The following is a 45,571-nucleotide window of genomic DNA, read 5'->3' on the forward strand; positions in this document are numbered from 1 at the left end:
GCCTGCGCGGACCCGATACGCTCCGCTCGTGGCCGAGATCCAGATTCCCGCTGACATCAAGCCTCCAGCGGGCGACCGGCCGGCACCGGCACACGGAACACGTCCTGGGGCACAGCTCCCGGTGCTGGCGCCCCCACCTCACCGGGGGCGCCGGTGACCACGAACCGCCCGGACTCACCGGCCACCGGCACCGCGAAGTACCGCACGGCCGGCCCGCCTTGTTCGTTGCTCTCGGGCAGCGCCGCGACCACGACGGACCAGCCGCCGCCCTTGGCTGGTGCTGTGTCCACCGCCACTGTTCGCACTGCGCCCGCCTGGGACCGGCCCGGCCGCGGCAGCTCAACCGTCGGTGCGAGCGTGCGTAGGGCCAGCCCCACGCTGTCCTCGGGGTTCTGCTGGTTCCCGCGCAGCCACAGATCAGTGAACACCTCCGCCACCCCGGCCGGGCCGGCCGCCGGCCGCACCGTATTGCTCACGGGCGGGGCCGGCTGCGCCACGGCCACGCTCGGGCGGGGGACGACCAGGAACAGGGCGAGCGCACAAGGGCCTGCCGCGATCGCCGCCCACGCGGCGGCGCGCGCCAGCCGCACCCCGTGCGGGGCCGGGCGGACCGGGACTGTCTCCGGGCGCTCGCGCCGCAGCCGGGCCCTGGCGGCGGCCGGGGTGCGCCGCCGGGCAGATGTGGGTGTGGGAGTCATGCCGGACCTTTCGTGAGAGCGAATCCGTCTTGCCCTCACGAAACGGCGCTGACCTCACCGGTCGGCTCACCCCTTCAACCCCTGCGGCATCACAGGTTGGGAACACAAAGGGCCGGTGACTCACCAGTGAGTCACCGGCCCCGAAAGAACTCCCCACCGCAGGTCACAGCACTCACCAGCCGCACTCACCGGCTTGCCCCCCGGCTTACTCACCGGTGAGTTCACCCCCCGCCGCTGGCTGCCCCGTCGGGTCTGCGACTGGTGGCAGTGGATGCGCGTACCCACGCCCAGCGGACCGTAGGGGAATACGGGCGCGACGTCCTCACTGCCGTCCTCGGGCCCACGCACCCACTGGTAGACGCAGCGCCTCTACTCGTGCGATTTCCTGCCCTGAGGCGACTGCTGTCCTCGGCGCGAAGGCCTTCGTCAGCCAAACAGTGAGGCCGTGTGCGGCGAGGTCGGATGTCACGTGCTGGCGTTGCCGTGGTTGTCGATCAGGGGGACGAGTACGCGGACACGTTCGTGCAGGTCGCCGACTCCCGCGGCTGAAACCCCGGTCAGGGCTTGGTCGAGGCGGGCGAGGCGGGCGCGGGAGGTCGAGCGGAGCCGGGCGGCGGGGACCCGGGCCAGGACGTCCAGGGCCCGCTGAGCGGCGTCCGTGGGCTGGGTGGGCGCCTCGGCCTGGGCGAGCACCAGGGTGGCCGCGGCCCAGCCGGGGGTGGCCACGGCGGTGGAGGCGATGGACGTTTCGGCGGCGGTGCGCGCGCGGTTGTGATGGCCGAGGGCGATGGCTGACTCGGCCTGGTGCAGGGTGTACTCGGCGGAGTCGAACCCGAACCGTCCCGGAGCGAACCCCACGGCGTCGGCTTCGAGTTCACGCGTGGCCGCGGCGAGCGCAGTGTCGGCCTCCTGCTCCCGGCCGAGGCCCGCGAGGGAGGTCAGCTGCGCCCAGGCGTGCGCCTGGGCCTTCGGCAGGCCGGCGGGGGCGTGGGCGACGGCCCGCTCGGCGTAAGACAGGGCGGTCTCGTAGCGGTTCTCGGCGCGGGCGACCATGCTCTGCGCGCCCAGGGCCCAGGCGGTCAGCCGTGCGTCGTCGGTGCGGGTGCCGTAGGCGGTGGCGGTGGCGAGGTGAGCGCGGGCGCCGGTGTGGTCGTCGAGGTGGAAGGCGAGGTTGCCCATGAGGGCGGACAGCCAGCCGACCGTACGGTGGAGGCCGCCGGCGACCTGTTCGGGGACGTGGCCGGTGATCAGGCAGTCGGTGAGCAGGCCGCGGGCGGCCCGTACTTCCTCGAACAGCAGGTAGGCGGGGTGCTTGGGGTAGGTGAGGGCGTAGTGCTCGACGGCCGCGTCCGCGAGCTCGGCGACCTCGATGCTGCCGTGGGGGTCGGCGAGAAGGGCGAGCTGGAGGGATTCGCGGACGGCCGGAAGGCCGGCGGCTGTGGTCATGTGCACCACCATTTCCCGTGCGCCAGCGCTGCACGTGTCGGTCTCGGGCCGACCGTACCGGATCACACTGGACAACTCGCGTTCCGCAAAGACTTGTTCGGCGAAGTCCAGGCCCAGCTGGGCGGGGGTGGCGCCGTAGGCGCGGCAGAGCATGACGGTGTACTCGCGGTCGGGGTGCTCGCCGGGGTCGTGTTCCCACCGGCACAGCATCGGGTCGGACAGGCTGCGCGGTAACAGGCCGTCGGCGACGTACTGGGCCTTGACCTGGGTGATGGTCACGGAACGGGACCAGCCCAGGGCGAGCCTCCAGGCCTCCAGCTGCTGGACCTCGGGCAGGGCGCGGCGGATCTCGGCGGCGGTCTGTTCGGTGTCGAGGCGTTCGCGCTGGCAGCGCATCCGGATGTCGGCTGCCTCTTTGACGATGGTGGCGCGGCGTGTGCGGGTGATGGCGGCGGCCATGGGCACCCCCGGCGGGAGCGGGATATCGGAACCAGCAACGGTAGCCCACCCCTGTGACAGGGCGACACCACTCGGTCACGGCCTGCCCCCGTATTGAGGGTGCCCCGCAATGTCGCGGCGCTCTGGTGGCAATGACGGCGGGTCAGGTGCGGGCGGACTCTGGTGAGGCGAGCCCGACCGGGCCGCGGATCCCGAGGACGAAGGGGGGTGACCCCGTCATGTCCTACGACCACTGATCGCCTGCTGTGTTCCCCCGTGGCGGGGGCCCGGGTCCGGCCTTGGCGCCGGGCCCGGGCCCCTGTGCCGCCCGCCCGCGACCATCTGGAGAAGCCGTGCTGCCGGTGCTGACCTACGAACCCCTCGACCCCGCCACCGTCACCAACCCCTACCCGGTTCTGGCCGCCCTGCGCGAGCAGGCCCCCGTCTCCTGGCACGACGGGATGTCCTCCTGGCTGGTCACCCGCTACGCCGACTGCACGGCTGTCCTGCGCGACCACCACGCCTTCGCCCGCGACCGGCGCCGGACCGGCCAGACGGTGCCCGCGGCGAGCCTGAGCGTGCAGTCCCTGGACCCGCCTGACCAGGCTGGCGTCCGCTCCCTCTTCATGAACGCCCTGCGCGCCCAGGACCTGCCCGCCCTGGAGACCCGCGCCCGCGACCGGGCCGCTGCTCTGCTGCGCGAGGCGGCCGAGCGTCCGTCGTTCGAGGTGATGGCCGAGCTGGCTGCCCCGCTCTCCCTGTCGGTGGTCTGCGACCTGCTCGGCGTGGACGAGCCGCCCCTCGACGAGTTCGCCGCCGCCTCTGACGCGATCATGCGCAGCATGGACGGCGGCCTGGACCCCGCCTTGGTCGAGCCCGGCCGCCAGGCGCGCGAGGAGCTGACCTCCCTCGTGGACTCCTGGTTCACCGAGACCGGCCGACCGAGCGGTCTCCTGGCCCACGTCCGCGCCCACACCCCCGTCGGAGGCGGCGAGGCCGAGGAGCTGTTCGTACGCAACACCGCGCGGGTGATGTTCCAGGGCGGCTACAGCACGATGACCGCCGCCATCGGCAACGCCCTGCACACCCTCATCGCCCACCCCGAGGCACAGGAACAGCTGCGCGCGAACCCTCGGCTGGTGCCAACTGCAGCCGAGGAGCTGGTCCGCTTCGACGGGCCCGTCCAGGGCACCAGCCGCACCGCCACCCTCAAGACCTCGATCGCCGGCATTCCGATCCCGGCGGGGGATCCGGTGGTTCTGCTTTTCGCCGCCGCCAACCGTGACCCCGACCGTTTCTCCGACCCTGACCAGCTGCTCTTGGACCGCTGCGACAACCGGCACCTCGGCTATGGCTGGGGCACCCACTCCTGCATCGGCACCCGCGCCGCCCAGGCCTGCGTACGGGCCGTGCTCGACGCTCTGCGCCCCCACCGCACCCCGCTGCGCCTGACCGGACGGGCCCGCAGGCAGTCCTCGGCCACGATGCGCACCTTCGCCGTCCTCCCCGCCACCCTCCACCCCTGACCCCGTCCTCCCCGCCCCTGCCCCCACCCCCCCCTACTTCTCACTGCTCGGAGACCACCTTGCGCATCCTGATCGGCAACCACATCGACCCCGCGATCCGCGCCCGTACGGACATGCGGGCCTGGACCCAGCGCCTGGCCTGGTTCGCCCGCCCCGGCGACCTCCTGATCCTGTGCACCGAACCCGACCCCGCCTTCCTCGACTACGCCCTCACCCTCACCGGCACCGGCCCCGGCGAGGTCACCGTCCTGACCGCCCCGCCCGGCCGCCACGGCGGGATGCTCCTGGCCCCCGAATCCCTCACCGACCCCGCCTTCCTCGACCAGGTCCGCGCCGCCCTGCGCCCCGCTGGCGGCCCGCAGGCCGTCGGGGAGATTCACGCCCTGTGGCCCTCGGCCTCCGTCGCCCGCTTCGCCGCCGCTCTGGGCCTGGCCGACCGGATGCCGGGCGCGGCGTACTTCGCGCAGGGCGGCGCCGAGATCGGGAACAACAAGGCCAACTTCCGGGCCATCGCCGCGGCGGCCGGCGTGCCCACCGTTCCGGGAGAGGTCTGCCGCTCCCGTACGGAGGCGGTCGCCGCCACCTGCCGGCTCCTGGACCAGGCGGAGGCGGTGGTGGTTCAGCAGGCCCACAACGGCGCCGGCGTCGGGAACCAGATCCTCCTCGCCCCCGACAGCCGGCTGGCCACCGACCACGTCGGCGCCCGGCACCTGCACCACCTCACCCCCGGCCCGGCCGGCGTCGCGGTGTACTGGCAGGAGCGCTGGGATTGGGCGTCGGCCGACGGCCGTCACCCCGTGGTCGTCGCCGCGTTCGCGCCGAACGCCGAGGCGGTCTACTCCGAGCACTACGTGGACGACTTCGGGACCTGCCCGACCGAGCAGGGCCGCCTGCACTACGTCGGCCGTCGCCTGTCCCACCAGACCGTCCCGCTCCAGGGCCTGGACCCGCTGCTGCACGCCCGCCTGGTCGACGGCGGCATCCGCCTCGCCGAGGTCTACCGGGCGCTCGGCTACCGCGGCCATCTGTCCGCGGACGCCATCACCACCCCCGACGGCCGCATCTACTTCACCGAGGTCAACGCCCAGGTCTCCGGGAGCCTGCACATCTACCAGGTCATCGCGCACCGGATCGTCGACACTTCCGCCAGCCCGGCCCGCGCGGTCGTCGAGTACCACGTCCCCCCGACCTGGCACGTCCCCGACGCCGGCGCTTTCCACCAGGCCCTCGCCGACCTCGACCTGGCCTGGAACCCCGCCACCCGCACCGGGGCGATCGTCTCCATGCCGATCGCCCCGGGCCCGGCCGGCGCGCAGTTCGTCTTCTGCCTCGCCTACGACCCCGCCACCGGCCACGAGGACCCGTTCGCCCGCCTCAACGCCCGCTTCGCCGCCCGCCCGCAGGACGCCTTCGACCCCGCCCAGCACGTCGGCCTCGTCACCGCCTTCTCCTCCTGAACGGAGCCCGCCCCGATGACCACCACACACCTGCCGCCCGCCGCCGCCCGCCTGAACCAGCCCCTGGACGCCGAACGGCTGGCCGCCGACCTCACCCAGGTGACCAGCCACACCTGGGACCTCCAGCAGGGCCGCGCCCCGGGCGGCCTGCTTGGCGCCGTCACCGACATCGACTGGCGGGTCCTGCCGCTCATCGCTCCGAACGGCGACCCCGCCCGCACCGACCCCGGCGGCCCGGGCCCCGACACCTACGCCCCCACCGGGTGGCTGGACCGCATGCCCTACCTCGCCCAGGTCCTCGCCGGCATCCCGGCCCCGCTGAACGCGGCCCGCCTCATGGCCCTCGGCCCGAACGCGGTCGGCGAGCGGCACTGCGACCCCAAATACAGCCTCGCCCGCGGCTGCGCCCGCCTCCACATCCCCCTGACCACCAACGCCGACGCGATCCTCTACCTCGACGGCACCGAGCACACTTGGCAGCCCGGAGAGTTCTGGTATGGGGACTTCTCCCGCGAGCACGCCGTCCGGAACCTCGGCTCCACCACCCGCGTCCACGCCGTCATCGACGTCCTGTTCACCAGCGAGCTCGCCACGCTGTTCCCGCCGGCCTGGCAGGAGCAGCTGGCCGACGCCGACGCACTGATCAACCACCTCACCCCGCTGGACAGGGACCTCCCCGAGGGGCTTCCCCACGCCCTGCACCTGCCGGCCGGGTTCACCGACTTCGGGCACGATGCGCCGCTGGAGGGCGACCTCGTGCCCGCCCGCCTCGACCACACCGATGGCCACCTCACGCTTGCGACCCCCGAGCGGACCTTCGCGCTGCTGCCCGCCGGGCCGGGGGAGTGGCGCTTCAGCGCCTGGAGCGAGGCCCGCACCCTGGCCCCCACCTCGGACGGCGGGACCGTCCTGCACGCCCGGCACGGCCGCGCCCACACGCACCGCACGCTCACCGCCGCCTGACCTGCGAGACGAAGGAACCTCACCCATGCCCCTGAGCAGCCACGACGACTTCACCCGCCTGCGCGAGATTATCGTCGGATCCGCCGTCAACTACACCGGCCACGACCGCGACGTCAGCTTCGAGCTGTTCCACCACGAGAACCTCACCGGCTTCCGCTCCGACTGGGCCTACCCCCGCCTCGTCTCCACCACCGAGGCCGACGTCCGCGTCCGGCCGGAGCAGTGGGCCATCAACCGCCGCTACGCCGCCGAGCTCGCCGAGGACGTCGAAGACCTCGCGCAGGTTCTGGCCGACCTCGGCATCACCGTCCACCGGCCGATCCCCCTGCCCGCCGACCCGGCCCCGATCGCCGGCCTGGGCTGGAGCGCTCCGCCGGTCCCCGCCCTGAACATCCGCGACAACACCCTGATCCTCGGCGACGAGATCATCGAGGCCCCACCCGCCATCCGCGCCCGCTACCTGGAGACCCGGCTCCTTGCCGACGTGTTCACCGGCTACTGGCAGGCCGGAGCCCGCTGGACCACGATGCCGCGACCCACCCTCACCGACGCCAGCTTCGATCTCTCCTACGCTCGCGACGCCACCACCACCCTCGGCGGCCCCACCGAACCCATCGGCGACCCGCAGCCGGGCCCGTACGACGTCGGCTTCGAGATGATGCTCGACGGCGCCCAGGTTCTGCGCCTCGGCCGCGACCTGGTGGTCAACATTGCCCAGGCCAACCACGCCCGCGGCGTCGAGTGGCTGGAGCGCCACCTGGCCGGCCGCTACCGGATCCACCGCGTGTACCGCATGGCCGACAACCACATCGACTCCATGCTCCTGGCCCTACGCCCCGGGGTGTTCCTCGCCCGGCACGACGGCATCCGGGAGATGCTCCCCGAGCCGCTGCAGCGCTGGAAGTTCATCGTCCCGCCCCAGCCGGACACCGGCGCCTTCCCCGCGTACGGGGACGCCGACCTCGTCCTGACCAGCCCCTATATCGACCTCAACGTCCTGTCCGTCGACGAGGACACCGTTCTGGTCAATCAGGACTGCACTGGCCTGATCAAGACCCTCGAAGCCGAGCACTTCACCGTCGTCCCCGTCCGGCACCGTCACCGCCGGCTCTTCGGCGGCGGTTTCCACTGCTTCACCCTCGACACCCGACGAGACGGCGCCTGCGAGGACTACCTCACGTGATGCGTCCCGTCCTGCTCCTGGAGGCGGCCGGCCCTGAGTCCGGGCACCTGGCCCGCACCGCGGCCGCCTCCGGCCACCCCGTCCACGCCATCACCACCGAAGACCTCACCGGCCACAGCCCGGCGCTGCGCAACCTGCTGGCCGGCACACTCACCACCGACCTGGCCAACCCGCAGCAGGCCCTCGCCGACACCGTTGCCTACGCCCGCCGCATCAACGCCGCCGCCGTCCTGACCACGAACGAGTACCTCACCCCGCTGGCCGCCCACTGCTGCGCCCTGCTGGACCTGCCCGGCAACGACCCCACCGCCGCCCACGCGGCCCGCGACAAGGCCGCCATGGCCACCGCCTTCACCGCCGCCGGCATCACCGCCCCCCGCACCCACACCCTCGCCACCCCGGCCACCCTGCGGACCCGCTTCCTGCGGCCCGGCATGCGGCTCCCCGTCGTCATCAAGCCGGCCGACGCCGCCGGCTCCCAGGGCGTCACCGTCCTGGCCCGCCTCCAGGACGCGGACACCGCCTGGCAGCACGCTCACACCGCGCCCGGCATGTATGTGGGGCAGGCCGGCCGGACGGTGCTGCTCCAGCAGTACATCCCGGGCCGGGAGTACAGCGTCGAGTCGTTCACCCAGCACGGGCAGACCACCCACCTGGCCATCACCACCAAGACCACCACCCGCGGCACTCACCGGGTCGAACTCGCCCACACCCTGCCGACCCAGCTTCCACCCGCGGTGGAACAGGCCATCCACCAGGAGACGGCGAAGGCGGTCCGTGCCGTCGGCATCCGCAACGGCGCCTCCCACACCGAGGTCATCGTCACCCCCACCGGCCGCCCGTACGTCATCGAGACCGCGGCCCGCATCGGCGCAGGCCACATCGGCGAACTCCTCCACCACGCCCTCGGCATCAACCCCTGGACCGCCCTCCTCGACATCGCCCTCGGCCGCCCCGCCCGCCTCACACCTACCCGACGGCACCACGCGACTGTCCGATTCCTCACCAGCCCGGCCGCTGGCCGCCTCACCGCCGTCACCGGCCTGCCTCGACCCGGCCCCGATACCCCCCTCGTCCGGCTCCGCGCCCGCCCCGGCGACCCGGTCGGCCCCGCCCACACCAACGCCGGAAGGATCGGCAGCCTCATCGTTGTCAGCCCCGACGCCCGCACCACGGCGGCCCGCGCTGCCCAACTCCTCGACGACATCCGCATCGAGGTCGAACCTCATCCCGCCTGAACACACCGAAGGGGCGCCACCCAGGTCCATGGGTGGCGCCCCTTCGGTGTGCCTGCGGTCAGATCAGCGCGGAGAGCTCCTCGGCTACCGCCTGGTAGGAGTCCGCGACGCCAGCCTCGTTCCCGAGCCGGTGACGCTCCAGACGCAGCGCGCCGAGGTGGCGCACCTCGTACACACGCCGTCGCCATCCGCTGTTCTCGGTCTCCTCCGCGCGGCCGTAGGAGTCGAAGAACGCGGTGCGGGCGTCCTGCTTCGCGCAGGCCATCCGCATCGTCCAGTCCGCCTCCGGGTCACCCCACCAGGTGCGGTCCATGTCCAGGACACCGCAGATAGTCGGGACCGGGGCGGCCGCGAGCATCGTGTTTACCGTCCACAGATCCCCGGTCAGCAGCCGCGGCACCGCGACCTCGTCCAGGACCTGCGCACCGGCCTGAGCGGCGTCGGCGGCCTTGCGAACGTCGGCCGCGTCCAGGCCGCAGCTCTCGACATCCTTGGCGATCAGGTGCAGCGAAGCGACGACGGCCTCGCTCCACCGCCCGTGCCCGGGGCCGCCCACCGGGCCGAACCAGGGCCCGGCGACCGCGTGCACCGATGCTGTGATCTCCCCCATCTGCCGGAAGAACGCCCCGTGGGTCTCCTTCGGGTAGGAGCCGAGCAGCTCCGGTGCCGGGGTCCCAGGCAGGAAGGACTGGATCATCCAATCCCGCCCGATGACGGACTGGGTGAAGTCGGCCGCCAGGACGTGCGGCATCAGGTCGGCGATCGGCGCGAGCCACGGCACCGATGCGTACTCCGCGCGCATCAATTCCCGCTCGGAATGGAACTGGCGGGCTGGTTCCGGCGCAACCCGCAGTACGACCGGCTCCGCGCGGCCGGCCAGGTCGATGCGGTAGGTGGTGTTGTACATGCCGCCGCCCAGCTCCGTCGCGGAACGGACCTCGGCGCCGGGCCCGAAGGCGCGCTCGGCGACCGCCTGGATCTGGAGGCCGGTCAGGCCCTGCTGAAAGGCGTTGGCGGTCCGCTCGATGACGTGGAGTTCCACGGGACTTCCTTCCGGGCTGTCAGGACTTCGAGGGGCGGGGCGGGAATCTGCTGGTCAGGCCTTGCGGTTGCGGGGGCGGCCGTTGCGCTCCAGCACGACACCGAGCTGCGAGGGCTGCATCGCGGCGGCGATGCCGATGGCCCGGCGGTTGGCGTGCGGGCTGGTGGCGTCGGCCGCCGCGATGTGACGCTCGCGGGACAGCGTCAGGTGGGTGATGAGCCGACTCAGCAGGCTAGTGGAGGCGAGGAGCTCGTCGAAGTCCTCGGCCTTGGGGTCGGTGATGTTCGGGCTGTTGGTGAGGCCGTCGTACACGGCGAGGGCGATGTCGTCGGGGAGGTCGACGATCTGGGGCCCGCCGGAAGCCGCGGGAAGGTCGAACGTGATCCGCATGGTCATGAATCCTCCGCAAGATGCTTCGATGTAGGAAAACCTACACCCGTAGGAATTCCTACACAAGGGGATGTGGCGGTCACCTCCACGAGGCAGGGGTATGGTCGGTCAGGCTGCCGATCGAGTGCACTCCGGTCACAGGGCCCCGCGCTCCGGGTACACCGATACGCGCTCAGCCGCGTAGGTGCCGTCCGGTAGCACCGCGTCAGTCAGTTCGAACTGCTCCCGCTTCCCCGTGGGGCCGGTCCAAGTGACCCGCACGCCGGCGGGGCGGCTGCTGGGCCAGTGGAGCGGTTGGCCGTCGGCGGCCCGGGCCCCGAGCAGCGTGTAGGTGCGGACCTGCCGCGCGGTCCCGGTGGCCGGGGTCGCTCCGGGAGCGGCCGGAGTCCGGCGCCGGCGGAGCCAGCCCCATGCTGCGGCCGCCGCCAGCAGCGTGAGGCCGCCCAGGGTCTCCGCGGTCCAGCCGGTGAGCACGTCGGTGAGCATGTCGGTGTCCTTCTCTGTGTGATGACGGGCGGAGCATGAAGAGACCGCGCCGCTGACGTCGCGTTCTGGGCGGCACAGTGCGGGAGCGGGGTGTTAGCCCCGCAACCCCTGCCGGGCGAGGCCCTGTTGAGCCTCTCGCCAGCAGGAGGGAGGCCGGTACCCCCTGAGCCACGCGAACCCTGCCGAAGCGGCCAAAGATCAATTGGGAAGGAGTCGCGCGGCCCCCTTGACGCCATTTGAGCGGGTGGACCGCGTGGTGACCTGGCGGAGGTAGGGGGCTCTAAACGAGGGGCACCACTACGTCATGGCGTCGGCATCCGGCTACCGTTCCACGGGAGGTCACCGGATGAGGTGAACAGCCCGGCCAGGGCCGCGAGTGGCGCCGGTACCTTCCCGTCCATGTCCACTGACACCCCGAGCGCGGCCGATCAGCTGCTGCTCGACCACGCACACCGGCGTGGGTACGACGACGTGACCGTGAAGATGTTGGAGGTCTGGAGGAGCAGGCGGCTGCTGCCGGGCAACGTCGCTGGCGGAGGCCTGGGCCGTGGAAGGGGCAGCACCTCCAGGCCGGCGCCGGAGAGCTTCGCCCTGCTCCTCGGCCTCGCCCGTCACGGCGGTCGGGGCAAGCGGCCCCACGTCGTGGCACTGCTTCTGTTCGGCGAGGGGCTCCCGGTACCGACACAGACGGTACGGGCCGCCTTCACCGCGGCCGTGGACACCCTCACCGTCCCCGGCGACGACGAACCGGACGCCGACCCGGAGCAGCGGCTCGACGCCCTCGCCGACCGCATCGCGGGCGCCAGCCTGACCGTCACCTTGGTCCCGGCCCGGGCCCGGCGGATCGACGAAGGCATTGCCCGCCTCGTCCGCGCCGCCGGACACACCTGGCCCCCGGCCGAGCTCGCCGCCCTCGACGCGAACCCCCGCCCGCCCACCATCACGCCCAAGGACGCCGCGCTGGCCGCGGCTGCCGCCGCCATCAGCGGGACGATGTCCCTGGAGGACATCGGTGACCTGCTCCGCGCGATGAACCCCACCGCGGTGGCCAACCCGATCGCGTCCCTCGCCGAGACCACCCGCAAGGACGTTCCCGAGTTCGCCGACGCGGTCCTCACCGACGACAGCCAGCTGGCCCTCGGCCCCGTGCGGGACGCCCGCGATCATCTGCGCGACCTGGCCGCCACAGCTCCCCTTCAGGACCTCGCGCGGGCCTGGAAGACCGCCGAGGGCGTACGGCAGTGGGCCCTGGACCTCTGCGGCCGGGTCGAGGAGGAAATCGCCGCCGGCCAGCTGGGCGAGGCGGCCGTGGAGTGGATGAACGGCCGATACGCGATGGCCGGATTGGCCGTGCTCAGCACGCTGAAGGAGCGCGACCGGCCACCCGCCCAGCACGCCCTCGACGCCTTGGTGCTGCTCTACCAGCTCGGGGAGTACCGGCGGCTCGACCGCCTCGTCCCCGGCTGCCAGTGGCACTTCCTCGCCACCGAGGGGCTGATGCCGCCGCCCACCCGCGAGCTTCTCCAGGACCTCATCAGCCAGAACGCGCCCAGTGCCGGGGCGGGGGTCGATGTCAGAGCAGCCTCGTAGCGTCGATAACGAGGACCCGGACCGGACGGGCCCCCGGAGGACTAAAGGAGCGGGCCATAGGCGAGATCAGCATCGAGCGGCAGCACCTTGACCGGCTGCTGGCCGACAGCGCGAGCACATACGGCGCCCCCTACCAGCAGGCCTTCGCCGAACTCGCCGAAACGCATCGAGGCCAGCCCGCAGCCGAGATCCTGCCGCTGCTGCGCCGCGCCGCCGCCGAAGCGCTGCTCGGCTTCACCGACGCGGACCTGCGCGAGCAGGCCCAGGCCATCAGCACAGGGGAGCCGTACGTCCTGCGCGTGACGGTGGCCTGACCCCAGGACCGCACCGGCTGGCCACGGGAACCCGTCCGTCTGCTGCTGTTGCAGTCGCCGGCGCGGCAGGTTCGGCCGGCCCCGCTGGGAGGGGGAGGTCAGCCGGGACGGCCGTCTGCCGGTCCTGGGGCATGGACCGCCGGGCCGGCAGGCCTCAACGGGCCGATCCGGGGAGGGAGGGGGAGGGCGCGAAATGAAGCTTCTGGGGTCCCTTCCCGTCGCCCTTCCAGTCAAGGAACAAGATCACGTCGGTGAAAAGGCGCTCGCGGCTTGGCCAGTGCGAGGAGTAGGACCCGGGAGTGATGGACCCGTCCTTCGCCTTGTTCAGGCGCTGGGCCAGATCGGTGCGCTTCGTCACGGCCACACCGCCGCCCTCGATCATCGCGGTCACCTCGGCGTTCGTACCGGTGGCGTTGAAGATGGAACCCGCGTCGCTGGACGATTCGGGCAGGTCCCAGGAGATCGTCGCCCAGTGCTGGATGTTCGCCCCGGACTCGGTTACGCACGCCTTCACGGTGAAGTCCCAGTTGTCGGGCCAGGGGCCGCTGTAGGCGGGGTTGTCGACGGTCTTGGACGACACCTTGCAGCGCTCCACCGCGTACGCGGGGCCGCTCCCGGAAGTGGCCGCCGTGTTGGTGGCCGCCACCAGCACCGCCGCGAGCCGCACGGCGGGGAGTGTCCTGGGCATGGGTGCGCCTCCGAGGGTCGAATGCCCAGGACAACGAGGCGATGCCGGGAAAGAAGTGTGCCGGCGCGGGTGACGCGCGTATAGAGCCGGTGACGGCGCCGATCACCGTCACCCGCTGCCTCAGGCAGGAGCCTCGAACCGAATTCCGGGGGTCACTTCGTGCGGCCCGGGCGGGAGAGGGCCTGCGCGAGCTCGTCGTGCTTCATGGACGAGCGGCCTGGGATGCCGGCCGCGGCTGCCTTCTCGTACAGCTCCGCCTTCGTCAACGCCATCAGCTCCCGGCCCTTGGCCGCCGATCCGGAGCGCGCCCGCTTCTTCGCGGCCGGCGTCTTCTTCCCGCCCGCCGCCCGGGAGCCGGGTGCGGTGGCCTTGTCGCCGGTGTCCTTGGGGCTTTTGGCTCGCTCAACGCTGGCGCGCAGGGCCTCCATGAGGTCGACGGCACCGGTCGGCTCCGCCGCAGGTTCGGCCTTCTCCACGTCTCGCCGGCAGCCTTCGCCTTCACCAGGGCCTCGACCTTCTCGCGGAAGGAGTCGTGGAAGGCTTCCGGCTCCCACTCCATGGCCAAGGCGTCGATCAGCTGCATGGCCATCTTCCCCTCCGCCGCCGTCGCCTCGACCTTCCCCGGCAGGTCGGGCGCCTCGGCGTGCGGATCGCGCAGCTCGTCGGCCCAGTGCAGCGTGTGGAGGGTCAGGAGGCCCTCCACTTCCTCTGCCTTCAGGGCGACTAGGTACTCCCGCCCGCGCATCACGAAGGTCGCGATGCCGGCCTTGTTCGACTCGGCCAGGGCGCGCTCCAGGAGGGCGTAGACCTTCCCGTGCTGGAATCCCCGGGGCCCGAGGAAGTACGTCTTGTCGAAGAAGACCGGGTCGACGGTGTCCAGGTCGACAAAGCCGGCGACGTCAATCGACCGGGACCGGCCGGGAGCGATCTCGTCGAGCTCCTGCGGCTCGACGATCACGTACTCGGATTCGGTGTCGTAGCCCCTTACGATGTCCGCGAGGTCCACCTCGTCGCCGGTGCGCTCGTTCACGCGCCGGTTCCGGATCCGGTCCGCGGTCCCGCGGTGGAGCTGGTGGAAGCGGATCGTGTGGCTGTCGGTGGCCGTGTAGAGACCCACCTGGCTTTAACGCTCTGCAGCGGCCCCACTTTCCCGGCTTGACCTGGACCTACCCAAAGCGGACAGAGCCCGTTCCGGGCAGAGGTGGCCCCGCCGATCAGCAGGCCCTACGGCCATGAGTGGGGCCACCGCTAGCCGGAGTCGAACGGATGAGTGGGTCCAGGTCGGGCCGACTTTGGTGGGGCCAACTACGCCGTGAAAGCCACCCACCGGCAGGCTGACGAGCCCGAACGCCAAGACCCCCGTCCACACCGGTCTGGCCATCGCCCGCACCACCCTTCACGAGGTTCCACCAGGTGCGTCTATCCACCCTGCGCCCCCTCACCCCCACCGGCAACGCCGGCCCGACCCCGAGACGCCGACCCCCCTCCGGCGGGACAGGGAAGCCCTTACCGGGGTTGTCAGGCCCCGCGCTCCCGTGTCCAGGAGCGCACGGTGTGCTCGCCCTGGGGCCCGTCCTCGACCAGGACTGGTGGAGATGCGGTATGTCGGAGCTGCGGTATTCCTTTCCCGCACCTGTGTGAGGCGGACCATCTTGGTCCGTTGTGCGCCGCCTGGTGCCCCTCTGCGGCGGCGGACGCTGGAGGGTGGCGATCTTCCCCTGCACGAGGGGCGGCTGCAGCACAGTCGTCGTGCCGGAGGGTGAGCCCGGCAGGAGCGTCTGCTGATCTACCACCCTGACGACGTGCGAGCAGTCAGGGCACTACGCCGTGGGAGGCTGAAGGCCCTGGCAGTAGTCGTCGTTGGCTGCGAGAGTCGCGTAGGTGACACCTTCGATGCTGTTGACGTCGGAGGCGAGCCGGGTCTCGGCTTCTCCGCGGAGGTAGCTGCGTACGACGGATGCCCCGCCCCGGGCGCGCAGTGCGGTCACCATGTGGCTGACGTCGGTGATCGTGCGATTTGCATGTTGCGCGTAGCGCGTGCCCAGCTGGAGGAGCTTGAAGTGGGAGGTGACCCGGGATTCGAGTGTTGTGTCCCAGCAGTCTGGCGCGGTGACGAAGAACTCCAGCCGTACCCCGCTGGGCGTGGGTACTGCTCGGGCGTACAGCCACCGAGTGTGGGATATCCGGTCGAGGTAGGGATGCAGGAGCGTCTCCTCGGCGGCCTTTGGCTGCCTGTCCCCCTTGATCTTGTTGCAGCGCTCACATGCGGGCACGAGGTTGAGCGGGTCGACACAGAGCGAGGGGAAGACGCTTTTGGGCATGACGTGGTCGAGTTCTCTTACGAATCCCACCCGGCACAGTGGGCACCGTTCGTCGACGGGTGCGGTCATCAAGGCATTGCGGACTCTCTTGCCCGCGACCGTCTTCATGCCGTTTTCGTAGACCCACTCCACGAAGTCCTTCGTGGGTATCCCTGCGACCGCAAAGCCGTTCCCGTCAAGGTCGTGGAGTGTTCCGTCGGCCGCGGCTTGGCGCAGTGCTTGGCCGGCCCTTCGCACCGTGCTCTCCGCTCCCACCAGTAGGTCGCGGCGTTCTCTGTTTTTGCTTTTCTCGACGCATGCCAGGTAGGTGCGGGTCGGTTCCAGTAGCGGGATCTTAAGGGGCCACATCACGCCTGTCCGTGTGTCTTGTCGGCCAGCAGCACGTGCACCAGGCCTTTGGCCTCGCTGCCAAGCTGGCCCGAGAAATGAGCCAGGATCTCGGTGTACGAATCGAACCGGGCCACTGCCTTGGCGATCTCTTCATAGAATCCGGACTGCATCACCTCCAGCCCGAAAACTTCGTGGGTTAGCACGCCCACGTTCTCGCCATACGTCTCGATCTGCGGGCGCTCCGCTCGGATGGACTCGCCGTGCCGGATCAGCTTGTAGACGCAGGAGCGGGGCACGGTCTGGAGGACAACCGGAGAGTGCGTCGCCATAATGGCCACGCCGTTGCGCGCCGTGAGCAGGTTGTTCAGCGCCTGAACGAAGGACGCCAGGAGGGGAGGATGCAAGTGGGTTTCGGGCTCGTCAACGAGAACCAAGGATTTCTCTGCCACTCGGTTCACGAGGTGAGTCATGGTCAGCACCACGATTCCGTGCCCTGAACTCAACCGTCTGAAGGCGGTACTCAATTCATTCAGGTCGGAGGGCTTGATCTTCATGCCGGCACGCATGTTACGTGCGTAGGAGGCCATTGCGCAGTCCGCGAACTGTGGGTCCCGGCTGAGTGTCAGCATAGCTTCGCGCCAGGGTAGAAAGTTTCCAGACCGGGCGACTTGTTGCAGGGCTTCGTGGAAGTCCAGCCACAGGCGTTCGTGTGGAGATGGCTCCATCCCGCCATTTGGCGGTATGGGGAAGTTGAGGCCGACGTAGGCATAGCCGACGGCTCCAGACGGGAGGGGAGAGTCCGTTGGGGTTAGTGGACTAACGACGATGAACGGGTCGAACGCACTGAAGGTCACCGCGACCACGTTGATGAACCGTTCGCCCACGGGAGACGTGGAAGTGGGGGACATCGTCACGTGACCGTATACCTCCTGACGGTCCGGGCGTACGACCGCTGACGCGAGGTGCCGCAGCAGGGTGGTCTTACCTACTCCATTGCGGCCGATGACGACATGGACGTTGCTGGACGGCTGGGCTTCCGGGTCGACCGCGAAGTGGAGGGTCACGTCGGCGTCCTGGTTGGCGCGGTGGTAGCTGAACCGATATTCACTCAGCCGCACCCCGCCGTGTGCGATGCGGTGGTACTGCACCTTTACCGTCTGCTCTTCGACCCCGCGAAGCAGAGACGTGCGCGTCACCTCGTAGCTACGCGCGGCCTCGAAGTGGCTGAGGTTGTAGGCAAGGTCACCGAGCCCTTCGAGGATTTCGATGCGTTGAGCTGTTCCAAGCTTCCTGATGTTGTCGTAGTAGAGGTCGCTCTGGCCGAGGGAGAGAAGCTCGCCGATGGGAGGGCCGTCATAGACGCCGGGCTGCAGCGGGCTGGGCCCGACGTCCTGTCTGGCGACGGCGACCTTGACGTAACCAAGGTTCCGGACTTCGGTCAGATTCCGGTACCAGAGGGTGAAACTGGTTCGGTAGTGGAAGTCGTCCCAGGCGTCGCCTTCCAGAACGACCGCCTCAGGGCCCACATGGACCGGCTGGCCGTTGGCCTGAACGATGAACTGCACGGGTTCCCCCTCGTTACGGGAGCGTGTGCTTGCCGACTTTCAGTACATCGCTCCGTGCCCAGATCCTATGCCGCAGGATCTGATCTTCGGCTGGGATAGGGGGACCGCAGTAGCTCGATGAGGAAGGGGGCGGTCTCTCCTACGGGCCGTGCCGTGCCGCGAGGTAGTCGGCCCAGCTGTCCTGGAGGTAGGCGGCCCACAGGGTGGTAGTGGCTGGTGAGAAGCCGAGTAGGTCGCTGACGCCCGCAAGGGATACCCGCCCTCGATGCGGGAGATCGGCGAAGGCGTCCGCCTGCGCAGTACCTCCTCCGTCGCACACCAGCTGATGGCCCTGGAGCGCAAGGGCTTCCTCTACCGGGACCCGCACCGTCCCCGCGCCTACCGGGTCCGCAGCGGCCAGCACGCCGGCCTCCCCGACGCCCCGGCCGGCATGGCGCCGGAGGCCGTCCAGGTCCCGCTCGTCGGCCGCATCGCGGCCGGCACGCCGATCCTCGCCGAGGAGCTCGTCGAGGACGTCCTGCCGATGCCGCGGTACCTGGTCGGCGAGGGCAAGCTGTTCGCGCTGAAACTGGAGCGCCGACGGGTTCGTTCCGCTGCCCCGTACGGGAGTTGCGGCTGTTCATACAGGTCGGAGGCGCGGGCAGAGCCTTCACTCGATCGTGTGGGGATCTGACGATTACTCGCAGATTCCAGGAGTTCTCTCCGTATTTTGCTTCCTTGTGACGGATTCCGGGACTCGCCGCTTCTCCCTCATCACGGGCGGCGACGTAGCTGTGAAGGACCGGCCTGAGCAAGTGCAGCCGGAGCCGGGGCTGGCTGACGTCCTGACGCTCCAGCGACAGGCCGCGGCGTCCGCGTCCGTGGAAGCCGAGCGGGCGCTCTTCCAGGACTCCCTCGCCGAGTATGTATGGGCCCGGGACGTCGCGGGCCTGTCACCGCGCACGCTGGAGTCGTTGGTCCAGCCGGTGCTGGAGATCTGCTCGTACTACGACGTCATGCCGTGGCACCTGACCTCGCGGCAACTGGACAGGTACTTCGCGGGTCCGGGCAGGCGGCCGCGGCACACGACGGTCCGGTCGAAGATCAACCGGATCGACCTTTACGACGCCTTCCTGGAACAGCGCTACGGCGGCGAAATCCACCGCCGGTTCGGCGTGGTGGTCGAGTCACCCGTCGACGCGTTTAACCGGCCGGTCCACCGTGGGGACTTCGGGCTCCGGATCCCGCCGTCGGCCCGGGCGACGAAGGAGTTCTTCGCTGCGTGGCGGGAGGCGCTGCCGCGGGCGCGGAAGTATCCGGTGGCGGTCCGCAATTACGTGATGTCGAAGCTGACGTACATCTCCGGAGTTCGGGCGGCGGAGCTCTGCCAGGTGCAGCTCGGAGACGTGCACTGGGAGAACGGGCAGTGGGGACGGTTCCTGGTACATGGCAAGGGCGCCGGTGGCTCCGGCCCCCGTGTCCGAGAAGCCTTTCTCTTCGAAGAGGGCCGCGCGCTCCTGTGGTGGTACACCGATGAGGTGCGGGGCGAGTTTCCCGATGACCCCTGCGACCCGCGGGCGCCGCTGTTCCCCTCCGAGCGGCTGGCGAAGTCGCTGGCCGGCATGGACGGGCTGCTCGCCCCGCCGGTGGTGCCCGACACGTTCCGGCGCGCGCTGAAGATGGCGTCGCGCGAGTATCTGAGGGGCCCGGTCAGCGAGCTCTTTCCGCATCTCCTGCGGCACGCCTGCGCGACCCACAACTATGAGGCGGGGATGCCGTTGTGGGACGTGCAGGTCTTGCTCGGCCATGTCTGGGCAACCACCACGGTCGGCTATCTCGCGACCGCGAAGGGCGACCCGGAGCGGGCGAGCCTGGAGTCTTCCCGGCGAGCGGTTCGCCGGCTGAGTACGGAGGCGTGATCCCTTGAAGTGGAACCTGCGCTGGGCCGCGGCCAAGCGCGACATCTGGCGCCCGACCCAGCTGCAGGCCGCCTTCCGGGAGGTGGGGTTCACCCCGTCCCTGAGCAAGGTGGCCGCGCTGTGGTCGGGCACGCCGGTCACGGTCCGCCTGGAGGACCTGGACAAGATCTGCGCCGCCCTCCAGTGCACGGTGGCGGACCTGATGGAAGCCGAGCCGGTGGCGGCAGCTGAGGGACGCCCGGAATCCGAGCGGCGTGCCGTCGGCGAGAGCGGACCCGCGCGCCCGATTCCCAGGCCGGGCAGCTGCGGAGCCCGGCGCTCGCTGCCGCCGAACTGACCCGGGCATCCAGTGACCAGGGGGTTTGGGCTGCTCGGCTCGTGCGAGAAGTGTGCGAGCTGGGGAGGAGTGAACGGGAAGGCCATGTGCCCGCGGTGCGCGTGGGAGTGGACCCGCGTGTCCTCGGGCAGGGACGGCCGGAGCGAGACTCCGTGCCGGCGCTGCGCGCGGACCGTGCCGGTGCCGCGGGCCGGGGTGTGCGCGCCCTGCCTGCTGGCCGTCCGCCTCGGGGAAGACGACGACTGGGCCTGGGGCGAGCTCCACGACGAAGCCCTCGCGCCAGGCCGGCCGCGTCAGCTCGTCCTGGACATCGAGGGGATCGCCCTGCCCGAGACCAGGCCCGTGCGGATGCCCCAGGCCAAGTCCGGGCGGCGAGCGGCCATCCCCCCGTGGCTACGGGCCAGGATTCCCGACCCGGTGCGGGACGATCCCCGGATCTGCCCTGTCCAGGTTCCCGGGCAGTTGGGGCTCGGGCCTTGAGCCCGGATGTTGAACACGTCTATGCGGCTTGGGCCAGGGTAGTTGCTGGTGGTTGCAAGGCGTTCTCGTAGGCGATCGGCGATCGCTGACCGAGCCGGGAGTGCCTGCGTCGGGTGTTGTATCGGGTCAGCCAGCGGAAGGCGTCGAGCCTGGCCTCACGCTCGCTCGACCAGGCTTTGCGGCCTTTGAGCGTTTCTCTCTTGAAGGCGGCGTTGAAGCTTTCCGCGGCGGCGTTGTCCGCGCTGGAGCCGATCGTGCCCATGCTCTGCCGGACCCCGGTCGACCTGCAGAGTTCTGCGAAGGCCCTGCTCGAATATTGAGATCCGTGGTCCGTGTGCATGATCGCTCCTGCTAGGTTCCCGCGGGTCTGTTCGGCCGCCGTCAGGGCGTCGGTGACGAGCTCGGTTCGCATGTGGTCGGCGATGGCCCAGCCGGCCAGTCGGCGTGAGGCGAGGTCGATGACGGTCGCGAGGTAGAGCGGCTTCGCGCCGCTGACCGGCAGGTATGTGATGTCGCCGACGTACTTCGTGTTGACCTCCGTCGCGGTGAAGTCACGGCCGATCAGGTCCGGTGCCTTCGCGGCGGCCTGGTCCGCGACGGTGGTGCGGTGCCGGCGGCGCAGACGGACTCCTTCGATTCCGATGGTCCGCATGATCCTGGCGACGCGCTTGTGGTTGACCGCCGGGCCGCCCTCGTCGCGGAGTTCGGCAGTGATTCTGGGGGCTCCGTAGGTGCCGTCGGAGTCCTGGTGAACCTTGCGTATCCGGGCCGCAATCGCGGCGTCGACCATCTGGCGGGCCGCTCTCGCAGATGCGGTGCGGCGCCAGTAGTAGAAGCTGGAGCGGGCCAGGCCGAGGATGTCGCAGAGCCGCTTCACGCCGTGTCGGCGTTGGTGATCTTCAACGAACTGGCAGCGGTTCACCAGCGCGTCTCCGTCGCGAAATACCGGGCCGCCTTGCGGAGAATGTCCCGCTCTTCCTCCAGCTCACGGATCCTCTTGCGGGCCGCGGCCAGCTCCGCCTGAACGGCGTCGTCGATGGCCTGCGAGGCGGCCGGCGGTGCGGAGTGGGCGCCAGGCCGACGCCCATCAGCGGCCCGGATCCAGTTCCGCAGCGTCTCGGTGTTCACCCCGAGATCAGCGGCGACCGACTTGACCGTCGCTCCCGGCCTCGACCGGTACAACGCGACCGCGTCCGCCTTGAACTAGGTTCTGTCCGGCGGATCTTCGTGCGGCATCATGTGCGAGGTGACCTCGACGCAGCCTGATGACCTGATCACCCGCCTGATTGAGGCCGACAAGCCAGCCGATGTCGTCCATGCCGGGGCCGCTTGCCTGGCTGGGATGCTCGACGGGTTCAGGTGGGTCAAATCTCGGCACTCGCTGGAGCGCCAGGAGTCGGTTCGCCGGGAGGTACTCCAGCTGGAGAAGAGCAAGTGGAACCGATCGGGGCACTTGATCAAGTTCACGGTGACGAGCCTGACCGTCTTCGACGACGACCTGGGCAGGTGGCGTCGGGCCAACCCCGAGCTGACCGTTCGCCGGCCCGAATCCGTCGAGTCGATCGTCTGCGCCTCCAGCTTCCTCGACACGCCCGGTCACTTCGTGGTGCTCACCCATCCCGAGGAGCGCCCGATGAGACTGGAGCAGTTCGCGGCTCACCTTCGTGACACCGCGCTCCCATGGTTCGCCAGTACCGCCGATCCCGAGCAGATCGCGCGGGCAGCTCCTGATCCTCTTCTCACCGGGTGGGGGTTCGCGCAGGATCTGATGGAGTTCCTCGTCAGCACCGGCCGTCACCCGCAGGCGCAGGCGCTCTGGAAGAGGGTCCAGGAACATCAGCCGGCCCATCAACAAGCGTTCGCGGCAGGCCGGGCCATGGCCGGGACACGGGAGCGACCCCGCTGGCACACGCCCGAGGCCCTCGGGTGGAGCGCCTCCGTCCTGGGTCTGCTGTAGGTGCTCCATGTGGCGGTTCAGGGCTTGAGCCACAGGCGTATCGACGCGAGGGTGACTGTGCCGTGGAAGACGTATGCACGCTTGTCGTACCGCGTCGCGATGGCCCTGGAGTGCTTGAGTCGATTGATCGTGCGCTCGACCTCGTTCCGGCGCTTGTACATCTCCTTGTCGAAGGCCATAGGCCGGCCTCCCCGGCTGCCGCGGCGCTGGCGATTGGCCCGCTGGTCCTTCGGCTCCGGGATGGTGTGCTTGATCTGCCGTCTGCGCAGGTAGCGGCGGTTTCGGCGGGAGCTGTAGGCCTTATCGCCGCCGAGGTGGTCAGGACGGGTGCGCGGGCGGCCGCCACCTGGGCGCTTGACCCTGATGCGTTCCAGGATTGGGATCAATTGCGGGCTGTCGCCCCACTGCCCCGGCGTGATCAGCATGGCGAGCGGACGGCGGCCTCCTTCCCCGGCGAGGTGGATCTTGGAGGTCAGTCCGCCACGGGACCGGCCGAGTCCTTCGTCGGTGCGGTGCTGCCGGGGCGTTGATCTCCGCTTTGGGATCCGGGGTGTTCTGCGCGGTGCACCGGCGGCGTGCTGGTGGGCTCGGCACGAGGTGGAGTCCACGCTCACCATGCTCCAGTCGATGCGCCTCTGGGAGTCGGCCTCGGCCTGGACGGCCTGGAGGATCCTCTCCCAGGTGCCGTCCGCCGACCAGCGGCGATGGCGCTCATAGACGGTTTTCCAACTCCCGAACCGGTCCGGCAGGTCCCGCCACGGGACACCCGTGCGCACCCGGAACAGGATCCCGTTGATCACCTTCCGGTGATCGGCCCAACGTCCGCCGCGGCACCCGGCCTTCGGCAGAAACGGTGCCAGTTGTAGCCACTCGTCGTTCGTAAGATCGCCCCGCCCCACGAGCAACACGATGGTCCATGCGAGGCGATCACCTGATCCGCCGGACAGAACCTAGGCGGGGTAATGCTTCATCCCCACGGGGACTCCGTTCTCCTGGACCATCAAGATCCAAGTCTCTCCGGTGTCCAAAATCCGGGGTCAAGGCCCGGAGCCAGATACCCCAGAGAGCTGATCACCACCTCGCCCGCCGCCGCCGCGGCGGCGGCGGTCATGAAGTGAATTAAGTGACCGCTGACACGGTGTTCTCGCGAAAGATCTGAGTCCCCACTGCTGGACCAGTGCACATACCCGGGCACGCGAACCTACGTCAGGCCGCACGCGATCGGGCGTAGTCTGCCATCGGTTCCCTTCCTGAGCCCTCCAAGATTCGGCGAACCCGTCGGATTCCGGTGGTCGGCGACAGCATGATCGACGCTGCCATCTGCGACGGCGACATCGTCACCGTCAGGAAGACCGACAGCGCGGACCACGGCGACATCGTCGCTTCTCTGGGGCAGGAGTGTGGCACAACGCGGTTCCGCGGGAATCGGTGCAGTTCAGCGGTAGTGCGGACAACGATAGCGCGCGCAACAGGTGTGGTGATATCGCCGGATCGAGCGAATCAGCAGTGGCAGGTGGTAGGCCAGGGCTCCGGGAACGGACTGATGCGAAACGCTGCGCGGCCGGAGCTGGGCCGGCGCAGGATCGGCGGCCACCGGGCCAAGCCGGTGATCATGGCCAGCGGTCACCGGCTGGCCGAGCTGAGGCCGAAGACGGACGCCTTCGAAGCGAGTGTCCCGCGGATCCTTCGGGACCTGGCCCGGGCGATTGACCAGGGGCACCTTCCCGTCCCCGGATCGGATCCGAAAGTGATGGACGAGGACGAGGACGAGGACTGAGGCTGTTTCTGGATCTTCAACGGCGCCCTTGCTGGCGCCGGGATCCTGATGGCTCTGTCAACTGCTCGGCCGTGACGTCGTCCCAGAGCCATCAGGAACGCCCTAGATTCCGTTCTGATCGGGCAGGGTCACGAAGGCTTTCCACTCCTTGCCAGCGTGCACGGGCCTGGGCGGGGGCCAGTGGACAGTACTGGCCCGCGGTTGCAGCATCACCAGGTGAGGCGCTATCTGCCCCTGCGGCGGCTGCATCCCGTCCGGGAGTCGCACCAGTTGCGCCGCGAAATGCCCGATCTTCAACGTCGCGGAGTAGCTGTACGCGCCGCCCTCGTGTTCCATCCGAGTGAACGACTGGGCGTAGAGGCGCTCACGCGCATTCGAGGTCGGCTGATAGTTCGCCAGCCCCATGACCATCTCCTGACCCAGCGCCCGGTCCTGATACAGCTTCTCCGAGTCGACGGGCAGTATCACCTCCGGGCGTGGGCGCGGTCCGAAATGGGGGCCCCGGTAGGCGACCATCAGCGTCTTCGCCGACCACAGCGCGATGATCGCCTGTCTCTCGGGCGTGAGCACAGTGGGCAGGCCCCGGATCATTCGCGACAGGGGTTCACGCGTGCTCGTCTCAAGCCGGGACATCCACCCGCTGTTGCACGCTCCGCATACCACCGGTGCCCGACGGCGGAATGGGCCGTCGATCTCTTTCCCTCCCTCGTATACCACCTTCGGTGCGTCGGGGGTCGGCCCGTCGTACTCGTTGTGGCTGCCCTGGAGCATCGGCTCGTGGGCAAGGTCGGGAAACTCCTCATTCATCCAATTCGGGAGGATGTGCTCTTTCGTCATGCGCTCCTGGGCGCCGCAGAACATGCAAGCCATGGCGATCAACGTAGGAGCCGGGTCTTGGGCGGGGAAGGGGGAACGCGCGCTCACGGTCGCTGCGGCCCGCATGTGGCTCAAAGGCGCCGTTACCCAGGCAGGCCGGGGGCTGATATTGGAGGGCTGTCAATGCGCCTTCTTAGACTTCCGCTGGCTGCGCGGCGGTTCGGGAGGAGTACGGGTGGGGAAGTTTCGGCAGCGGGACGACCGAGAGAAGCTGAGCGCGAGGTCTCTTCGGAGCTGGATCGCATTTCAGGACCGGGTGGCTGAGCTGGGGGGTGAGGTTGTCGAACCGGCATGGCTGGGATCGACAGCCCGCCATCGGGTGCGGTGCGCGAGGGGACACGAGACCACGTGCTACCCGGGGAACGTGGCGCAGGGGGCCGGAATCTGCCTGACGTGCGCCGGGGGAGATCCCACAGCCGCTTGGGCGGCGTTCCGGGCACGGGTCGTGGAACTCGGGGGTAAAGTCCTCGAACCCACATGGCTCGGGAAGGACACGCCGCACCGGGTGCGGTGCGTGAGCGGCCATGAGGTTACGCCCCGGCCGGGAAAGGTGCGCGACGGTGGCGGCATCTGCCGGATTTGCTCGGGGAAGGACCCGGAGACAGCATGGGTCGCGTTTCGGGCGCGGGTGACCGAGCTGGGTGGTGAGGTCCTTGAACCCGCATGGCTGGGGAACAGCAAGCCGCACCGGGTGCAGTGCGCGAACGGCCATGAGGGCACGCCCCGGCCGTCGAATGTGCTGAGAGGGCAAGGGATCTGCCGGACCTGCGTCGGTAAGGTGGAACCGGCGGTGGCCTGGGATGCGTTTCGGGCACGGGTGGTGGAACTCGGTGGGGAAGTCCTCGAAGGCGCGTGGCTCGGGGCACAGACCACCCATCGGGTGCGCTGCTCCGACGGCCACATAGCGATGGTGAGACCCGACAGAACGCGCAAACGAGCCGGCATCTGTCAGACCTGCCACACGCAAGCACAGGCGGTGGCCTGGGATGCGTTTCGGGCACGGGTGGTGGAACTCGGTGGGGAAGTCCTCGTACCCGCGTGGCTCGGCAGCCACTCCCCTCACAAGGTGCGGTGCGCTGACAACCATGAGTCGCAGATCCGTCCGGAGGCCCTGCGTAACGGTGGTGAAATATGCCGGACGTGCCCCGGAACCAGACAAGCAGCAGCGTGGGCGGCGTTCAAGGAGCGGGTGGCTGAGCTGGGCGGTGAAGTTCTCGAATCGGCCCCGTTGGGAGCTCTGGTAGCGCACCGCGTGCGGTGCGGTGCAGGTCATGAAGGGAAGGTGAGACCGAACAGTGTGCAGCAAGGCCAAGGAATCTGCCGGATCTGCGCCGGGACGGATCAGAAGACCGCCTGGGAAGCGTTCCGGGCACGGGTGGCAGAGCTGGGGGGCGAAGTCCTCGAACCGGCCCCGCTCGGAAAAAACATGCCGCACCGGGTTCGCTGCGCCGAAGGTCACGAGGTGACGCCGAGGCCGAACGGCGTGCAACAGGGGCAAGGGATCTGCCGGATCTGCGCGGGGAAGGACCCGAAGACGGCGTGGGCCAAGTTCCGGGCCCGAGTCATCGAGCTGGGCGGCGAAGTCCTCGAACCGGCATGGCTGGGCAGTAGCGTCCCGCACAGGGTGCGGTGCCCCTACGGCCACGAATCAACCCCATACCCGGGCAACGTCAGCCAGGGTGAAGGGATCTGCCGGACCTGCGCTGGGACAGATCCGGCAGCGTCGGAAGCTAAGTTCCGGGCGCGAGTAGCCGAGCTGGGCGGCGAGGTTCTCGAACCGGTGTGGCTCGGAGCAGGTACCCCCCATCGGATCCGGTGTAGTAATGGCCATGAAGCGACCTGCTACCCGACCAACGTCATCCGAGGTGAAGGCATCTGCCGGCTCTGTCGAGGCAGAACGTGGGACGCCTTCTACGTCGTCACCGACGATGACGAAGGAGAGCTTAAGTTCGGCATTACCAGTGGATCAGCACTGCCGCGTCTTGGCCAGCACGCCCGGGACGGTTACACGACCCGCGTCCGGCTCTTCACCGGTCTTCCCACCGGCGTGGCCTGGGACATCGAGCGGTCGGTGAAGGCCGCCCTGCGGATAGCGGGGGAGCGGCCGGTGCGCGGCTCGGAGTACTTCGACATATCGGTGATTGCCCTGGTACTCGACATAGCCGACAACCACCCGGGCGCGCCCAAGATCAAGACGTCCACTGGAGTGGTGTAGACGAAGGGCTGCCTCCAGCTTGCGGTGCCAGACACGACCTGCTGGAGGCAGCGGCTGTGTCAGCGCTGTACCGGATCCGCCGCAGGTGGAAGGCTGTCGGAACCGGCGATCGCTCCGCATGACTACTTCCGCGCACATCCGTTGCCTGTTGAGAAGCAACGTGGACGGCCGGGCTGCTGCGCACAGTGCCCAGCCGCGATCGATCACGTCATGGGACTACCTGCCCGCGCTGGTTAATCGTCCTGGTGAGTTCGCGGTTGGCTTCCCGGGCTGCGGCCAGATCTGCCTGAGCCTCCTCCAGAGAAGCAGCCAGTTCGACGTTGCGTTGCTCCAGTCCGGTGAGCCGGCGCTGGAGCTCGTCGATGTCGGTGGGCATGCTGAGTCCTGAGTCCCGCCATGCCTGGGCGCCCAGCTCGCTGGACAGCCGCTTCTCCAAGAGCTGGATCCGGGCTGCCAGCCGGGCGTTGCGGGTCTGTGCGTGCGCGAGGTCGGCTTGGAGCGATGCCCGGCTGACCGCCGGGGCACCGGTCCCCGGACCCTGCTGGGCCGGCTCGGTCTCTGCGGCGTGGACCAGCGCGAGGAGATCCGGATGCCGGTAGAGGAACGTGCGATCTACCCCGGCTTGCCGGGCGATGCCGGACACGCTGACCCGGCCCCCGCCCCGGGCCGCAGCGTTGACCGCGTTGACCACGCGCTGGCGGCGCCGGGCGGAGTCTGCCATGCGGCCGTCGCTCATCGAGGAAGTCACGCCGACCTCCTCGGCCGGACATCGGGCAGCGGCTGACCGACCCGGGGCATCCCTGGCATGCCCAGCATCACGCCGCGTCCACGGCGCACGACCGAGACGGCCCGGTCAATCTGCGCGCGGTCCTCTGCGCTCAGATCGTCCAGGTCCGTCCTGACACGGCTGATCAGGCGTCGAACGCGCCGAATCTCCTCCTCCGAGGGCATGGCCTCACTGCGCGCCCAGTCGTCCGCCTCGAAGGCCGACATCAGCTTTTCGCGGCTGCGCAGGAGGTCGGCGAGGTACGCCTCCAGGTCCGGGAGGTAGGAGATGTCCGTGCTGTAGTGCTCGCAGCCCAGGCAGCGGAACCTCAGCGGACAGCTCTGACCTCCCGCGGCCACGTTCGTGGGCTCCTTGCAGACGCCGTAGGCGGTGGCGACCTCGCCGATCTCCCGCCGGACGTGCTCGGAGTCCAGGAGTCCTTGGGCCTTGCGCCACACCCGGTTGCCGTGCCGGTCGAACTGGAGGACCGTGACCCGGTCGATGGCCTCGCGCCGGCGGTCCTGGCCGATGCGGTAGTACGCCTGGGTGGTCATCAACTGCCGGTGGTCCATAAGGTCTTTGAGGACTTCGGGTGCCACGCCATGGTCCGCGTGCCGCTGGGCGAAACTGTGCCGGTAGGCGTAGGGGAAGACGCGGCTCTTGTCGAAGGCCAGCATCCTCGTGACCGGCTCGCCGTCCTCTTCGACCACGACCGGGACGAGGAAATCGGGCAGGGACGTGACCCAGGCCCGGTGCTGATCCCAGATCCCGGAGATCGGTTTGGTGCCCGACGGGTTCGACATCGAAGAGGGCAGGAGCTTCAGCGCGGCCGCCGGAGTGTCCGGGAAGCGCTGACGTACTCGCTCCTGCTGGGCGATGATCACGGCCCCGGTGGCCTTGGCGATCGGAAGCCGACGGCCCAGTCGGTACGCCTTGTGGTTGTCGTAGACCAGGACGAGGCTCCCGTCCGGGTCGCGCTCCAAACAGTCCAGAGGCAGCTGGCAGATTTCGTCGGGGCGGCGGCCCGTGTCGATCAGCAGCTCCGTGCAGACCCGCACTTCCACCCCGCTCATCTCTTCGAGCCGGTCCAGGTTGTCGCAGAGCGCCCGCATCACCTCGTCAGGGAGATCCTTGCCGGCTTCGCTGTCCTCGGGCTCGTCCGGGATGTCCTCGGCGCCCATCACGAAGTCAGCCCGAAGCCCTTCGAGGACCTGGCCTCTGCCCGTGAGGCCCAGGGTCCGCCACCGGTTCAGCACCGAGCGAACCGTGCGAGCGATCCGGAGCCACTGGTGGGCGGTGAGCTGCCCCGCCTCCGCCTTGAACGCGAGACGGGTACAGAACGCGGTGATGTCGCCGCGGTCCAGGAGCGACACCAGGTGCCCGCCGTCCTCTCGCTGAAGTCGCAGGCTCTGCGAAAGCTCGGCGACCGCGTTGATTCTGCCCTGTAGCCCTCGGCCGGGGGCCTTCCCCCGACGGCGAGGCAGGTCATCGACCGCCCAGAGCTTCGTGGCTTCCCGCAGGGCTTCCTGGTGGATTTTCGTGAAGTTCGCGGTGCCGCCGTATCCGAACACGGCTAGGTCCCATACATCCTTGCGGGCCTCGTCGTCTGGACTTACCCCGAACCGACCAAGGGCCTTGCGCATGGTGAGGACCAGGGTCGCGGCCTGGCCGCGCAGCCCCGCGGCATGGGGGTCGCCGAGTCCGTCGAGGTTTTCGCACCGCAGGGCCCGCAGCCGGTCGCACAGCCTGCGCAGCCAGAACCCGTAGGTCTTCACGCCGTTCGCGGTCCGCGTTTGCATGCTGTACAGCAACTCGGCGACAAGCCGCCGCGGCAGGCCCCGCATGCTGACCTCGTTGCTGATGGACACCGGCGCGGTGGTCAGCCGCCACATCTCCTCGTCCCCGTCGAAGGCTCCCGACCACTTCGCCGCGGCCAGCCGCTGGCGGTGAGCGTCGCAGTAGAGGCTCTTCGAACTGACCCGATAGCGATGGCATGCCGATACCGAGCACATTCCGTAGCCCGGTAGCGGAACTGGCACAGGGTGTACCAGGAACTCCTCCAGAGAGACCTTCAACCGCCCTGTCCGCTGGGAATGGTGGGTCTGACACAAGGCCGCTGTCGGGCTCCGCCACGGCCGCCCACACGACGGGAAGCGGCACAGCGACTGCCGCACGTGCTTGGCGGTGTACCGCTTCGCTGCCCCGAGGAACTCCTCCAGGGCCTGACCCGACTGGTTCCACCGCAGCCGGCATCCGGAGCACAGCGGCCCTGTGCGCTCGAAACCTTTGTCGCACCCGTCTACCTCGCACTCCTGCATCCCGATCACCGGGTGAACCCGCGGGTAGATCAAGACGCCCAGGTCCCAGTCCCAGCTGATCAGGCTGAGGAACTCCGGATCCAGAGCCTCGACCAGCTCCCGCGTCCTCGCGTCCTCCGCGGTCGGCCGGACCGGCAGGACGATCGCCGCCATCAGCGCTCACCCCGACTGTGCAGCTCGCGCGGAGAGGGAACCCGCTCGACGGCCTCGCGCAGCCGAGACTGGTCCGGGATCACGTAGGGCCGCGCCGACTCCGGGCTCTTCTGCCCGAGCAGGGCCTGCACCTCGTCCAAGCGGCCGCCGGCATCCGACACGTTGCTGCCGAACGCTCGCCGGGCCATGTGCGGTCCCACCGCCCGGTTCAGCTTCGCTCGCAGCGTCAACCGCTCGAAGAGCTCGTAGATCGCCTCCGGCTTCATGGGGGCGCCGATCTCGCCGCGGAAGAGGTTCACCAGTAGGAAGTCGCTCCCGCCAGCACCAAGCAGCTGATGGCGCTCGTCGATGTACTGGTCGTACGCCTGGACCACGAGGAAGTCCACCGGCTGGATCCACGAGGCGCGTGACTTGGACCAGGCGCCGTTGGCGTTGTCGCGGCGCCGTACATGCAGGTGAGGCCCCTTGTAGTCGCATCCCAGCGCGCGTGAGTCCGGCAACAGGTGGCAGTCGGACCGGTGAAGACCCGCGGCCTGGCCCCGGCGGAGACCCGCTCGGCCCAGCAACACCACGACGAGCCGGTCCCGCGCGCAGCGGCATTGCAGGAACATGCTCACGATCTCTTCATCGGAAGCACGGTCCACCTCCGCCTCCGGTTCGTGAGCGCGGTGCCGGGCCCGAAGCCGGTAAGAGAGCCCAGAATCTTCGCCCTGCGCTTCCACTGGGAGGTCCCGGCTGTCGGCCAGCTCGTAGATCTGCCCCAGCACGCTTCGCGGAGCCTCGCTCACCGATACCGCATACGACAACAGGCCCCGCGTCGCCGACAGCACGACGTTGATCCTGCGCTCCTGCCGAACCGGCTTTCCACCCGGGCCGCTGACGACCAAGCTCCGAGCGTCCGGCCGGGAGGGTACGTGCTTCAGCCAGACCATGAACAGGCCCAGGTCGCGGGGCGCCGCCCGCCAGTCGCGGCCCGTCGTACGGCACCAGCGCAGGTAAAGCGCCGCGCCGCCGGCATTCGTCCTCGTGGTGAGTTCTGCGCGGCTCTTGCCGAACCGCTGGTGCCGAGCCCACTGATCTGCGACGGGGACTACTTGAAGCTCGTCGTCGATGACGGTCCAGTAGCGCGTCCCCGAGGGCAGGGTTACGGGAAATGCTCGCATGTGCTTCTCCGGAGCTCTGACGTCTGATGCAACAGCCCGCCACAGAGCCACACCCCCCGAGTACGAGCGTCTCAAGGCCAACGAAGACGACTCGCACCACGTCACGCCACAGCTTCAGAAACCCCATAGAACGTCGCCGCCATGCTGGACGGCGAAGCCACCGTCAAGCGCCTGCGCCGCGAGAACAGCCGGGTCTGGCTCATGCCGTACAACGCTGCCCCAGAGAATCAGCCGATCCCCGGCGACGACGCCGTTATCCTCGGCAAGGTGGTCGCCGTCCCTGCCGGTCGGTCAGCCCCTCCACGAACTGCAACACCAGCACGAGCGCCAGTCGGCCCGGTGACCAGGCAGGTTTCCCCCGCGCTGGGAACAGATCCGCGAACTGCGCGTCGGTGAACAGCACCCCCAGCTCGTCCCGAACCCGGATCGCCAGGCTCCCCTTCGGGAACGCGGCCCGAGCCACCCGCACCGTCTCCGCCGGGATCTCATCCGGCTCCTTCGGCTGCAACGACACCGACACCCTCCTCATACGACAACGTCGGATCCCAAGACCACAACCAGGTCTTGGGAGCCGACGTCACGCGAGCCCCCAAATCAACCAACAGCGTCACAAGATCGGCGGGGCACTCCTCGTGGTGCTTGAAGCGGAATTCAGCTCCGAACTGTCCGCATCTGAGGATCGAAGCAGATCAAACCGACTGTGAACGCTGTCCAAACGCAGAAGAGGTTCGGGCGGATACGTCGGTCCACCCGAACCTCTCAGTTTAGTGCACGACGCAATTGCTGCCGTTTAATTTTTTGTCGGATAATCGACGATCTGGACGCCGGCGGCAATCATTCTCCGGGTCACTTCTTCCTGAAGGGAATCGTCATCGATCACCGTGGTCTTCGATTCGATGACGTTAAGGGGAAGTAGTACCTCCTTCCCTTCCACTGAAACTCGAGCGAGGATGTATGTTCCAGGTGGGGAAGTCCACAGGTGTTCGAGTTCGTTCATTTCAGCCACCCCTCCTTCAGCCATCCCATCTTGGTGTACTGGCCGCCATACCTTACCGTAGAGCCGTCTCGCGTGACAATCATGGATGATTTCTGCGGAGACCCGAGGGCGCTCTGCAGTACTACGTTACCCAGATCTCTATCGCTGGCGTAAGCGTGAGTCGGGTGAGAATGGTAGATCCACATCCACTCAGGTCCGGTATCCATCGCGACAGAGTGTTCTGCCCCGGAATAGAGATAATACTGTCCGCCGCCGCCGTTCTTCCCCGGACCATATTTATAGGTCACGCCCCACTCGAGATTCGTTGCGTTAGTGAGGGCGGCCATCTCCAGAGGTGTGGGGCGTTTGGCCACGGGAAGCCCCTTACTGCCGGGCGGGCTCTTAATGCCTCTGACGAGATATGGAATGATCGAACCTTCTGCGGCAATGGCCATTCTGCCGGCTGCCCGGGCGGCGCCAACTTCGGGAGCTAGCGGGCCGAATGGGAGTGCTGAGACAGCGCCACCTTGGGCGCTTCCTCGCTCGAATGCTGCGCTGCTTCCATCGACGCCATACTCTTGCTCGGCCTCTTGGCGAATTGCGTCACCGAGACATTCGACACTGCCGAAGAGCTTGAATCCTTGGCAGGCGAACGTGAGTCCATCTGCGAATCCAGCGATAATTCCCGCCAGGTAGTCCCGGTCGTTACCGAGAGGCTGGTCTACCCACTTGCTGGTGCACTTGAAGCGGTTACAGGTGGTTTCCTTGTGGCCTGTAGGGGTGCTCGAGTGACTTCCGCTGCTGCCACCTCCGGAGCCTCCGGAGCCTCCGCCGCCACCACTCAGTGCACGGTTCAGCTGGTCGGCGTCGTCGCCGGGGTCGGGGTCTCCGCCTTGACCGTTTGTAGAGGGGCAACCGAGGCCGGTGTTTCCGCCGCAGGCTGTTCCGAGTCCGGTGGGGTCGGTGAAGGTGAGGGGGTTGTTGATGCTGTAGCTGTAGCCGTTGAGAGTCTGGTGCTTTTCGGTCTCCAGGAGCGGGTCGACGCTGATGAATTGGCCGAGGCCGGGGTCGTATTCGCGGGCGCCGACGTGGGTCAAGCCCGTGGTGGCGTCTTCGGGGGCTCCGAGGAAGCGTTTGTCGTCGGGCCAGGTGCCGACGGTGGTGCCGCGGGGGCCGCCGAAGGGGGTGGTGTAGCGCTTGCTGAGGGCTTGGGAGTCTTCGCCGTCGATGGCCAGGCTGGAAGTGCCGTGGTTGTCGCCAGCCAGGAAGGACAGCTTGGACGCACCGGTCTCGTTGCTACGGACCGCCACCTTGGCTGCGCCGAGGGTGTAGGTGCGGGTGGCCCACTTCTTGGTGCCCTTGAGGTGGACCTCGGTGGCGCCGGTGTAGAGGACCGTTTCACCGCTCGCATTGCGGCGGATCAGGAGTTCGCCCTCGGCGTCGTAGACGTAGTCCGTCGATGCCGTGCCTTCAGTGAGCTTGCTGAGCTTGCCTTCCGGGCCCCAGGTCAGGGTCTGGGAGGTGGAGCTGCCCGGCTTCTCGGCGCGCTTGGTCTGGTTGCCGGCCGTGTCGTAGGTGTACTGGGCGGTGACGTCGGTGCAGTCCGCCGCCGTGGTGGTGGCGTTGAGCGCGTGCTTGCGGGTGGCGTCGTAGCAGTAGGTCCGGGTGGTGGGGGTGCCGGTGTTGGTCTTCTCCGTGGCCCGCTGCCCGGTCGCGGTGTAGGTGTAGCTGTTCCAGTAGGGTGCCGCGCCTCCGAGGTTTGCCGTGGTGCGGCCTGCTGTCGCGCAGTCTGCCGTCTTGGGGGTCCAGGCTTCGGCCAGGCGGCGCTGGCCGTCGTAGGTGAAGCACTGGTTGTCGGCCTGGGTGAAGCCGTTCTGCGGGGCCGCGTCGAAGATCGACTGGACGTTGCCGGCCTGGTCGTACTTGTAGGTGAGGTCCTGGATCTGGCCGTTGTGGGCCTGGGCCGTGACGCTCGACTTCAGCAGGCGGCGGGTGCCCTCCTCGTAGGTGTAGCCGATGAAGGTCTGCTTGACCCCTGCGGCGCCGGAGCGGGCGAGGGTGAGCTGGGAGAGGTCACCGAGCGGGGTGTAGACGGCGTTCTGGACGTAGCCGGTGGTGCCGGTCAGTCCCTTCGGCAGCCCGAAGTCCGTGTAGTGGACGGTGAGGATCTCCTCCGGCAGCCCGGCCGCGGCCGGCTCCAGCGCGGTGCTCAGGGTGCCGTCGAGCCGGTAGTCCACCTCGTGCTCAGTGGTCGCCGCGATCGCCCCTGAGGTGACCAGCGGGTCGTCGGCCGGCAGCCGCAGCTGCGTCCTTACCGGACGACTCAGGCTGTCGTGCTCCACGACGGCCTTGGTGTATGCCTTGCCGGCGGTGCCGCCTTCGTAGCGGATGCTCTCCGACGGTGCGCCCTTGAGGACGGTGTCGTAGGTCCAGGCGGCGAGCTTGTTGGCGTCGGTCTTGGAGGTCTTCCACAGGCCGGTCTTGCGGCCGAGCTCGTCGTAGTCGAACTCAAGGACGGTGTTGCGGGAGTCCTTCGTCGTCGCGATCTGGTCGAGGGGGGTGAAGGTGGTGGTGGCGGCTCCCTTGTCGGGGTCGGTGGTGGTGTTCTGTCGGCCGAAGAGGTCGTAGTTGTAGGACCACTGCGAGCCGTCGATCCCGTTGAAGAACCGCAGCTTGCCGTTCCGCGTGTACGACTGGGTCGTCTTGGTGTACGGGGTGCCGGGGCTGGTGCCGCCGAAGGCCGGGTCGTTGGGCGTGGTGCCGCCGTAGGTGCGGGTCTCCACCGTGCGGCCCAGAGCGTCGGTGATGGTGCGGGAAGCGGTTCCGCCCTGTGGTGCGGTGGTGGCCACCGAGTCGCCGGTGTATGAGGTGGTCGTCGACCACTTCTTGGCGCCGTAGACATACAGCGTTGAGATCGTCGGCCGGCCGGCGCCGTCAGACTGGACCTCGGTCTGCAGGGGTGTGTCGAGTACCGCGGCCTGCGCGTAGACGGGCTCCGGACCCTTGTCCTTGTCCCAGATGTCCGTGGACGTGTACTTGGCCAGGCCGCGTGAGTCGTACCGGGTGTCGGTCAGGATCCGGCCGCCCAGCGGGGACTCGGCCTGCGTCTGCACGGTCCGCAGCAGTGAGTCCGTGATGGTGTAGCTGGTGCGGTAGTCGTTGCCCGCGGTGAGGGTGGACACCGATGTCCAGGGCTGCTTGCCGCGCTCGAGGCCGTAGCCGTATTTCACGTTCGGAGTGAAGGACAGGGCGCGGTTGGGCAGCCGGGTCTCGGTGACCCGCCCGAGTGCGTCATACGTGTTGTACGTCGACTTCATGTTGGCGTCGATGCCGCGCACCACCGAGCCACGCAGGTCCAGGTAGCTGTAGGCGGCGTGCTGCTGCCCATTGGAGGCCAGCTTCGGCGCGGTGGTGACCGTGGCGACGAGCGGGCCGGTTCCGGCCGGGCTGTAGCTGGTCGTCGTGGTCTGGCCTTCGGCGTTGGTCACCGACAGGGGCCGGCCGAGCTTGGCCGCGGCGGTGTCGTAGGTGGTTTTCGTCTGTGTCTGCCATCCGCCGGAGACGGCCGGGTGCCGGTCCTCGGTGCCGGATGCGGCGGGGTAGGACTGGGCGCGGCCGGTCCAGGTCGGCAGGCCGAGCGTCGGGCTCTGCGAAGGCGACCAGCCGGTGGCCGTGGCGTTGTCGTAGACGACCGCGGTGTCGGACAGGACGTCGCCGCGCACGTCGGCGGTGGTGGGCAGGTTGAGTTTGTCGTCAGTCTGGGTGCAGGGCACTCCGACGGTGCGGGTGCGTGAGACGAGGCTGGTGATGCCCTTGGCGTCGTTGCGCGCGTACCAGGTACGCGTGCACAGCTCGTCGCCGGACTTGGCGATGTCGCCGGTGACGGCCTCGTGCGTCTTCATGCCGTAGACGCCGTCATAGGTGTAGTCGGTCTGCGCGCCTCGCCAGGTGTTCGGCGTGGCTGCGGCCGTGAGGCGGGTGTAGGCGTAGACGGCCGAGGTGCGGACGTAGTGCGCCTTGGTGTTGGCGTAGGACTTCTGCTGGCTTGCGGTTTCCTTGGACCACAGGCCGTTGACGGTGACCGAGATCGGTGTGGCGCCGTCGTAGGTGATCTCCTGGCGCAGGGAGCCGGCGTACTGGTCGTAGTCGTTGGCGTCGGCCACGGTCACACCGGGGACGTCGATACCGGTGACGACCGCGGTACGGCTGGTGCCGGCGGCCTTGAGCTTGTCTCCGTGCATGCCCTGCATGAAGACCTTGACGCTCTTGGAACGTGTGCCGCCGAGTGCGCCGGTGTAGGAGGTGACGGTGCCGTAGCCGCGCCACGTGGACCAGGTGCGTTCCTTTTCCGGGGTCAGCGGGTCGTCGTTGTAGTGCCAGCCGGGCGCTGCGTACTCGTAGGAGTGCTGGACGGTGTCCTGGTTGGCGGCCGGGTCGGAGACGGTGACCGCGGTGACGGGGTACTTGTGGAACCAGTCCAGCTCCGGGTCGCCGCCGTTGACCGGCCAGAACACCGGGTAGCAGGGACGCGTGGCGTCGCTGTTGTCGTCCTCGGCCTTGGGCATGCGCGATCCCCGCACACATCCCTGGGAGGCTTCGGGGAGGGTGACCGTGGTGATGGAGCCGGCTTCGGAGGTGATGCCCTTGATGCGCGGCCGCGACAGCGGGACGACGTCGTCGCCGTCCACATCGACGCGGTTGGGACGCTCCTGATAGGTGAACTCGACCGGGGGCAGATCGAGCGAGCCGCCGTTCTTGCCCCATCGCTTGATCGACAAGAGCACCAGGGACTTGTCGCTGCCGTCGCCGAGGTCGGCGGCATCGTAGAAGTCCTGGACCAGGTCCCAGGTGTCGATGGCCGCGTAGGCGTCGGGTTCGGCGGTGGTGTTCCAGGCGTGTGTGGTGATGTTCACCATGCGCTGGCGGGTGAAGAACGCCGGGCCGGTGGCCTTGCAGTCGGTCTCCGACGCGGCGCAGATGGTGTCGAAGGGGACGTCCGGCCAGTCCTTGGCGGTGGCCTCGGTCAGCGTCCCGCAGTTCGCGACGACACACCGCGCCTTGTAGCCGAAGGTCACCTTGTTGGAGGTGACCCCGGTGAACAGGGCGTCGGCTCGCTGGCCGTAGCGGATCTCGTTGAGGTATCCGCCTGTGGTGTAGGAGGCGAGTTTGGTCTTGTCGCCGTTCTTGGCGTAGTTGTTGCCCTCGGTCGTGTACCAGTAGCTGGAGGCGTTGCCGTGCAGGTCCTGGACCAGGTCCAGGTTCCACCGCCAGGCCTGGACCTCGGACCTGGCGGAGAAGGTGCTGCCCTTGCTGTAGCCGGGCTCACTAGAGTCGTCACCGAAGACGGGAACGGTCCACGTGGAGTTGGTGCGCTGGGCGGCGGCGCCGGGCAGCTTGTTCAGGCCGAAGGTGTAGGTGGTGCCGTCGCCGGTGACGACCTTCCAGTACTCGCCGGTCTCGTCACCGTTGTCGGCGCCCGTCAGCAAGGTGACCTGGGAGGCGTCGTCGTTCTTCAGTCGCCACTTGCCCGAGGTGTCGTCCTTGACAAGCTCGGTGGCCTTGCCGTTGAGGACCAGCGAGGCGTTCTCGTACTTCCAGCACAGGTCGTGCTTGTCGGCCTGGCCGTCGTCGTCACACGAGCCGTACTTCCGCTCGACGTACGACGAGGTCAGGCCGAAGCCCTCACCGACCTGCGTGCTCTGGTTGTTGGTGTTCGCAGTCCGGCCGTCGATGCTGCCCGAGTCATACGACAGCGACAGCGACGGCGCGGGGCCGGCCGCGGCCGGGGGAGCGGCGATGGGGTAGGACCAGGTGAAGGCACCCGAGGAAAGCCCGGCCTCCCAGTCCGCCGACGCCGCCAGAGGCGTCGCATTGAAATCGCCCGCCCCCTTCCCGGCACTCGTGGAGTCCGCCATGAGGGCGAAAACCGCCGGCTGTGCACCGCCCGTGGCCTGGGGCACGGACGGCAGCGTGCCGGTGACCGTGCTGTTCTTGACACTGTTGCGGGAGGTCAGAGGAGTTGTCTCACGGCACTCGGCCTTCTCCGGCGTGGTGAGCGCACAGCCGGGCAGGCCCACCAGCCCCAGACGGGTGGACCAGCCGCCGCCTACCGCGGAAGCGAAGGGCCCATAGTTGACCGACACCCGGGCAGGCCCGGCCTGATCGGCGGTAGCGGAGAACACCACGCCGGTGATCCCGGCCCGCTGGGCGGCCTTGTGGTCCCAGACCTTGACCGTCGCCTTCCCGCCAGCGGCCTTGAACGGCACCGGCGGCCCCTTCGGCGCCTGGGCCGCCTGCATGCCCACCAGGGCCGTGGCGGGCTTCTGGGCGGAGGACAGGTCCTGGGTGAAGGTGGCAGGCTCCGGCCATTCCACCTTCGTTTCGGCGCGGACCCGGTCGGCCCGGGCCTTGTTCTCCGCCTGGCTCTTGGCGAACTGCTCACGCGCAGCCTTCGCCCCCGGCGAGGTGACAGCAGTTACCTTGCTGTCCCGGTGTTTGGGCAACCCGGGTGCGCCTGGTGTGTCGGCCGCGGATGCGACGGGTATCAGGGACCCTGGCACGGCCAGGGCCAGGGTGAGTGCTCCGATCAGCGGAACGCGGTACCGCGCCCGCCCGGAGGCTTTGCGTCTGAACAAAACAAGTTCTCCGAGATGGATGGATTGATAGGGGCCGGGGTCGCCTCAAAGGCGACCCCGGCACTGTCATAGGAAAGAAGTCGGGACGTCCGACCGCCCTCGGGGGCGGTCTACTGGATGAACATGTCCCTGACCTGGTTGACGTCCAGCGCCGCACCGGACCACACGGACATGTCGCTGACCTCGCCGGGCGCGAAATGGCCCCAGGTCCCGCCCGTGTAGCCCTTGCCGACGGAGAACTCGTTGCTGCCGACAACAGCGGTGAACGCCGTCGGCTGGTCCTCCCGCTCGGTGTTGACGTAGAGCGTGATCGTTCCGTCCTGGGCGTCGTACACACCGGTCACGGTCGCGTCCAGTTCAGCGACATCGTTGCTCTCGACCGACACGCCCGAACCGTCGAGCCGACCGAAGTGCCACTTCCCCACGGCCACGGCCTTGGTGTGGGTGGGATCGGGGTCCTCGGGAATCGGGTCGTTGCGCGTTTCGGTCTTCTCGAACCAGATGCCCCACGAGGAACCGGTCCCCGCCCGCTGACCGACCACCTGCGCCTTGTAGCCGTTCGGCTTAGCCGCCAGCTTGTCGTTGTCGAGCTTGGCGTTGGCCGACACGGTGAACGACCCGGTGTCGTCGACCAGCGGCCCCGGCGCCGTCCCGGCGTGACTGGTGCCGTTGAGGACCAGCTTGCCGCCGGTCACGCTGGTGCCGGTGGCCAGAGTCAGGTCCCGGTTGAAGCCCGAGACATCTTGGATCGGGCTGCCGGCCACCGACAGGTCCCACTCGGCTGCACGGGCAAGGTAGGGCCGTCCCGTCGCGGAGTTGAGCAGCTTGGCATCCTGCTCCACAGCTGCGCCAGTCAGCTCGCCCTGCCACACCTTCAGCTCGTCGATCCGGCCCGGGAACTGGTCCTGCCACACACCCTTGTACATGACCACCCCGATCCCCATGGGCTTGGTGGACGCGATCGGCGTACTCATCAGCGTCTCGCCCTGCAGCTGGCCGTTGATGTACAGCTTCAGCTTGTTGGTGGAGGCGTTGTAGGTCGTCGCAACGTGCGTCCACACTCCAGCAACAGCCGGATTCTTCGACTGCAGCACCTTCATGTGCTCCCAGCCGTCCGGACCGTCGGCCTCAGCCATCCGCACCGACCACAACCCGTTCGGTGCGGCGGTCAGCGCGACCCCGCTCTGATGGGTGGCGCCGCCCTGGGCGACCATCGTCGACCATTTGTCGGTGCGGTCGAGCCGTGCCCAGCCGGCCACGGTGAACGACGCACGGGTGTCGATGACCGGCTTGGTGGTCATCGCGTACTGGTCCACCCCGTTCAGCAGCAGGGTCCGGTCCGTGTGGTCCGCGAGTTTGCCCCGGCGGCCGGTGGCAGGGCGGAGGCTGCCGGGCTGCAGGTCGGCGTTGTTCCGCAGCGCGGTATTGGTGGTCGACGTGTCGATGGCATCGCCGCTGGTCTCATCGAAGTTCCAGTAGGCGACGGGGCCGTCGCCCTCCTTCACCACGAAGTCGACGACGTTCTCCGCTCCCGGCCCCACCGAGTCCTTGGCTTTGACATACAGGCGGAACGTGCCCGACAGCGGCGGAGTGATGGACACAGTGGCAGGCGTCCCTGATACGTCCGTGTAAGACGACTCGGAGGACAACCGGTACTGGAAGCCCTTCACGTCCGTGTCACCGCTTGCCGCGGAGAAGGTGACCTGGCCCGGCGTCCCTGGCTTGCCCGAAGCGACACAGGACGTGGTGGTGCAGGCGCTGTACGGGCTGCCGAACGTGATCACGGGTGCCTTAGGCCTGCCGGTGTCGATCTTGAAGTAGCAGCCGCTGGTGGCCACGCTGCCGCGCGGCGTCAGGGAACCGGAGAAAGACCGGGTCCAGGTCCGGAACTTGTAGAGGACACCTTCGTCCAGCTGCATCCGGGCTTGGCCAGTGACCTTGGTGTTCGCCCCGACATAGGCCGGTGGGGCGGGGTTGTCGGTGGCGGACCAGTCCTCAGGATTCGGCTTCACCGGAGTCCAGGAGCCGTCGCTGTTCTTCCGGTCGATCTGGAAGGCCGCTCGCAGAGAAGCCTGCGCCTCGCCGCCGGAAACCACCTCGGTCGTGGCCGTCAAGTAGGGCTGCCGCTCGGAGCGGATGGTCGGCGCAGACTCGTTCGTGCTGCAGACCTGACCCGACCCGGCCACGATGCCGTAGGCCGTAGGGACTGCGGGACGGCTGATGTAGTCCACCGAGAGCACCGCATCGTTGCGGAACCGCTTCCAGGAAGCCGTGTCGCCCTCGTCCTCGGCCCGGATCTCCAGCGTCAGCCGCGGGAACCTGCCTGCAGCGAAATCTCGCACCGTCGGGGTGAGGTTCTCATCCGGCTCGTCCGGATTGTCGGCAAACTCGATCGGCGCGGGCGGCGCGTTCGGATCGCACAGCGAACCACGGCCGGCCGACACCCACCGGTCACCCATCCGGTCCAGGTAGCCGGGCTTGTTCGCCCAGGTCGTGGACTGGGAGATCTCCCCGTTCGTCCGGACCAGCCACACGTTGCGGGCCTCGCACTGGAAGGCCCAGGGCTCGGTGATCCGGAAGCGGGCCGAGAGAACCTCCTTGCCGGCCAGCTTTTTGGGTGAGAACTCGAAGTACAGACGCTGGACGTAACCGGGACCGCAGTAGTAGTTGTCCCAGACGCCGCACTTGCCGACGCCCTTGCCCTGGTTGTCCTTGTCGTTGTCGAAGTTCCAGAACTCGTAGCCGTCCGACCGCAGCAGCGTGCGCTCCACACCGTCATCGAGCGCGACCGGCGGGTCGATGTACAGCGGGAACGCGGCCGGGTCGCTCTGCCCGAGCAAGGCTGCGTCGGGTACCACCGTCAGGGAATCTGCGGCCACAGCCACCTGCAGGTTCGCCGACTTGTCCCCAGGCCCTGGGGCCTCGGCCGTCGGGTCCTCAGCGGTGACATTCGCCTGGACGGCAGAAGCCTGGGTGGTGGTCCGGAATGCTGCCATCTTGGGCTGTGCGGATGGCTGAGGTGCAGCCTCGCCGCTGGAGTCCCACATCAGAGCGGGCGGCGCAGCGAAGACGCTGCGGCCTTCGGAGTCCTCCGCGATCAGACCGCCGTCCTTGCTGGCGCTGACCTGCAGCTCGTCGGCCCTGAGCCCGAACTTGATGCTCTTGACTGCCGGGTTCTTGGCCGCGGCAGGTGTCTTGACGACGAGGACCTCGCGATAGCCCTCCGTCGTGGCCGTCATACGGAGATCGACCCCAGGCAGAACCTCCGCGTACACCGCAGTGTCCCCATCCAGGGCCGGCTTCGGCAGAACCCCCGGCCACTGCAAGGCGAGCCGGTGCACCCCCTGGCTGATCGTCACCAGATCAGCCTTGTCACCGCCACCAGAGAAGCTGATCTCCGCAGTGGCGGCCTTCGGGCCCACCGTCCCGTCGCTACGCACCTCAAGCGTGGCATCCGGCGCGACCCAGGAACCGTTGTCCTCCTTCACCCGGATCGGTACTACGGACTGGTCCAGGCGGAAGCTCTGACCATCCGGATTTGCGTACGTGGTGGTGAACTCTGAACGCTCACCTGCCACTTCAACAGGCTGACCCGTCTCGGCCGCCTCCTTCAGCGCCTTCTGTCCCTCAGTCAAGGCAGGCGCTGGACCCTCCGCGGCCGCGGCCGCAGAGGGAATCTGAGCAGGGGAAACACCAAGAACGAGTGCCGCGCCCATCGCGGCACTCATGGCATGACGAAGCCCCCGCCTGTCGAACACAGGCATTGATCCATCCCCAGTTACGCAGGGCATCCCCTAGGGCCCTGTCGAACGCGACCTGACATAGATCGCAGCCGCGAATGTATGAACCTTTCAAGCTGCGATCAAGAGATTCTCACGTAAATCTCATCACGTGCCACTAGTTGAGGGGGTACCCAAACGGCCTAGACTGCATCTAACCGGAACGATCTACTCCTTGATGCAAACTGCTCCCCCAACCACGCCTGGCCTGCAGCGAGGCCTGCCCGTCGCTTTGGCTCGTTCCCCAGGAACTCATGGCCAGCTCCTTTCAGCTGAGGAACTGTTGGTGACCGTCCTCTACTGACCGCCGACTCGGCGTCCCACTCTGGCACCGGTCTTTCGAAGGCAGGCCTGGCTGCCCGTGGACCTGGAGCAGGATCGTCAAACGTCACCCGAGTAGGGCCAGATGCCGCCTGGCCTACTGCTTTGTGGTATCAGCCGGCGTATGGACATGGCCCGGTCTGCCGGGCAGCCGCAGTAGCGCGGGCAGCCGGGCCGCGCGCCGCCCGGGGTCAGGCGGTGCAGTCAGGCGCGCCCGCTGCGCCTCCGGCAGCCTGCCCGCCATCACCACCGACCTCATCGATCAGCAGCTCGACGGCCTCGGCCACACCGCGGCCCCCTACACCTGGGACAGCACGACCAGGACGCTGACAGTCGACGCCCCCATGCACCGCAGCGACTGCCTCAACGTCGCCCAGCGGCTCCAGATCACCGTCCACGCACAACGCCGGCCCGGCGATCCGTACTGGACCAGCCGCTTCAACGGCAGCCGAACCCTGGTCGTCACCGCACGTCATCCCCACGCCCCCGCCACGGCCGGGTAGCTCTCAGGAGCGCCGAAATCCCGACCCCTCATGCCTCAAGAGTGTGATGGGCGTGATCGCGGTCCTCCTGCGGAGAACAACCCCGGACGGGGCAGGCCGCACCACCGCCCGTTCGAAGCAATCCAGCGGCACACACTGCATTCTGGCGCCCGGGCATCGGGTCGGCGCAGGGGCCTGAAGTACCGCTGCGGAGGCGGGGTCCGTGGCCAGCCACCTCGAAGGCGAGGCAGTGATCACTGCCGCCGGGCACGCGGCCGTCCCGGCGGCGGACAGGGCAGGAAACAAGGGGGCAAGCAAGGGGGCAGACAACGGGTGAAACAAGGGGGCAGGCAAGGGGCGAAACAAGGGGGGAAGCCGATTCTTCGGTCTCAGCACAACGTTGCTGGTCAAACCACGAGTCCCAGCCGGTGAGTAGCCGGACTTATATAGGTGGAGAGGTAGGGGGAGCCGGAGGGGGATAGCACGAGGGAGAGACAGAAGGGCGATGACAGGGCGGAGAAAGTGGGGCGGGATGCGGGTGATCGAACGCAGAGCAACAGGAGCAGGACCAGGACCAGGACCGGGCAGGGGTAGAGGCGGTGATGCTGGCGTCTGTCGGGAAGGGGGAGGCGGGTGTGGTGGTCGGGGGAGTGAAACGAAAGCGGCCGGCGCCCCGATTCCGCGTGAGCGGGTGGCAAGGGCGCCGGCCAACCGAAAGCCACCACAGGAGAACCCGGAGTGTCATCACCATGAGCATAGCGCGCGGGACGGTACGTGTGCTGGACAGCGCACCACCAGCGGCCTTAGTTGCGGTAGCTTTTTCTTGCCGGGTGTGGTGCCGGCTGCCGTGGCGCGCGCAGTGTGCCGGACTGGAGGTTGGACTGTGATCCGCGCGAGACGGGCGGTTGTTGGCCGTGAGGAACTGGCCGAGGCCCTGGGAATGAACTGGACAGCGTTCCGCAGGGGCAGGCCGTACACCGCGGAGGGCTTCCCCGCCCCCGTCAGCTCCCAGGGGTCACGGACCATGTACTGGGACCAGGAGCAGGTGCTGGCGCACCGCGACGGTCTGCCGCAGCCCGCTCTCCCGGGCGGCGAGGATGACGATGACCTCCTCGACCGCCGCGAGGCCGCCGAACTCCTCGGCGTGCAGCCCAAGAGCGTCGACACCTACAAGACCGACCCGCGCCTTGCATCCCGCACCGCCGTGGTCTGCGGAGTCGAGCACTGGCCGCGCGCGGCGGTACGCGCCTACGGCGCGTCCCGCGGCACCGTGAGCGCGCCCGTCGGCCGGCCCAAAGGGGCCGGCGACATGGTCCCCCGGGACCTGCTCCCCGGCCGGATCGCCGAACTCCTGGACGCCGACCCGGCCGTCACCGCCGCGCACGCGGTCGACGTCCTCGGCGTTGCGCACTCCACCGCCAAACAGCACCTCCTGAACGAGCGGGCGGCGCGCATCGCCAGGCAGATGCACCTCACAGGCTTCGACGCCGACCGGGCGGCCGACCTCCTCGGCTACCAGCCTGCAGTCCGCCGAGGCGCCCTGAAGGCCGCTCAGGAGCTCTACTACAACCTCTGACCGTTTCCTTCCGAGGGGGGCCCAGCCGACTGGCTGAGGCCCCCTCAGCTGTCTTTTCTCGCTGGCGGGGGCGGGCCTCGCGGGTCCGGTGCCGGTGGGGTGGGGGGGGGCGCGGGGCGCCGCGCCCGCCGCCGGCCGCCCGGATCGGGAAGCTGGAGGCCCTCGGCGACTGGACCCAGCGGCTTGC

At 68.8% G+C, this 45,571-nt stretch carries 31 protein-coding genes and 4 pseudogenes; 16 read left to right on the forward strand and 19 right to left on the reverse strand.

Annotated features, from left to right (window positions below):
- Positions 1-56: 56 nt before the first annotated feature.
- Both AB0O36_RS34480 and AB0O36_RS34485 read right to left on the reverse strand, forming a co-directional pair.
- The gene (locus AB0O36_RS34480) at positions 57-698 is read right to left on the reverse strand and encodes a hypothetical protein (protein WP_365117315.1); all 642 of its coding nucleotides are present in this window, start codon (positions 696-698) and stop codon (positions 57-59) included.
- A gap of 465 nt (positions 699-1,163) precedes the next feature.
- Positions 1,164-2,603 (reverse strand): tetratricopeptide repeat protein, encoded by a 1,440-nt coding sequence (locus AB0O36_RS34485; RefSeq protein ID WP_365117317.1) that lies wholly within the window; start codon positions 2,601-2,603, stop codon positions 1,164-1,166.
- 332 nt (positions 2,604-2,935) lie between these two features.
- Here AB0O36_RS34485 and AB0O36_RS34490 point away from each other — a divergent pair, with 332 nt between their 5' ends.
- Genes AB0O36_RS34490 through AB0O36_RS34510 form a run of 5 tightly spaced genes read left to right on the forward strand, consistent with a single transcriptional unit; the run spans position 2,936 to position 8,949 of the window.
- Positions 2,936-4,108, forward strand: a complete 1,173-nt coding sequence (locus AB0O36_RS34490) for a cytochrome P450 (protein ID WP_365117320.1) — start codon at positions 2,936-2,938, stop codon at positions 4,106-4,108.
- 59 nt (positions 4,109-4,167) lie between these two features.
- On the forward strand, positions 4,168-5,565 hold the full coding sequence (locus tag AB0O36_RS34495) for a hypothetical protein (RefSeq protein ID WP_365117322.1): 1,398 nt from the start codon (positions 4,168-4,170) through the stop codon (positions 5,563-5,565).
- Positions 5,566-5,580: 15 nt separating this feature from the next.
- Positions 5,581-6,528, forward strand: coding sequence for an aspartyl/asparaginyl beta-hydroxylase domain-containing protein (locus AB0O36_RS34500; protein ID WP_365117325.1), 948 nt, complete (start codon positions 5,581-5,583; stop codon positions 6,526-6,528).
- A 25-nt stretch (positions 6,529-6,553) separates the two neighbouring features.
- Positions 6,554-7,711 (forward strand): glycine amidinotransferase, encoded by a 1,158-nt coding sequence (locus AB0O36_RS34505; protein ID WP_365117328.1) that lies wholly within the window; start codon positions 6,554-6,556, stop codon positions 7,709-7,711.
- Positions 7,711-8,949: an ATP-grasp domain-containing protein gene (locus tag AB0O36_RS34510; protein WP_365117382.1), complete on the forward strand. Its 1,239-nt coding sequence runs from the start codon at positions 7,711-7,713 to the stop codon at positions 8,947-8,949. Before AB0O36_RS34505 ends, AB0O36_RS34510 begins: the two co-directional genes overlap by 1 nt.
- 58 nt (positions 8,950-9,007) lie before the next feature.
- Here the strand turns inward: AB0O36_RS34510 and AB0O36_RS34515 are convergent, their stop codons facing one another.
- The 3 genes from AB0O36_RS34515 to AB0O36_RS34525 all read right to left on the reverse strand — a co-directional run bounded on the left by AB0O36_RS34515 (position 9,008) and on the right by AB0O36_RS34525 (position 10,867).
- Positions 9,008-9,991: an aminoglycoside phosphotransferase family protein gene (locus AB0O36_RS34515; RefSeq protein WP_365117331.1), complete on the reverse strand. Its 984-nt coding sequence runs from the start codon at positions 9,989-9,991 to the stop codon at positions 9,008-9,010.
- Positions 9,992-10,045: 54 nt separating this feature from the next.
- Positions 10,046-10,387, reverse strand: a complete 342-nt coding sequence (locus tag AB0O36_RS34520; RefSeq protein ID WP_365117333.1) for a hypothetical protein — start codon at positions 10,385-10,387, stop codon at positions 10,046-10,048.
- A gap of 129 nt (positions 10,388-10,516) precedes the next feature.
- Positions 10,517-10,867 (reverse strand): hypothetical protein, encoded by a 351-nt coding sequence (locus AB0O36_RS34525; protein WP_365117334.1) that lies wholly within the window; start codon positions 10,865-10,867, stop codon positions 10,517-10,519.
- Between the two features lie 399 nt (positions 10,868-11,266).
- Here AB0O36_RS34525 and AB0O36_RS34530 point away from each other — a divergent pair, with 399 nt between their 5' ends.
- Complete coding sequence (locus AB0O36_RS34530) at positions 11,267-12,457, forward strand: hypothetical protein (RefSeq protein WP_365117337.1); 1,191 nt, start codon at positions 11,267-11,269, stop codon at positions 12,455-12,457.
- Between the two features lie 468 nt (positions 12,458-12,925).
- On the opposite strand, the gene AB0O36_RS34535 is transcribed toward AB0O36_RS34530, so the two are convergent.
- From AB0O36_RS34535 to AB0O36_RS34550, 4 genes are all read right to left on the reverse strand, one after another.
- Positions 12,926-13,459 carry a hypothetical protein gene (locus AB0O36_RS34535; RefSeq protein ID WP_365117340.1) on the reverse strand — a complete coding sequence of 178 codons (534 nt, stop codon included), beginning with the start codon at positions 13,457-13,459 and terminating at the stop codon, positions 12,926-12,928.
- 271 nt (positions 13,460-13,730) lie between these two features.
- Positions 13,731-14,576 (reverse strand): Ku protein, encoded by an 846-nt coding sequence (locus AB0O36_RS34540; protein WP_365117341.1) that lies wholly within the window; start codon positions 14,574-14,576, stop codon positions 13,731-13,733.
- A 703-nt stretch (positions 14,577-15,279) separates the two neighbouring features.
- Complete coding sequence (locus AB0O36_RS34545; protein ID WP_365117343.1) at positions 15,280-16,128, reverse strand: HNH endonuclease; 849 nt, start codon at positions 16,126-16,128, stop codon at positions 15,280-15,282.
- Positions 16,128-17,675, reverse strand: a complete 1,548-nt coding sequence (locus AB0O36_RS34550) for an AAA family ATPase (RefSeq protein ID WP_365117346.1) — start codon at positions 17,673-17,675, stop codon at positions 16,128-16,130. The genes AB0O36_RS34545 and AB0O36_RS34550 overlap by 1 nt, the downstream gene beginning before the upstream one ends.
- Before the next feature lie 226 nt (positions 17,676-17,901).
- On the opposite strand from AB0O36_RS34550, the pseudogene AB0O36_RS34555 reads away from it, so the two are divergent.
- The 4 genes and pseudogenes from AB0O36_RS34555 to AB0O36_RS34570 form a co-directional block, all read left to right on the forward strand.
- Positions 17,902-18,246 (forward strand): annotated as a pseudogene (locus AB0O36_RS34555) (repressor LexA); the annotation flags it as partial.
- A gap of 181 nt (positions 18,247-18,427) precedes the next feature.
- Positions 18,428-19,573: a site-specific integrase gene (locus tag AB0O36_RS34560; RefSeq protein WP_365117384.1), complete on the forward strand. Its 1,146-nt coding sequence runs from the start codon at positions 18,428-18,430 to the stop codon at positions 19,571-19,573.
- A gap of 4 nt (positions 19,574-19,577) precedes the next feature.
- On the forward strand, positions 19,578-19,910 hold the full coding sequence (locus AB0O36_RS34565; RefSeq protein ID WP_365117349.1) for a helix-turn-helix transcriptional regulator: 333 nt from the start codon (positions 19,578-19,580) through the stop codon (positions 19,908-19,910).
- 117 nt (positions 19,911-20,027) lie between these two features.
- Entirely contained in the window at positions 20,028-20,390 is a 363-nt protein-coding gene (locus AB0O36_RS34570; RefSeq protein WP_365117351.1) for a hypothetical protein, read from the forward strand.
- 19 nt (positions 20,391-20,409) lie between these two features.
- Here AB0O36_RS34570 and AB0O36_RS34575 read toward each other — a convergent pair.
- Positions 20,410-21,572, reverse strand: a protein-coding gene (locus AB0O36_RS34575; protein ID WP_365117353.1) for an IS3 family transposase whose coding sequence is annotated in 2 segments (ribosomal slippage) — positions 20,410-21,329 and positions 21,329-21,572 — 1,164 coding nt in all. Because the reading frame shifts where the segments join, the coding sequence is not laid out codon by codon here.
- 64 nt (positions 21,573-21,636) lie between these two features.
- Between AB0O36_RS34575 and AB0O36_RS34580 the strand changes: the two genes are divergently transcribed.
- Positions 21,637-22,347 (forward strand): hypothetical protein, encoded by a 711-nt coding sequence (locus AB0O36_RS34580; RefSeq protein ID WP_365117356.1) that lies wholly within the window; start codon positions 21,637-21,639, stop codon positions 22,345-22,347.
- A 17-nt stretch (positions 22,348-22,364) separates the two neighbouring features.
- Here AB0O36_RS34580 and AB0O36_RS34585 read toward each other — a convergent pair whose 3' ends face one another.
- Positions 22,365-23,246, reverse strand: a complete 882-nt coding sequence (locus AB0O36_RS34585) for an IS5 family transposase (RefSeq protein WP_365117385.1) — start codon at positions 23,244-23,246, stop codon at positions 22,365-22,367.
- A gap of 383 nt (positions 23,247-23,629) precedes the next feature.
- On the opposite strand from AB0O36_RS34585, the pseudogene AB0O36_RS34590 reads away from it, so the two are divergent.
- A pseudogene (locus tag AB0O36_RS34590) lies at positions 23,630-23,734 on the forward strand (S24 family peptidase); the annotation flags it as partial.
- A 492-nt stretch (positions 23,735-24,226) separates the two neighbouring features.
- Here the strand turns inward: AB0O36_RS34590 and AB0O36_RS34595 are convergent.
- Positions 24,227-24,994 (reverse strand): hypothetical protein, encoded by a 768-nt coding sequence (locus AB0O36_RS34595; RefSeq protein WP_365117358.1) that lies wholly within the window; start codon positions 24,992-24,994, stop codon positions 24,227-24,229.
- Between AB0O36_RS34595 and AB0O36_RS34600 the strand changes: the two genes are divergently transcribed.
- Positions 24,993-27,215, forward strand: coding sequence for a hypothetical protein (locus AB0O36_RS34600; RefSeq protein WP_365117360.1), 2,223 nt, complete (start codon positions 24,993-24,995; stop codon positions 27,213-27,215). The two genes, AB0O36_RS34595 and AB0O36_RS34600, sit on opposite strands and share 2 nt — an antisense overlap.
- 208 nt (positions 27,216-27,423) lie before the next feature.
- Here AB0O36_RS34600 and AB0O36_RS34605 read toward each other — a convergent pair whose 3' ends face one another.
- From AB0O36_RS34605 to AB0O36_RS34615, 3 genes are read right to left on the reverse strand one after another with little or no spacing between them, the layout of a single operon-like run.
- Complete coding sequence (locus AB0O36_RS34605) at positions 27,424-27,963, reverse strand: DUF6262 family protein (RefSeq protein ID WP_365117362.1); 540 nt, start codon at positions 27,961-27,963, stop codon at positions 27,424-27,426.
- The gene (locus tag AB0O36_RS34610) at positions 27,960-30,452 is read right to left on the reverse strand and encodes a site-specific integrase (protein WP_365117364.1); all 2,493 of its coding nucleotides are present in this window, start codon (positions 30,450-30,452) and stop codon (positions 27,960-27,962) included. The genes AB0O36_RS34605 and AB0O36_RS34610 overlap by 4 nt, the downstream gene beginning before the upstream one ends.
- Complete coding sequence (locus AB0O36_RS34615) at positions 30,452-31,615, reverse strand: tyrosine-type recombinase/integrase (protein ID WP_365117366.1); 1,164 nt, start codon at positions 31,613-31,615, stop codon at positions 30,452-30,454. The genes AB0O36_RS34610 and AB0O36_RS34615 overlap by 1 nt, the downstream gene beginning before the upstream one ends.
- Before the next feature lie 132 nt (positions 31,616-31,747).
- Here AB0O36_RS34615 and AB0O36_RS34620 point away from each other — a divergent pair.
- Positions 31,748-31,894 (forward strand): annotated as a pseudogene (locus AB0O36_RS34620) (S24 family peptidase); the annotation flags it as partial.
- 1 nt (position 31,895) lies between these two features.
- Here AB0O36_RS34620 and AB0O36_RS34625 read toward each other — a convergent pair.
- The 4 genes and pseudogenes from AB0O36_RS34625 to AB0O36_RS34640 form a co-directional block, all read right to left on the reverse strand.
- Positions 31,896-32,129 (reverse strand): annotated as a pseudogene (locus tag AB0O36_RS34625) (IS5/IS1182 family transposase); the annotation flags it as partial.
- 276 nt (positions 32,130-32,405) lie between these two features.
- Positions 32,406-32,612, reverse strand: a complete 207-nt coding sequence (locus AB0O36_RS34630; protein ID WP_365117368.1) for a hypothetical protein — start codon at positions 32,610-32,612, stop codon at positions 32,406-32,408.
- Positions 32,609-39,094 carry an RHS repeat-associated core domain-containing protein gene (locus tag AB0O36_RS34635; RefSeq protein WP_365117370.1) on the reverse strand — a complete coding sequence of 2,162 codons (6,486 nt, stop codon included), beginning with the start codon at positions 39,092-39,094 and terminating at the stop codon, positions 32,609-32,611. The genes AB0O36_RS34630 and AB0O36_RS34635 overlap by 4 nt, the downstream gene beginning before the upstream one ends.
- Positions 39,095-39,336: 242 nt before the next feature.
- Positions 39,337-42,990 (reverse strand): LamG-like jellyroll fold domain-containing protein, encoded by a 3,654-nt coding sequence (locus AB0O36_RS34640; protein ID WP_365117373.1) that lies wholly within the window; start codon positions 42,988-42,990, stop codon positions 39,337-39,339.
- Between the two features lie 680 nt (positions 42,991-43,670).
- On the opposite strand from AB0O36_RS34640, the gene AB0O36_RS34645 reads away from it, so the two are divergent.
- Positions 43,671-43,829, forward strand: coding sequence for a hypothetical protein (locus tag AB0O36_RS34645; RefSeq protein WP_365117376.1), 159 nt, complete (start codon positions 43,671-43,673; stop codon positions 43,827-43,829).
- A 919-nt stretch (positions 43,830-44,748) separates the two neighbouring features.
- The gene (locus AB0O36_RS34650) at positions 44,749-45,384 is read left to right on the forward strand and encodes a hypothetical protein (RefSeq protein WP_365117379.1); all 636 of its coding nucleotides are present in this window, start codon (positions 44,749-44,751) and stop codon (positions 45,382-45,384) included.
- Positions 45,385-45,571: the final 187 nt, after the last annotated feature.

Origin of the sequence: Streptomyces sp. NPDC089799 (genome assembly GCF_040684755.1) — a bacterium.
GTDB lineage: Bacteria > Actinomycetota > Actinomycetes > Streptomycetales > Streptomycetaceae > Streptomyces.

Excerpts from the sequence above, each read along its gene's own strand:
- AB0O36_RS34480 (WP_365117315.1), bottom strand. The coding sequence starts at position 698 with ATGACTCCCACACCCACATCTGCCCGGCGGCGCACCCCGGCCGCCGCC.
- AB0O36_RS34485 (WP_365117317.1), bottom strand. The coding sequence starts at position 2,603 with ATGGCCGCCGCCATCACCCGCACACGCCGCGCCACCATCGTCAAAGAG.
- AB0O36_RS34500 (WP_365117325.1), top strand. The coding sequence starts at position 5,581 with ATGACCACCACACACCTGCCGCCCGCCGCCGCCCGCCTGAACCAGCCC.
- AB0O36_RS34505 (WP_365117328.1), top strand. The coding sequence starts at position 6,554 with ATGCCCCTGAGCAGCCACGACGACTTCACCCGCCTGCGCGAGATTATC.
- AB0O36_RS34510 (WP_365117382.1), top strand. The coding sequence starts at position 7,711 with ATGCGTCCCGTCCTGCTCCTGGAGGCGGCCGGCCCTGAGTCCGGGCAC.
- AB0O36_RS34520 (WP_365117333.1), bottom strand. The coding sequence starts at position 10,387 with ATGACCATGCGGATCACGTTCGACCTTCCCGCGGCTTCCGGCGGGCCC.
- AB0O36_RS34525 (WP_365117334.1), bottom strand. The coding sequence starts at position 10,867 with ATGCTCACCGACGTGCTCACCGGCTGGACCGCGGAGACCCTGGGCGGC.
- AB0O36_RS34530 (WP_365117337.1), top strand. The coding sequence starts at position 11,267 with ATGTCCACTGACACCCCGAGCGCGGCCGATCAGCTGCTGCTCGACCAC.
- AB0O36_RS34535 (WP_365117340.1), bottom strand. The coding sequence starts at position 13,459 with ATGCCCAGGACACTCCCCGCCGTGCGGCTCGCGGCGGTGCTGGTGGCG.
- AB0O36_RS34545 (WP_365117343.1), bottom strand. The coding sequence starts at position 16,128 with ATGTGGCCCCTTAAGATCCCGCTACTGGAACCGACCCGCACCTACCTG.
- AB0O36_RS34600 (WP_365117360.1), top strand. The coding sequence starts at position 24,993 with ATGGCGATCAACGTAGGAGCCGGGTCTTGGGCGGGGAAGGGGGAACGC.
- AB0O36_RS34595 (WP_365117358.1), bottom strand. The coding sequence starts at position 24,994 with ATGGCTTGCATGTTCTGCGGCGCCCAGGAGCGCATGACGAAAGAGCAC.
- AB0O36_RS34610 (WP_365117364.1), bottom strand. The coding sequence starts at position 30,452 with ATGGCGGCGATCGTCCTGCCGGTCCGGCCGACCGCGGAGGACGCGAGG.
- AB0O36_RS34615 (WP_365117366.1), bottom strand. The coding sequence starts at position 31,615 with ATGCGAGCATTTCCCGTAACCCTGCCCTCGGGGACGCGCTACTGGACC.
- AB0O36_RS34630 (WP_365117368.1), bottom strand. The coding sequence starts at position 32,612 with ATGAACGAACTCGAACACCTGTGGACTTCCCCACCTGGAACATACATC.
- AB0O36_RS34640 (WP_365117373.1), bottom strand. The coding sequence starts at position 42,990 with ATGCCTGTGTTCGACAGGCGGGGGCTTCGTCATGCCATGAGTGCCGCG.
- AB0O36_RS34645 (WP_365117376.1), top strand. The coding sequence starts at position 43,671 with ATGCACCGCAGCGACTGCCTCAACGTCGCCCAGCGGCTCCAGATCACC.
- AB0O36_RS34650 (WP_365117379.1), top strand. The coding sequence starts at position 44,749 with ATGAACTGGACAGCGTTCCGCAGGGGCAGGCCGTACACCGCGGAGGGC.